Source organism: Undibacterium sp. Ji22W, assembly GCF_049340305.1.
Lineage (GTDB): Bacteria > Pseudomonadota > Gammaproteobacteria > Burkholderiales > Burkholderiaceae_D > Undibacterium.
This window is the reverse complement of sequence record NZ_JBMPOU010000001.1, coordinates 865,074-922,744: the sequence shown is the minus strand read 5'-3', so window position 1 is coordinate 922,744 and position 57,671 is coordinate 865,074. Positions and strand designations below refer to the sequence as shown.

Here is a 57,671-nt window from a genome sequence, read left to right as displayed (position 1 = left end):
TTACGTGGATTGCACTACCAGATTCAACAGGCGCAAGGTAAATTAGTGCGCGTGATTGCAGGCGAAGTGTTCGACGTTGCAGTCGACCTGCGTCGCAGCTCACCGAATTTTGGCAAATGGACATCGGCTGTTTTATCCGCTAGTAATTCACGACAAATGTGGATACCGCCAGGCTTCGCACATGGCTTCATTGTCACCAGCGAATATGCAGAATTTCTCTATAAAACAACCGATTATTGGGCACCTGAACACGAACGCTGTTTGCTATGGAACGATCCTACATTGGCAATCAGCTGGCCGCTGGATGGCGTGCTCCATGGTGCGCCATCGTTGTCCGGCAAAGATCAGCAAGGTAAATTATTCGCCGACGCTGAGGTTTTCGCATGAAAATCTTGTTGACGGGCACCAGCGGTCAACTTGGTCGTAGCTTAGCAAAAGCCTTGCAAGATGTGGGTGAAATCATTACGCCGCAACGTGCTGAATTGGATCTATCAGATATCGCATCCATCGCGCCTTACATTCAACAATGCAAACCGGATTTGATCATCAATCCTGCGGCATACACTGCCGTCGATTTGGCAGAAAAAGAAAGCGAACTCGCCTTTCGCGTCAACGCGGAAGCACCGGCCATTCTCGCTCAGGAAGCAAAAAACCTGGGGATAGGCTTGATCCATTTTTCGACCGACTATGTGTTTGATGGTAGCAAGTCAATTGCCGTTGGTGAGCGCGCATCCTACAGCGAAAGCGATACATGTGCCCCTCTAAATGTCTACGGTGCGAGTAAGCTAGCAGGTGAACAAGCGATTGTGAAGAGCGGATGCGCGCACTTAATTTTTCGCACCAGCTGGGTCTATTCCGATTTTGGTAAAAATTTTCTGTTAACGATTTTGCGTTTAGCGAAGGAAAAAACGGAACTCAATATCGTCAATGATCAATGGGGAACACCAAGCTCTACTTTATTTTTAAGTGAAACCGTCAAACAAGTTATTCTACAATTGAAGAACGACGTGACGCATGCAAAAACACATGCGGAAACCACGGCGGCATGGTGGCAACAACATCAAGGCATTTACCACTTAACTCCAAATGGCTACACCAATTGGTGCGAGTTCAGCCAGCGTATCGTTGCTCACGCAGCGCAATTCGGCTTGTTGAGCTTTCCGCTTCCCAAGATACAAGGCATTCCAAGCTCAGCCTATCCAACTCCTGCGCAACGCCCTAAGAATTCATGTCTCGACAAAAGAAAATTCAGTCAAGAATTTGGCATCCCATTGCCAGACTGGGATCTAGCATTGCAGAGTTGCCTTCAAAGTATGGCGTCAGAAAAATTGCAAAGCACAGCCAACTAATATGTCACTCAAAAAGAACACTATCTGGAATCTGGTTGGTAGCGGCTCTCCTTTATTGGCGGCGGCAGTTTGCATTCCTTACACGCTCAAGCAACTAGGTGCTGAGGGCTTCGGTGTCTTAACTTTGATTTGGGCATTAATCGGTTATTTCAATTTTTTTGATTTTGGCGCTGGCCGAGCACTAACCTATGAAATAAGCCGTTTGCGGACTGCCATGCTCGACGCTCTGCCGGAAGCGCGGCGAAGCGCCATTCATAACATCTTAAAAGCAGGCTTACTACTTACCGCAGTCACCGGTGTATTGGGATTTTTTCTGATTATGGGTTTCGCTTACCCACTCGCACACGACTGGCTAAAAATAACACCAGCGTGGCAGCACGATACAAAAATCGCTTTACAGATAACGGCTTTAGGCGTGATTCCGGCCACACTCACCAGCGGTATGCGCGGTGCACTCGAGGGTTTAGGGCAATTTAAAGAATCCAATATCAATAAGATATTTCTTGGATTTTGCATGTTTATTCTGCCCGCGCTATCCATCATGATGCATGGTTCTAGCTTGTGGAAAATTACGGTTTATCTGGTACTAGCCAGATTGATTACGGTGGCGTATGGATGTTTTCAACTTAAACACTACTTAATCATTCGCCATAAATTAACACCCATCAAACAAGATTTTGGCGGCATCAAGCTACAAATCCGGCAGCTAGTCTCCTATGGTTTTTGGGTCACCATCACCGGCATTGTCAGTCCACTCATGGTGTATGGCGACCGTTTCTTTGTCAGCGCTTTAGTGGGTGCCGACAAGCTATCGGAATATGCAATTCCGCAAGAAGGTTTAATGCGTTTATTGATGATTCCGATTGCGATTTGCGGCGCCTTGATGCCAGTTTTTGCCACCATCGCTTCGCGCACTGACTTACATCAGTCATATGCGACTAATTTGCGCCGCATGGCAAAAATCATGGCGGGTCTATGCTTATTGACCTTGCTCGTGGCCTATCCCGGATTCGCATGGTGGATTTCACCAGAATTTGCACAAAAAGCCTTTCCAATCACTGTGGTATTAGTATTTGGCACCTTCATTAACGGCATCGCTGTAGTACCATATACTCTGTTGCACGCGACAGGAAATACCAAGACGACCGCGCTGTTCCATGTCTTCGAATTATTTTTCTATACGGCCTTGCTAGTAGTGCTGACCAAGCAATTTGGCTTAATTGGCGCTGCCTTTGCCTGGGTCTGCCGCGTTACGGTGGATTGGGTACTTTTACACTTCGCAGCGCAACGGCTATTTAAACAAAATAAGACAACTTCGCAGGATCAAGAATGCCCTCCATCATGATGCAAAGCCAGGCTAAGCAAAAAAATTCAGTGAGATTGCCTGCATGATACATGTCGCGATTATTAGTCATGGTCATGAAGACCTGTTAATTAGCAGTGCGCTAGGTGGTTTGCTGAAGGCACCGGCGGGTCTGACTATCTGGATCAAGGACAATAAACCTGCCGCAAATTTAAAAGCGTATTGTGCGCGACATCAGGTGTTTTATACTGATGCAGATGCAGGTTTAGGCTTTGGTGAAAACAATAATTATCTGTTCGATCTGATACGGCAAAAGTCAAGTTTTCAAACGGATGATATTTTCCTAGTCATGAATCCAGACATTACAGTAGCACCCGAAACTGTTTTTGCACTAACAGAAAAAATGCAGCAGTCTGGCCATGCGCTCGCGACACTCAATTTGTATCGCGATCAGGCGATGACTATGCCGGATAAAAATATCCGCCACTTTCCAGGCATGCTCTCAATCATCAAAATGCCATTGATCAATACCTTTAGCGAAACCTACGATAAAGATCGGATCGCAGTGGCGCTTGAAGACATTCCAGTGGAATGGGCATCTGGTGCATTTTTGGCTTTCACACCGGCTCTGTACGAGGCTTTAGGTGGATTTGATCCCAGCTATTTTATGTACTTTGAAGATGTTGATATCTGCTATCGCGCACGTCGTTTACATCAACAAGCCGTACACTATTACCCGCACTTAAAAGCAATTCATACCGCAGCACATAGGAACCGGAATATTTTTTCGCGGCACGCGCTGTGGTTCTTCCATAGTTTTTCTAAGTTCTTGCTGCGTCGCTATTTGCGTTTGAACGCTGCCTACTCGGCCAAGAGCGCGCAACGCTCACAACCCTAGTTGCCTCAACATGAAAAATAATATTCTCATCACTGGCGCAACAGGCTTTGTCGGATCGCACCTATTACAAATGGCATTGGCGCAAAATCGCGAAGTCATTTGTCCCGTACGTGGAAGCTCAACATCCGATTCACAAACACCCGTTATCGGCACCATCGATCGCAATACAGATTGGCATGTGTATTTGACGAACGTGCATACCGTTATTCATTGTGCCGCGCGAGTACACGTGATGAATGATACCGAGGCAGATCCGTTAGCTGCTTTTCGTGAAGTCAATTTGCATGGAACACTACGCTTAGCAGAACAAGCAGCTGCGGCTGGTGTCGGCCAATTCATTTACCTTAGTTCGGTCAAAGTGAATGGCGAGATGACAGCACTGGGAGAGGCATTCACAGAGAGTGATAAGCCGCAAGCCAGCGACCCTTACGGCATTTCCAAACAAGAAGCAGAAGCGGCATTGCTAGCGCTAGGTCAACGCACCGGCATGGCGATCACGATTATTCGTCCACCTTTAGTGTATGGCAGAGGGGTGGCCGCCAACTTTTTAAGTTTATTAATTTGGGTCAAGAAACAAATTCCCTTACCGTTAGGCAGTATCCACAATCAGCGCAGCTTTGTGTTTGTCAAAAATCTGACAGATTTCATTTTGCATTGTGTGCAAAATCCGCAAGCTTACAATCAGGTCTTTTTGATTTCTGACGGTAAGGATTTATCGACCACGGAACTCTTGCGCGAAGCGGCAAAGGCATTAGAAGTACCTTCACGTTTACTTCCCTTCCCTGCCGGTTTAATTAACTTTTCTGCCACCTTAATTGGCAAAAAAAATATCGCTGATCGCTTATGCCAGTCCTTAAGCATTGATAGCAGTAAAGCGCGCGACCTTATGCAGTGGACTCCGCCGTATTCTGTGCAGCAAGGATTGCGCGAAAGTGCTGCCAGCTTAGTATCAACCAACAACAAATAAAAAGAGAAACCGAGAGTTCGAATTTATGAAACGATTAGCCGATTTAGTCCTCGCATTCATTGCTGCAGTTATTCTGCTATTGCCATTCATCATTGTTTCTCTGATGGTACGACTGACGTCAAAAGGCCCCATCATCTATTGGTCAGATCGCGTCGGTCGTTACAATCAGATTTTTAAAATGCCAAAGTTTCGCTCTATGTTGATTGACACTCCAGCAGTCGCAACGCATTTACTGACAAATCCGGATCAATACTTAACACCCGTCGGTTCTTTTCTACGAAAGTCCAGCCTCGATGAATTACCGCAATTGTGGAGCATTATTAAAGGCGATATGAGCTTCGTAGGTCCACGACCAGCGCTCTACAATCAAGCAGATTTAATTGCCCTCCGTACAGAAAAACAAGTTCATACTATTGTTCCCGGCTTGACAGGTTGGGCGCAGATCAACGGCCGCGATGAATTGCCCATTCCGCAGAAAGTCGAATTAGATGCCTATTACTTGCAGCATCAATCGCTAATATTGGATATTAAAATTTTGTTTCGCACTTTTTTCAAAGTAATTAAGCGTGATGGCGTCACCCATTGATACGCGACAACGGACAAGAAAGAACAGGCAAAAACAACTTGAACCGACCATCCCATCATGATGCATATCTTAATTAATCTTCCACGCATCCATAAGCAAATTATTGCTGGACTGGTCGATGCTATTTTTTTACCGCTGGCATTTATTCTGGCAATTTTAACGCGCTATGAAACGGTCAATCTTGAATTAATCAAACACTACGCATGGCTAATAGCCGCCGTGCCTTTGTTCGCAATTCCTATTTTTATCAAGATAGGCTTGTACCGCGCTGTCATACGCTATATCGATCAAAAGATGGTTAGCGTGGTCGTGATTGGTGTAACGCTATCTGTTTTGGCACTGGCGTTTCTCAGCTTCATGTTGCAGCTAAACGCGATCTCGCGTGCGGTCTTTGTCATTTACTGGTCTGGCGCCATTCTTTATGTGGGTGCTAGTCGATTGGCTGCACGCGCTTACCTCGGTGGGCTAAGGCGCAATCCAAACGCAATCAAAATTGCGATTTATGGTGCTGGCACCGCAGGTATGCAACTCGCCAACGCTTTGCGAGCAGGACATGAACTCGATTGCATTGCTTTCATCGACGACAATCTCGCGATGCACGGCTCCTCAATTGCCGGGATCAAAGTCTACCCAGTTGAGGCGATTCCACAATTGGTCAAAAATTTTGGCATTAATGAAGTCTTGCTCGCCTTGCCCAGCGTTTCAAAGGCTAAACAAAAACAAATTCTCGATCAGCTAGAAATTTACAAAGTCCGTGTCAAAGTCACGCCCTCGATCAAAAGCTTGATTAACGGTGAATTACGCGTGCAAGATATTCGTGATGTCGAGATTGAAGACTTGTTAGGACGCGATCAAGTTGAACCAGACGAAGCTTTATTGGCGACTTGCATCACCAATAAAAACGTTCTGGTCAGTGGCGCGGGCGGTTCAATCGGCTCAGAATTATGTCGTCAGATTTTGCGACAGAAACCCAACAGCCTGATGCTTTTAGAAATGTCGGAATTTTCTCTGTATTCCATAGAACAGGAATTGTCGGCACTGCGCGATCAATTGCAACTGGTCTGCGAGATAAAACCTTTCTTAGGTTCAATACATGACAGCGCCAAGCTCGATAAAATTTTCCGTGGTTTTCAAATTGATACGGTGTATCACGCAGCAGCTTACAAGCATGTGCCGTTGGTCGAACACAATCCTATCGAAGGCATACGCAACAATGTTTTCGGCACTTTTAAATTGGCACAAGCTGCGATCGATGCAGGCGTTAAACAATTCGTTTTGATCTCTACCGATAAAGCAGTGCGTCCTACCAATGTAATGGGAGCAACTAAGCGCTTAGCTGAATTAATCTTGCAGGCAAATGCGCGCCGTCAAAAAAGCACCCGATTTTGCATGGTCCGATTTGGCAATGTGCTAGGCTCCTCAGGGTCGGTCGTCCCTTTATTTCGCAAGCAAATTATGCAAGGTGGACCGATTACTTTAACCCATGCAGACATCACGCGATATTTCATGACCATACCCGAAGCAGCGCAATTGGTTTTGCAGGCCGGAGCGATGGGGCAAGGCGGTGACGTCTTTGTGCTCGATATGGGCGAACCAGTGCGCATCATCGACTTAGCGCGTCGCATGGTCCATTTATGTGGTTTAGAAGTGAAGTCGGCAGACCATCCGGAAGGCACGATAGAAATCCGTGAAGTCGGTTTGCGTCCTGGTGAAAAACTATATGAAGAATTACTGATTGGTGACAACGTAGAACGCACCACACATCCACTGATCATGCGTGCCCAAGAAGCAGAATTAGCTTGGGCAGATTTACAAGCTGCCTTGGAAGAATTAGACCTGGCATGCAGCAATTTCAATTATGAAAAAGTACGCAGCCTGATACAGAAATTGGTGGTTGAATATCAGCCTCAGTGCGGTATTGAAGATTTTATTTGGCAGATAAAGAACAAAACTTAGGCGCAGAGAAAACTAACGCCGTTCTGTTAAGTTCAAAATATCGATGTGTCATCCCTTCTTGGGCAGCGATCCTGTGACGTTCAGCTTTTAGGCCACCGGGTTCGCGCCTACGCGGGAAAAATATCAACTGCCGCAAAGTTTTTTAAGAAAAATTTGTATTTTTTAGATAGAGAACATTATGTCCCTACTTTCCAAAAGTATTTTTAAAGCCTACGACATCCGCGGCATCATTGATAAGACCTTAGACGCGGACGTCGCTTACGCGATCGGTCAAGCCTTTGGTAGCGCCGCATTGGCAAAAGGTGAAAAGACCGTCGTGATAGGTCGCGATGGCCGTTTGTCTGGTCCATCTCTGAGCGCTGCATTAGCCAAGGGCTTACAAGTCACAGGCATCAATGTTATTGATCTGGGTGTGGTCGCTACGCCTATGGTGTATTTCGGCACCAATGTGTTGGGTGCGACATCCGGCATTATGGTCACCGGTAGCCACAATCCACCTGACTACAATGGTTTCAAAATGGTGCTGGCGGGTGAAGCGATTTATGGCGATACGATACTCGCGTTGTACGACAGAATCGTCGCAAAAGACTTCGCGGTTGGCGAAGGTAGTTACAGTACTCACGATATCAAAGCCGCCTATCTCGAGCGCATCGTCAGTGATGTCAAGCTCACGCGCAAAATCAAGATCGCCATTGATTGCGGCAATGGCGTTGCTGGTGCATTCGCTGGAGACTTGTATCGCGCCATGGGTTGCGAAGTGACAGAATTATTTTGCGAAGTCGATGGCAATTTCCCGAATCATCATCCCGATCCAGCACATCCAGAAAATTTGCAAGATCTGATCCGCTGTTTACAAACCACCGATGCGGAAATTGGCTTGGCCTTCGATGGCGATGGTGACCGCTTGGGTGTGGTGACGAAAGACGGGCAAATCATTTATCCCGATCGCCAACTCATGTTATTTGCCGCCGATGTTTTGAACCGCCATCCGGGCGAACAAATTTTATACGACGTGAAATGCACGCGTCATTTATCGAGTTGGATCAAAAATCATGGCGGCGTTCCATTAATGTGGAAAACTGGGCATTCGCTGGTCAAAGCCAAACTCAAAGAAACTGGTTCCCCCTTGGGCGGTGAAATGAGTGGTCATATCTTCTTCAAAGACCGCTGGTATGGTTTTGATGACGGCATGTATGCTGGTGCGCGCTTACTAGAAATTTTGAGCAAAGTTACGGACATGACGGCAACCCTCAATGACTTGCCGCAATCGACCAGCACGCCAGAATTGCAATTGAAATTGAATGAAGGCGAAAACTTTGCCATCATCGCTGAGATGCAAAAGAATGCAAACTTTCCCGGATCAACTGAGATCATCAATATCGATGGCTTACGCGTTGAATATCCTGACGGCTTTGGTTTGGCACGCTCATCGAATACGACGCCAGTCATCGTGATGCGTTTTGAAGCTGAGACACCGGACGCTTTGGTAAGGATTCAGGCGGCGTTGAAAGCGGCAATTTTGGCAGTTAAGCCGGATGCTGTTTTACCCTATTAAATTAAACTGAACATCCCCTCTCCCGTAGGCGGGCGAGGGGTAGGATGAAGGTAATTCAGTAAACCGTAGCGTAGTAATATAAAATAGACTTGCTGAACCGTCCTCATCCCAGCCCAACTCCGACAACTCGCCGCAAGTGGGAGAAGGGAGTAAAACCCAAGTGCGCTACCATAAACTAGTCGTACTTTTTGCAAATCAAATTTACTACTTACCGTGAAAATTTTATTGATCCGCGTTTCTTCTTTAGGCGATGTCCTTCACAACATGCCCATGGTAGATGACATCAAAGCCCACTACCCCAATGCACAAATTGATTGGGTAGTAGAAGAAGCCTACGTGAATCTGGTTAAGCTACAACCCAAGGTCAACAAGGTTATAGCCTATGCGCTGCGACGTTGGCGTAAAAGTTTAGGCAACAAGGAAACACGCGCCGAGTTTAAACATTTCTACCGCACGCTGCGTGAAGAAGCTTACGATTATATTTTTGATACCCAAGGTTTGCTAAAAACCGGCATCATCATGGGTGTGGCACGCACAGCGCCAAATGGCAAAAAAATCGGATTAGCAAATGGTACCGAAGGCTCTGGCTATGAAGGTATCTCAAGAATTTTTCACGACTTGAGTATCCCCGTTGATCGCCGCACGCACGCGGTCTTGCGCGGACGTCTGGTCGCGGCAGCAGCACTCAATTATCAAGTCGATACACCGGCCAGTTTTGGTTTGCAAAAACTCGATTTACAGCCAGAGTGGATGCCCGCCACGCCCTACATCGTGTTCTTTCACGGTACTGCGGGTGAGTCAAAAAAATGGCCGCGCCATAACTGGATAGGTACTGCGCGCGATCTACAAGTAACAGGCTGGCCCATATTGCTTCCATGGGGTACCGCCGCAGAAAAAGCCGAAGCGGAAGCCATGGCTGAGCACATGCCCAACGCTAGCGTCTTGCCTAAGCTCTCGATGCAAGAAGCAACAGTCCTTGCGCAACGCGCTACTCTAGTCATTGGAGTCGATACCGGTTTGGTGCATATTGCGGCGGCTTACGAAACTCCGACCATCGAAATTTACTGTGATTCGCCGCGATGGAAGACGGAAGGAAATTGGTCCGACAAGATTATTAATTTAGGAGATAAGGGCAATCCACCGAGTGTGGCGGAAGTTGAGATCGCGTTTGAGCGTTTGCTCAAAGCCTATTAAGGGTTGAATAAATCGAATTTATTTAATTCGTTTTAGCTGCGGTGACTTTACCTTGCACCTGAGGCTTACTCTCTACCTTGCTACCCGCGTCCAAAATCTGCACAAAAATTTCATCTTTTTTGATCATGCCGAGTTCAAAACGCGCGCGTTCTTCAACGGCAGCAGTCCCGGTTTTCAAATCCTGCACTTCAGAATCGAGTTTGGCATTGCGCGCTTTGAGACCGTCATTATTGACACGCGCTGCAGTGACTTGTTTATCGAGCTCCCAGACGCGCAACCAGCCGCCCTTACCTAACCACAGCGGAAACTGGATCAGGACTAACAGGGTTAATAAGGCGATGGTAATTAGACGCATGCGATCTTAGGTAAAGGTCAAAACAAACGATGTGACTATATTTCATAACGATAAAAAGGGGAAGCTGACTTCCCCTTTTTTACGACATTAATTGACTACTTTAATTGACTTCTCTTGATGCGTTCACTTCAAGTTATAAAACGCATCACGACCTGGGTAACTTGCGATTTCACCCAAATCTTCTTCGATACGCAAGAGTTGGTTGTATTTCGCCATACGATCAGAACGTGACATGGAGCCAGTTTTGATTTGCAATGCGTTCATACCGACAGCGATGTCGGCAATCGTGCTATCTTCTGTTTCGCCAGAGCGATGTGAAATAACCGCTGTGTAGCCAGCGCGCTTTGCCATTTCGATCGCAGCGAACGTTTCGGTCAAAGTACCGATTTGGTTGATCTTAATCAGAATAGAATTGGCGATACCTTTTTGTATGCCTTCTTTCAAAATCTTGGTGTTCGTTACGAACAAGTCATCACCAACGATTTGAATTTTCTTGCCGAGCTTTTCTGTGAGAATTGCCCAACCTTCCCAATCGCCTTCGGCCATGCCGTCTTCGATGGAGATGATAGGATATTTGTCGCACCAAGTTGCCAACAAATTGGTGAAATCGGTAGAGGACAAAGTCAAGCCTTCGCCTTCCAAATGGTATTTGCCATCTTTGTAGAATTCGCTAGCAGCACAATCCAAGCCCAACGCGATCTGTGTGCCAGGTGTGTAGCCAGCAGCTTCGATCGCTTGAATGATCAGTTTGATCGCTTCTTCATGATTTTCTACTGACGGTGCGAAACCACCTTCATCGCCAACCGCGGTTGTCAAACCTTTGTCGTGCAAAATTTTCTTCAAGCTGTGGAACACTTCTGCGCCATAACGAATCGCTTCACGGAACGTTGGTGCGCCAACCGGGATGATCATGAATTCTTGAATATCCAGATTATTGTCTGCGTGGGCACCACCGTTGATGACGTTCATCATCGGCACTGGCAGTTGCATCGCACCGGAACCGCCGAAGTAGCGATACAAAGGCAAACCAGCTTCTTCTGCGGCTGCTTTAGCGACTGCCATCGACACCGCCAACATCGCGTTGGCGCCTAAGCGTGCTTTGTTTTCTGTGCCGTCCAAGTCGATCAGCGTGCGATCTAAGAAAGCTTGTTCATTCGCATCCAAACCCATGATCGCTTCAGCGATTTCTGTGTTGATGTTTTCACAGGCTTTCAAAACGCCCTTGCCCATATAACGGGACTTGTCGCCATCGCGCAATTCGATCGCTTCACGTGAACCTGTCGATGCGCCTGAAGGCACAGCTGCACGGCCCATCACGCCAGATTCCAACAACACATCACATTCCACAGTTGGATTGCCGCGTGAATCAATAATTTCACGACCGATAATATCAACGATAGCACTCATGCAAATTCTCCTAAACAATCAAATAACAAAAATATTGGTTCTAAGTCTGGTGCGAAAATCACAAACTATCGGGTTCGATCTTGTAGAAACCGCGCGCGCAAATCGAGCCTCTCGTTTTGTCTGCACCTGCTTTCTTCTCCAAAACACATTTATGGTTTTGCAGCGATCATCATCTACCCACACTTTGAAACCGATGATAAAAATTTGCCCCGCAAAGTCATTGAGCTCTGCGAGGCATTTAGTATTAATTAAAACTAGATTCTAAAAATCCGTTTTTCTTGACGATGCGATCTAAATCTAACAAGGTCGATAACAATTCTTTCATGCGCCCAAGTGGTACTGCATTTGGACCATCTGACATCGCTTGCGCAGGGTTCGGATGTGTTTCCATGAACAAGCCTGAAATACCCACCGCGACCGCAGCACGCGCCAACACCGGTACAAATTCACGTTGACCACCCGACGACGTGCCTTGGCCACCTGGCAATTGCACGGAATGCGTAGCGTCGAATACAACTGGGCAATTGGTTTCGCGCATGATTGCGAGTGAGCGCATATCGGACACCAGATTGTTATAGCCGAAAGATACACCGCGTTCGCACGCCATGAAATTATCTTCTGGCAGCCCTGCTTCTTTCGCAGCTAAGCGCGCTTTCGCGATGACATTGATCATATCGTGTGGTGCCAAAAACTGACCTTTTTTGATATTCACAGGCTTGCCAGATTGCGCACAAGCTTGGATGAAATCAGTCTGGCGGCACAAGAAAGCAGGTGTTTGCAAAACGTCGACGACCGCTGCGACTGGTTTGATTTCGTCTATCGCATGGATATCGGTCAGGACATGAACGTTTAATTGCTTTTTCACGTCCGCCAAAATTTCCAAGCCTTTTTCCATACCCAAGCCACGGAAAGAAGTGCCGGAAGAACGATTCGCTTTATCAAAAGAAGATTTATAAATGAAAGGGATACCCAATTCAGTCGTAATTTCTTTCAATGCACCCGCAGTATCCATCGCCATCTGATGCGACTCAATCACGCAAGGACCCGCGATCAAAAAGAAAGGCTGATCCAGACCAACGTCAAATCCACATAATTTCATGCTGTTTTCCTTTAAGCTGATATCGCTTGATTACGCTTGTTGAGCCTGCTTGTGTGCAATCGCAGCTTTTGCAAATGCAGTGAACAGCGGATGACCGTCACGTGGTGTCGATTTAAACTCAGGGTGATATTGCACGCCTAAATAGAATGGATGCACACTCTTCGGCAATTCAATAATCTCGCACAGGTCTTCCGTTGGGGTACGCGCTGAAACCACCAAGCCCGCATCTTCAACGCGTTTCAGGTAATGATTATTCGCTTCATAACGATGACGATGACGCTCAGTCACAACATTGCCATAGATATCGGATGCCAGCGTATTCGGCTGAACAGCACAAGTCTGTGCGCCTAAACGCATAGTGCCACCGAGGTCAGAATTTTCATCACGTGTTTCGACTTTACCGTCATGGCTTTGCCACTCATTGATCAAAGCAACCACTGGTTGCTCGGTTTCTAGGTCAAACTCAGTCGAATTTGCCATCGCCAAACCGGCTTTATTACGAGCATATTCGATCAAGGCAACTTGCATACCTAAGCAGATACCGAGGTAAGGAATCTTGTTTTCACGCGCATAACGTGCCGCCAAAATTTTACCTTCTACGCCGCGTTTGCCGAATCCGCCAGGTACCAAGATCGCATCGTATTTTTCCAATGCTTTGGTGCCGTGCGCTTCAATTTCTTCGGAATCGACATACTCAATATTCATCCGACTTTCGGTGTGAATACCTGCATGACGCAAAGCCTCCGTCAAAGATTTGTACGATTCAGTCAGATCAACATACTTACCAACCATACCGATCGTGACTTCTTGTTTTGGATTTTCCAAAGCATAAATAAGCTTATCCCACATGGACAAATCGGCTGGTTTTGGATTCAAACCTAATTTATCGCAGATGATTTTATCCAAGCCCTGATCATGCAACATTTGTGGAATTTTGTAGATAGTATCGGCATCCCATACCGAGATCACCGCTTCTTCAACCACGTTGGAGAACAAGGAAATTTTTGCGCGTTCATCATCTGGAATGCGGCGATCAGCACGGCACAATAAGGCATCTGGGAAGATGCCAATTTCACGCAATTTTTGTACACTGTGCTGGGTTGGTTTGGTTTTCAATTCGCCAGCAGAAGCTAAGAACGGAACCAAAGTCAAATGCACGAAAGCAGCTGCATTGCGGCCTGCACGCAAACTTAACTGGCGCGCAGCTTCGAGGAAAGGCAAGGATTCGATATCACCGACCGTACCACCGATTTCGACCAACGCGACGTCAAAACCAGCCGCGCCACGATGGATGTACTCCTGAATTTCATTAGTGATGTGTGGAATGACTTGGACAGTTTTGCCCAAATATTCACCACGGCGCTCTTTACGAATCACGGATTCATAAATCTGCCCGGTCGTGAAATTATTCACTTTTTTCATCTTAGCGGTGATGAAACGCTCATAATGACCCAAATCCAAATCCGTCTCAGCGCCGTCATCTGTGACGAATACTTCACCGTGTTGGAATGGGCTCATGGTACCCGGATCCACATTAATGTAGGGATCGAGTTTGAGCATGGTAACTTTGAGACCGCGCGATTCAAGGATAGCAGCGAGTGAGGCAGCAGCGATGCCTTTGCCTAGAGAGGAGACGACGCCCCCGGTAACGAATACGAACTTAGTCATTGCAGAAGGTGCCCAACGGCACAAGCGGGAAATTCGAATTATACCTCATGATGCCCTTGGACGCACGCCATGGATAAGATTTTTTGCGCTAGTGGTGAATAGAATTTGATGATAAATTTCATTTATTTGCTTTACTTAAATTGCAATAAAAAACTGAGCAGTTTTACTTTCTACCAAGACTAGTATCAAAAGAAAGATCAAGGATAAGATGAATTACGGTCATGCAAACTCGCATTACACGCATTACACGCATCTGTCGCAGAGACAAGGACAAATCTCGGCAAATCCTTTTGCCGTGCATCCACTGCCTACGTTGAATATCAACGGATATCACTTACGACCAATTCGTGCTGAAGATTTAGTCACTTGGTGCGCCTACCTTACGCGACCTGAAGTGAGTGAGCACTGGAGTTGGCAAGTTCACTCCCCACAAGATTTACAACAGTTTATTCAGGTTCAAGATTGGTCGCAAAACTTGGCACAAATTAAATTTGCCATTGCGGATCACGAAGATCAATTGGTCGGGACGGTAGGGTTTCATACCTACTCCAAACCCAATTTGAGCGCGGAAATCGCCTACGATCTGGCACCAGCTTTTTGGGGGATTGGCATCGCTAGCGACGCGTGCCGTAGTTTGACCAACTGGGCGCATCAAGAAGTGGGCTTGGTGCGTGTACAAGCCTGCGTACTTGACACCAACACACGCTCACTGCAAGTACTACAGCGCTGCCAATTTGAAAGCGAAGGCTTACTCAAAAGTTACAAACAAATCCGTGGGCAGTCGCGTGACTTTTGGATATTAAGCCATATCAAATCAACAAAGCGCTAAATTGAACCGCTTTTGTCCCGGCATGAAATCAACGAGCCAATATAAATTTCGGCAAAATTAAGATGCGAACTTGCCGTTTCACAAATGAATTGATCGGCAGCGAAGGAAGTCAGCAATTAATTTAAACTTTCTTGCATCCGATTCATACTGAGGTTCGTATAAGTATAAGTAGCCCAAATGCAGCACGAAGTGACCCTGAGCACCAAATGACACTGAGCACGCTGTAAACCTGAGCCAGTTTTAAACTTTAAGCATAACTTCCTTCAATAAAGGATATCCCTTGTCAAATGCACACACAACGACTTCGGCCTCTGATCCAGCGTATCTGCATCTATGCTTAGTGGCAGTCGCAAAGCAAGATGCAAGAGCTTTCAGAGATTTATATGAATCTAGCTCCCCCAAGTTATTCAGTTTTATTTTGCGCATACTACAAAATCGCGAGTTAGCCGAAGAAGTCTTACAAGAAAGCTTCGTCAATATCTGGAATAACGCTGCGAATTATCAAAGCAGTTTGGCGTCGCCAATGACGTGGATGACGACCATCGTGCGCAATCGTTCCTTTGATTTATTGCGCAAACTAAATAACGGGCAGCATTTAAACGTCAGCTATGACGCTGACCCATTTGAAAATGAAGTCTGGCAGGCAATGGAAAGTCCCGATGCGACACCCGCACAAGCACTGGAACTCAGCCAAGATGCAGCCTCATTGGCACGCTGCATGACCAAGCTAGAAGGTCTGCACCGGCAAGCGATGAGCCTAGCCTATTTCCACGATTTATCGCATAGCGAGGTGGCGGAACAAATGCAATTGCCGATGGGAACTGTAAAAACTTGGATACGGCGCGGCCTAGAAAAATTGCGCCTTTGTCTTAATACTGGCACCGCGAATGCGGCCAATGTCGGGGCTAAATCATGAATATCCAAAACAACCATCGTTTACAACACAAGCTTGCCGCTGAATACGTACTCGGTACTTTACGTGGTGGAGCAAGACGCCGTTTTCAGACTTGGTTAAATAGCGATCCGCACTTGCAGCAAGTCGTCCGAGAATGGGAGCAACATCTTATGCCTATGATGGAATTTAGCCGTAAACAAGTGCCGCAAGCGCAGGTTTGGCGCAATATCGAACAGAGACTCAAGCTGAGCGCAGCTCGCGGTTCAAACGAATTCTTTAAGTTCCTCGACAGTTTGAATTTTTGGCGTAATTTAAGCTTAATTGCTAGCACCGCTTTGATCTTCGTCGCGATTTTTGTCATGAAACCACAATCACCGATTTTGGCACCGGATTTATATGTTGCTACCCTGTCAGACGATAAGTCGCGGCCAATTGCAGTAATTTCTAGCGACGTACAGCAACATCAGATCATATTGCGTTTTGTCGATCGCCCACAATTAGCAGACGACAAGAGTTTGGAGTTGTGGTCCATCTCAAAAGAAGGAAAGGTTCGCTCCTTGGGCTTAGTCAGTGGCGTTAGTCAGGATAATGTCTTACGCATCACCTTGCCTGCCGATATCACGAGCGAAACACCACAATTGCTGGCGATCAGTCTGGAACCCAAAGGTGGCTCTGGTGATCCTGAAAAACCTAGCGGCCCTATCCTATTTAAAGGAAATTGGTTAAAAACTGCGTAATCCTCCCCAACAAAGCCACCAAAAATCATTGATTTTGGTGGCTTTACTCGCTCACCATCAACGCGGCCAATACATTGACACATCAATCGATCCGCATTTTTGCAGCCTGCACAAAGTTTCATACACAAAAAAATATTTCTGCATTTTTCAAATAATTTTGAATCTGATGTGAATCCGATTGGGTTTTTGCTTCGTATAAGTCAGCAACAGCCAATTCAAATGATCGTAAAGGACTGTAACGACAATGCGTCATTCAAACAATCAGGAGCTACTATGTACCAATTTATTACAGATTACCTCACCAAGCAAAGCACTGGCCGCCTCATTCTGACAGCCAGTCTGGCGCTCAGCACCGCCTCTGCCTCGCATATTGCAAATGCACAAGATTCGCGTATGCCAGACATGGGCAAGTTAACGGCAACTGGCGGCGTCAGTCAGGTCGAAGGTGCCGGCGGCGGTGGGCTCACACCATGGGCATTAATTACCGGCTATGGCACGCGTGATAGTTACGGCGCGAACCTGCATTACACTCAAGCTAACACCCAAGACTATCGTCTGAAAACGTTTGGCGCTGCTGTAGGTATCGCGGATCAAGTTGAGTTTTCGATTGCTCAGCAAGAATTTACCGGCAGCCTAGCACCACTCAACGCACTCAATCTTAAACAAGATATTTTCGGCTTGAAAGTCAAACTCGCGGGTGACGCGGTGTATGACCAAACTGGATGGATGCCACAAATTGCTGCGGGCCTGCAATATAAACGCGATGCCAGCATCGGCGGACTAGGTGCACTCGGCGTGACTAACGTGAAACAACTTGGCGCTAAAGACGATCATGGGATCGACTACTACGTATCTGCCACCAAGATTTATCTAGCACAAAGCTTGTTAGTTAATGGAACTATCCGCATGACCAAGGCAAATCAAATGGGCTTATTGGGTTTTGGTGGTGACAAAAAAGATCAATATCAAGCGCAACTCGAAGGTTCAATCGCCTACTTGATTAATCGCAAACTGGTCATCGGTGCGGAATATCGCATGAAGCCGCGCAATCTGGGTGTCGACAACGAAAAAGATTTTTCCGATGTTTTTGTCGCCTACTTTCCTAGTAAGAATTTCTCCGTCACGGCTGCCTACGTGCAATTAGGTGACATTACCGTCTTTAATCCCACTAAGCAACGCGGCTGGTATTTGTCTATGCAAGCAGGCTTCTAAGCCGCGCAAAGACCAATCCATATCACCATATTTTTTGAAAGTACACAATCATGAAAAACTTCTTTAAAGTACAAACACTTGGTTTCATCGCTGCCGGCTTATTTGCACTGTGCACCAGTATATCCGCCAACGCGCAAGACATGAAAGGCGACGATAGTATTTATCAAGCATTAGGCAAAACTGAAGGCATTAATAAGATCGTTAATGACTTCATTCCGTTAATTCAGGCAGATCCACGTATCAGCAGCTTCTTCACTAAAATCAAAAAAGAAGAATTCGGCGCACTCCTAGTGGCACAATTCTGCGAACTCGCTGGCGGCCCATGTCAGTACAAAGGTAAAGATATGTATGACGCGCATCAGGGTATGCAAATCAGTAATGCTCATTTCAATGCATTAGCAGAAGACTTGCAAATTGCGATGGAAAAAAATGATGTGCCGTCCTCGGTCTCGAATCGCTTGGTAGCAAAGCTAGCGCCAATGCAGCGTCCTATCGTGAGCAAATAAGGTTCAACGCGGACCGTTGAGGCGAATCATGTATTGCCTTTCTGTTTTGATGCCACTACGTAGCAACGCTGCTACGTAGATTGCACTCATCGGCCTATCGTCTTCGTTTCGCCCGATTCAACCATCTCACCAAGGAAGCGGTATGAGCAACAGCCTCGCCCTACATGACGCGCTCAGCAATTTGCGCCCACAATTATTACGATTTACGCGCCAGCGCATCCACGATGAAACAGTCGCGGAAGACGTAGTGCAAGAATCATTGTTAGCAGTGCTGGAAGCGCCGGAGCGCTTTGCAGGAAAATCTTCCTTGTCGACGTATGTAATCGGCATTTTGAAGTTTAAAATTATCGACAATTTTCGTCGCGTCAAACATGCACAGCATTTACATAGCGATACCAGCCTTCATGTTAGTCGCGAAATGGAAATCTCGCCCTCCAGCAACGCTGAGCGTTATGGCATTACTCACAGTAGTTTGTGCGAGGAATTTAATCCACTTTCCGCGCTCGAACAGAAAAGTTTTTTTATGCATCTGGAAATCGCGCTTGAACAATTGCCAGAAAAAAGCGCGCAAGCATTTACTTTGGCTGAATGCTTAGAGATCGATGCAGAGGAAATTTGTACAGAATTGGGCATCAATAAAAATAACTTGATGGTGACAGTGCATCGTGCCCGCCATGCATTGCGTAAAGCGTCTGCGCTACAACATTTTTCACCGGCACCAGCAATTCATTAATTCACCACTGCTGCTAGTGCCTCTTTTAGATTGATCACATCGAATAAATCAACTGCAATTTTGCAAAATTTTGCGCTGCTTTGGCATTGGATAGCTCTTTGATTTCAGTGCCACGACGTAAGACAGAAGCATAAAACCCCCACGCCTCACCCCGATATTGATAACCGAATTCAATTTCGGGCACAACACGCTTAGGGTGCACGGTCAGCACCTGTTCGTTGAAATAACCACCTTGCAAAGTCGCGTTATACACAATCGCTCTCACTTCGGCGCGCACGAATACGAAACTGGCTGATTCATCGCGTACCAAATTTAAACGACCATATCGCCACAGCAGCTCCGCTTTGGCGTCGGTGAAAATATTCCCTGCACGCAGCTTAAAGCGCGAACTAATATCTATCTCAGAATTCATTTGCCAACGAGCAGGTGCGACTTCTACATGAGCGACAACGCCCCACTCTTGCTTAAGTTGCGTGCTCCAAGCTTGCGGTAACGGCTGATTTAAGAGTTGATGTAAATGTGTCTGCGTCCATTCACCTCCAGCGCAAGGCCCTAAGCATCCAATATCAACCCCCAAACGAAAGTCGCTACCATCATTCTGCTGCACTTCACGATAGGCACCAGCGTATAACCAGCCAGCATAGGGATGATCGATTGCATTGAGCTGATACGCCTTAAGCTTAATATCAGACGCGGTGTACAGATCTTGTCCCACATGCCAGCCATAAGTAACCGCGTAATCTCTAGTGCGCAAAGTTTTGTCGACGATTAAATGATTACCGCTAGTGTAAAAACCATCATCTCGTTTGAGCAGTAAGCTATCGTTTTCGACATCCACAGTCAGGTAAGAACGTCCCTGCGTATTCACTCGATCGAACTCAGAGAGCGAAGGAAAGGTCGTCGCGGATGAGGCTGATCTAGTGGATAAGTCTTCTTGTGCCTGCACTTGTAGGCTGGCACAGACAAGAGCCATCGCAGTCGCGCAAATAGGTAATCGCATAGTCAATCCAGAATCAATTCAATTTAAATTAGGTACTATTTTACGCGACTATCGAAGGCAGAAAACTGTCGAGTCAAACTGCCTTATTCAGTAGTTTTTGTATCATGGCATGGCAAGCATGCGCAGTTTTTTCGGGCATTTCCATAGGCAGTAGATGCCCTGCGGGAAGCTGTACAAAATTCTCACCACATAATTTGCGGGTCGCGCCTAAGCCACCTTGTCGGCACTCAATAGACTCGGTGCCGCCGACGAAACCAATTGGCACTTTTAAGCCTTTGCGCGCGATCGTCCCTAAATTCCCTGGCAAGGTCACATAAATTTTACTCTCTACCTCGCGGGTAAATTTCAAGCAGATACCTTCAGGATGCGGCTGCATACCGGCATCGATATAGTCATGCAAGACTTCTGGTGGCCAGATAGCGAATTTTTCTTTTGAAGAAAAATGCGCGAAAGCTTCTTGCGGATCACGCCAGATCATTCTGCGCTTGAGTGAGAATTGTGCTGGTGAATATTTTTCCAGTAAGCCCAATGCGCGAAAAGTTTTCAAAAATCCGGCCCGCCAGCCAGTCACGACCGGTGAGTCTATCATGACGATACAACGCACCAAATCGGGACGTAAACTGGTTGCCATCAAAGACAATATCCCACCTAAAGAATGCCCCAATAAAACGACAGGTTCTTGATACCGCGCTTCTAAAGTGTCGATTAATTCCTGAACCAGATACGGCCAATCGGTTGTCACCGGATAAATTGGATTGTGTCCGTGCATTTCTAAAGCCTGAATCTCGTAGTGCGGCGCGAGTTCTTTAAACATTTGGCGATAGCTTCCCGCGGGGAAACTATTACCGTGGCAAAAATGAACGATGGGTTTAGACATGAAATTCTGAAAAACAGTGAGGTTTAGTCAAACAAAGACTCAATTGCGCAATAGACAGGCAGGCGATACTCAAGATATTCAGACAGAGCGTCTGCACCGGAATGCGCAGAGACCTGTCATGGATACCAATAACGCGCATGATAACCACGATATTCGCTCGCACTGATTGCGCTGCCAAATTGTAATGTGATTGCACCGCTTGTGTCCGTCCTTAGAGGTTTTACTCCAAACTCAATATAGCGCTGCATCACTTCGGCTTTTGGATGGTGATAACGATTCAAATAGCCAACCTGAAACAAGGCTAACTCGGGCTTTACCACCTTTAGAAAAGGCAAAGTTGAGGAGGTTCCACTCCCGTGATGTGGTGCTAATAAGACATTGGCCGCGAGTTTATCCGGAATACTATTCACCAGTTCATCCTCTTGAATCGCCTCAATATCGCCCGCCAATAACAAAGAGTGTGTTTTAGTTGATATTTTTAAAGTGCAACTTAACGCATTGGTCTTCCATTTATCACTGGTGTAAATCACCGGAACCGGATGCAGGATTTCAAACTGCACCCCATCCCATTCCCAGCGCTGACCAGCTTCGCAACGTTGCGATTTTGACGCTGCACTCACGATGGGATGTGTCACCGGCAAGGACGACGACAACTGATCGATTCTCAGGTTTTTCAACAAGCTCAATGCACCACCAGAATGATCGTTGTCGCTATGCGATATCATCATTTGATCGAGGTGCGTAATTCCACGCGCTTGAAAATAGGGCAGCAAAATTCTGGTGCCGCTATTCGCATCCGGTGAAAATCCAGGTCCGGAGTCATACAGCATCCTATGCTCGGCGGTTTCAATCAACACTGCGGCACCTTGTCCTATATCAAATACGGTCACTTGCATCTGATTTTGATCCGGTGCTTGTATCGGCTGAAAAAACAAAGGCAAACAACACCATACACCTAACCAGCGCAAAGGAATACCACGAGGAGCCAACAACATCGCCACACCAACCAGGGCTAAGGCAAACATCCACCAACTTGGCAAAGGTGCCTGCCACACAGCGAGAGAACTATGACTAAGCCATTCCAACAATTGCACCAAATAACTGACACAGGCATGGGCAATCTGCAGACATGGAGTAGCGATTACTGCAGGCAATACACTACCGATGAGCGCCAACGGTGTGACGACAAAACTAATGAGTGGAATGGCAATCGCATTTGCCAACGGACTGATCAAAGAAATCTGTGCGAAAAGTAGTAGCGTCAAGGGCACCAAACCTATCGTTATCGCATATTGAGCCTGCGCCGCTAAGTAGAGCTGCGGGCGAAGACGCTGAAAAATACTTGTCTGGCTATCTTCATCTTGCACCAATACGCCACGTCCCACGCTGACGTATAACAGTACGGCAACTGCCGCAAATGACAACCAAAATCCCGGCCAGAGTACTGCCCACGGATCAATCAACACGACGATTGCCAGCGCAAGACCCAAGACCTGTACGCTATCTGGAGCTCTGTTAGTCCACAGCGCAATTGCCAGCACGATCAACATCCACAATGTCCGTTGCGCCGGTACACCAAAGCCCGCCAGTGCCACGTAAACGACGGCGGCAATCACTCCCGCCAGCACAGCAATCTTTTGCGCAGGAATCAACAAAGGTAATTGCGCGCGAGTGAAAAATGAATGACGCCACAAGAAATGCAACAAGCCGGCAAACAGCCCAGCGATCATCGTGATGTGCAAACCTGAGATCGAAATCAAATGCCCGATTCCAGTGCGATTAAATACCGACCAATCGGCAGGCGCTATATCACGTTGATCGCCAACCACTAAGGCACTCAAGACTCCCGTATAGCGCGCATCAGGTAAAGCTTGAAAGATTCTTTGATGCAGAATATAGCGGGTTCGCTCGATTAGATTATTCATGCTCCACACGAAATCATCGCGTTTCTGATTTGCGCTAGTATCCGACCGTTGCGTACTACGGACGGTGCCGGTTGCACGCAAACCCTGCTCCAACAACCACACCTCGTAATCGAAGCCATAGGGATTTGCATTGCCATGAGGTCGTTTCAAACGCACCTTCAGCTGCCAACGCTGTCCCGGCATTAACACTGGGAGCACACGGATTTTATCGGCGTCTTCATACCACGCTAATGCCAAACGTTGCGGAAATGCATCCGTCACATCATCTGGCAAAAGATATTTTTCGACCTTGAAATTAAACTGCGATCCACGCTCAGATTGTCCTGGTAAGCTATCAATGACGCCGATCACGTCGATATCACGGCCTTCCCATTCGGCTGGTAGTTGATAGCGTAAATGTTGATGCGCGATGACCCCGGCCCAACAAAATCCAAAGCTCGCTGCCAAAATAAAGCGCAGACCTAGGGACCAAATTGCATGGGCATGGCTAAGAAATCGGCTGCGGCGAAAAAATAACAGAGCGCTCACACACAAGAGCACGACAAGACAGATCAGAAAATAATTGAAACTCCACAGTACAGCTTGTTGCTGTAGCAAGGCGATGCCGAGAACTAAACCGAGAATCGCCGTACGCACTAATTTATCTCAAAATGAAGTGTGCACGCATACGCGGCAAGACAGCCAACACGTTTTGACTTGTTTGCTTCGCTGTCTCAAATTGACTCAAGCCACGCAGGCTGGCAAGTTCATGACCGATCTGAACTAATTCCCCTGGCGAATTAATGCCGGGATGACACCAACGCGGCGCAATATCTGGAGCATCAGTTTCAAGCACAATACTCGACAGCGGCAAATCGCTGGCTAAACGCCTTATTTGTAAAGCACGCGTAAATGTCATCGCCCCACCAAATCCCAATTTAAATCCTAAATCAATAAATTGCTGTGCCTGCTGCACACTGCCGTTGAAAGCATGTGCGATTCCGCCTGGAACAACTATTCTGCGCAATTGTTTTAATATTTTATCTTGTGATTTTCGCACATGTAACAATACTGGCAAATCAAAATCGCGTGCGATCTTTAATTGTTCGCTATAAAAATATTCCTGCTTTTCTTTTAATGGTGATTCACACAATGCAGGGACAAAATAATCCAGTCCGATCTCACCCACTGCAACCAAACCCTGACCATGTACAGGATCGACTAATAGACGGGCAATTTCGGCTCGTAAAAAAACCAGATCCTCTTCCTTGGATGTGGCGACATACATGGGATGAATTCCCAGTGCAAAGAAACAGTCGGTTCTTTGTGACGCAAGCTGCGCGACCACCGAGAAATTAGCGCGGTGCACAGCCGGAATCACAATTGCTGACACACCCATGCGCGCAGCTTCTTCCGCCAATGTCAGAGATTGCCCGACAAATTCACTGGCATCGAGGTGACAATGACTATCTATCCACATACTTGATATCTCACGATTCTATCTATAAAAAACGGCAACTGGGAAATCAGCGTCCCCCTAAAGCAAGCGACAATCACATCGCAACTCTAGAGTTTTCAAATTAATTGAATGTAACACGACCATAAAATACGCTGAGGCTTTAATCGCAAGCCTTTCCTCACTTTGCTGCTAGGGTAAGGTGCCCTACCTGACTCTATGATAAGCTTTCTGCGATCACCGTTTGTAAGCAAATCCAAATCCGACTTTAGCATCAAGTCATCACCGATAAAGCAAGCACCATGTCACACAGCCAAATGAAGTCGCATCATGTCATTACCGCCCTGATTGTCATCGTACTGTGGGGCATGAATTTTGTGGTGATAAAAATTGGCTTAAAGGGTATTCCACCACTTTTATTGGCGGCTCTACGGTTTATGTTTGTCGCCTTTCCAGCGATCTTCTTCTTAGCGAGGCCCAAAGTTGAATTGAAATGGCTCATCGCTTATGCCGCGACAATCAGCTTTGGCCAATTCGCTTTTCTGTTCTCAGCCATTGCGGTTGGGATGCCGGCAGGCTTGGCCTCTTTGGTATTGCAAGCACAGGCATTTTTTACGGTTGGTTTATCCGCCCTAGTCTTTGGCGACAAACTAAAAACCAGTAATGTACTCGGGATGTTAATAGCTAGCCTTGGCTTGGTATTGCTCGGTAGTGCTAGCATCAGCGCCAATGCGAGCCAGGTAAGCCTAGCAGGATTTGGATTAACCCTCTGTGCGGCCTTGTCCTGGGCTTGCGGTAATGTCGTCAGTAAGAAAATCGGCTCAGTCGATATGCTCAGCTTGGTTGCTTGGAGTGCTTTACTGCCTATCATTCCCTTTGTCGCTTTGTCGTGCATGCTGGATGGGGCGACTGTCGTCTGGCATAGTCTTACACACATTAGTATGAGCGCGGTACTGGCGATTTTATATTTATCGGGCGCTGCCAGCTTAATCGGTTATACCTTATGGGGAAAACTGCTGGCTGCACTCCCCACCCATGTGGTAGCACCACTCACGTTATTAGTGCCTGTAGTCGGATTATCCTCAGCTTGGCTACTTTTAGATGAATCTTTAAACGCCGTCCAAATTGTCGGCGCGCTGGTCGTGATGTCGGGCTTGATCTTCAATGTCTTCGGCCAACGCTGGATGGACGCGATCCGTCGCAAAATGTCAGTGTAAGGTGTACTACGATGCCAAACACAACGTTAGCACTATTGCTGTTGTTGCCGCTGTCGCTGCCTAGCACAAAAAATGTCCTGATTTGACCGAATCTGGTCATTCCAAAGTCTTTTCACTTTCTGGCAGCATGGTAAGCTTGCGTCTATCCTGACATCGTATAGGGCTCAAGCCACTTATGATTTCCTCAACTCTGAGAGGTATCCATGCTAGAACTACGCCCCAATTGTGAACACTGCGATAAAGACTTAGCGCCCAATGCTGAAGACGCCATGATCTGTTCATTCGAATGTACATTTTGTCTCGATTGCGTCAAGAACGTGCTGCAATCAGTCTGTCCCAATTGCGCAGGAGGTTTCACGCAGCGACCAATTCGACCTGAAAGACATGGAAGAAACGAGAATGACCTAGTTCACTATCCCGCTAGTACAACACGTCACTTTCGACCTGTCGATGTTGCAAAGCATCTAGACCTCCTCGCAATATAAAATTCTGCTGAGGTTTAACGCTTCCAAAAACTTTCAATCCTTCCAGCGCATTACCACTGCAAGAGTTTTCACATGAAAACACAAACCGTCTATTTTTTATTACTGCCAGATACACTACTAATCGATTTGGCTGGCCCGGCAGATGCCTTTTTATTTGCAAATCGTCGGCTAGGAAAAACACATTTTGTATTGCACTACATCAGTCCAACCTCCAGTATTAACAGTTCGATCGGTTTGTCACTCAGCAACTTATCCGCACTGCCGGAGCATATAGAATCCGATGCTTTGGTGATGATCCCTGGCACGCTGTGCGATCAATTTGATGCGGATACACCCTCGACACTTGAGACGATACGATGGCTAAAAGAAACTATTAACAGTCAACGTATCGCCTGTGTTTGTGCCGGTGCGTTGTTAGCCGCACATGCTGGACTCTTAAGAAATAAAAGTGCAACCACACATCATAGCCATTGCCTTGATCTAGCGAAAATTGATTCCAGCATACGCGTTGAAGATAATAGAATTTTCGTGGAAGACGGTCAAATCTTGACCAGCGCCGGTGTAACAGCAGGCATCGATTTAAGCTTGCATTTAATCGCCCAATTATGCTCGCCACAAATCGCCATGGAGGTAGCACGCGCCATGGTGATCTATCTTCGTCGCAGCGGAAATGATGTACAGTTGTCGCCATGGTTGCAACATCGAAACCATTTGCACCCAACCGTACACCGCATTCAAGATCTGATCAGCAAAAATCCTGCGCATCCGTGGAATTTAGAGGAACTGGCGGCGCACGCTTGTACCAGCACCCGTCATCTGACACGTCTGTTTAAGTTGCATACGAATACGTCCATACTCGATTATTTGACGGGCTTGCGCTTGAGTCTGGCCGATCAATTTTTACGCCAAACGAACTGGTCGATAGAGCGTATCGCAGAAGCCGCTGGCTTTGGTTCTAGCCGCCAATTTCGACGCCTCTGGCAAGCCACTTACAACATCTCGCCTTCTCATTATCAAAATTAACTGAAACGCGAGCTGTACTTCCTCCCCACATCAATAAAGTTATCTGCCATGCATACAAAACATACCGCCCTTCTACTAGTCGATGTTCAACAGGCTTTCGATAACCCCTCATGGGGGGCGCGAAATAACCCCGAGGCCGAACGGAACATTGCCAGCCTGCTAGCGCATTGGCGCGCACAGCAAATGCCAATCATACATATACGCCATTTTTCGGTGCATGCTGATTCCACCTTGCATCCAAGTCAGCCAGGAGTTGCCTATAAATCAGAAGCCTCGCCTGCCGCGGGCGAGAAAGAATTAACCAAATCCGTGAACAGCGCGTTTATCGGCACGGGCTTGGAAGGTTATTTACATCAACAGCAAATTGAGTGCTTAGTGATTGTTGGCATCAGCACCGATCACTGCGTTTCAACCACGACCCGCATGGCGGGAAATTTAGGTTTTACGACCTACTTGGTCAGCGACGCCTGCGCCACATTTGATCGGCGACGCGCGGATGGCAAGTTATTTTTAGCAGAAGATATTCATCAAATACATCTCTGCAGCTTGGATGGAGAATTCTGCACCGTGCGTACCACCGCCGAAATTCTCCGCACTGAATTTGCTTAAATTCAAACCTTAGGCGATTGAAGTACGCTCACCTAGTTTTAATCACGCAGCTTTGTGATCTTCCGGCGTAAAACCCCACTGCGGACTCAGGAGCGTTGCCAGTACCGAGACAATGGCAATCGCGATTGAGATCCATAAAGCGATGGTGTTATCATTCAAGCGATGTGGGTAAATTTTTACTACTGCGCCTAAGCCAATCAGATTGCCACCAGCGATCAACACGGCGGTCGCATAATCGTGAAAGCGGCGCGCTTTATTCGCATCTATCGACCATTTTTGATGCGTGTTATAGCTAGGTAAAATATCGTGTGCATTATCGAGCTGCTCTAGCGCCGACAAAAATCGCCGTAGATTAGTAATCGCCCGCTCGGCCTTGTAGTTGAGAAAAACCAGACTCAAAGACGCGACCGGGAAACCCAACATCAGCCACTCGATTGGCGCTTCTGTTTTCCCATCAGCCGACTTCAATGCCACCAAGGCTGCCAATAAACTGACGACCAGACTCACATACAAAGCCAATGCCTGTTGACGCTGACTAATACGAGCGTTGACCTCGTTATAGGCAGCGATAAACCGATAATTCGCATCGACTATCAAGTTCTTTGACATATTTTCTACCTAAAAAAAAGAGCACCAAAATTCTGGTGCTCTTAGTGTACTTTTCTATCGCCTTACTTTGCAACTTGTGATTTGCAGCTAAAGCTATTGGTTGTTACTTTGTCGACATTTCCTTGTCCACATGTCGCAATGGCCTGCTGCGACATAATCGCAATCTGCTTACCGCTTTCCATATTGCTCTCGCTCACGGAAATACATGCACTTAAACTGCATACTGCCAACAAGATAGTCAGCGTGGAAATGATTTTTTTCATGTTAATAATTCCTAAAAGATTAATGAAGTGAATGTTTGCCAAGGTCCAGCATGACCAACATTGTGCTCGCTCTGCATACTATAAGACTGTTGCGGGATCAGCAAGTCCAATTCGAGCCTGACTCAAATCTAATGTAAATTCAGAAGTTCGCATCTTTACCCACAATGTGCACGCCGAGTACTTGGTTGACACTCACCCTTGTTACCATTCTCATTAAATTTACTTAATTCCAACCTTACTACGAATATCTGCTGGAATAGCATCTTTATGTACCATGAAGTAAATCGTCTTCATGCGAATATAGTTCTTACTCATGTGCAGGTGACCACTAAAGGGACCGCTACTCGTGCCGTAACTGTTCTTAGTCAAGAAGAATTGATTACCTTTTTCATCCTTACTCAATCCCACGATATGCATACTGTGATCATCGGTACTACGCCAGTCATCAAAAGCATCTTGTCGATTCGCCTGCGTAATTTCTTTAGCCTCATCATCCAGTACAGCGTAGCCCTCTTTCACGTTAAAGCCTTTTTCGCTGGTGTCGCCACCCCAGGAAATCGTATAGCCCTTGCTCAAGGCATTCGTCATGATTCTTTCCATGTCATCCAAAGGCACGTTCACATAACGGCTATCATGCGACCAGTTGTCGGGGATCTCTAAGCGCATACGTTGATAGAAAGGATGGTGGCTAAAGCTGGTAATTTCTACATAGTCATCCGGATTCAGTTTCAATACCTGATCACGGAAAGTCTGTGGTGTATAAAGCTTACCTTCAAACATAAAGTTAGCTGGTGGCGTGCCAATATAGGCATCTAAAATTCCGTCAAACGCCGGACGCCATGACTTGCTTGGGCGACCAATCTTAATCACTGCATCTAAGAAAGATTTCGTAACGGCGGCCAATTCCGCGTGATCTAAGTTCGTTTCGCCCTCCTTCAGGCCGGTGTAATTAACTTTCGGCACCGCACCATAGCGCCGGAGCATGTCCATGGCATCGTGATTATTACCACCTTCCCAGAAGTTCGCGCGGCCTTGCGCCCGTACATAGGAATCCGCTTTGAGAGGATAGGCATAACGCACACCAAACACTTCTGACAACTCTAACAATTTGCCCCCTTGACGCGCGACTTCACTTTCCATAAAAGAGGCAGTCGCGAAGTTCCAGCACGTATTGGTGTACGCTTGATTCTTGGCAGCGGTGCGCTGTGCTTCATTGGTAATCGTGAAATTTTTTTTCGCTGCCCCCTGAGTATTCGTGGTCGCTTGCTGTGCGTTGCCCACGAGTGGCGTTAATAGGAGTGCGGAGCTTAAGGCGATGGTCGCTAGTGTCATGTCTATCCTTCTTAGTTTGTGCTGTATAAATTCAATGCAAATAGAACGCTAATTCAAATAAAGAAATTAAATAAAAATCGGCATCATAGCTGCTATGAGCCGGTACGGACAGCGGAAGTTCCAGAAAACTGAATTGATAGAAAGCGGACTAATTCGGGACACGCAAAAAAGGCCATGAAAAACTCATGGCCTTTTTTGATTTTTAGCGATAATTTTAGAATCTGAATCACAAGCTCATGTGCAACCAAACCACGTAAGCCCAGACAATCTTTTGGGGTCGACTAACAATTGAATCTTACCCGCCAGATGCTTAGCAACGTCACTGGTATAACGTTGATAATAGTCTTGGTTGTAAGGTCCAACACCGTGCTCGGCACTGAAACTACCTTGATAGCTATACACAACCAGATCATAGATCTGTTCGCGAAGTTGTTGAACGAGTTTGGTATCAAATGTGTTTGCTGCGTCCGCTGGCCACACCAAGTTAAAATGACATCCACCATCAGCCCAATGTCCAAAATCCATACACTTCACCCAGGGATAATTGGCTTGAATGACGGCACACGCTTCCGCTCTAAATTCCACTATTGCTGAGCGTGGCATAGAAATATCAAAGGCGATGATTGTTCCCTCATACCGCAATGCTTCACTAATGGAATGTCGGATACGCCACAAATCTTTACCCCTTCCGATCACGGCATTATGTACTTCGTAATCCAATAGCGGCTCCAACATACGCATCAATAGCGCATCTAAAACAATCCCGGAAGTGTCTTGGCTGGCGCTACTACTTAATTCCAGCAAGATACAATAATCAGGGCAAACTTCTGGTGCAAATGGATTTTGTATATCTGGAATATGGCGCATAACGGCTTGCAGAGCAGCGCCAGATATCCCCTCAAAAGCCGATAAAAATTCACCGCAATCACGCTCAAAGATGCGTAAGATTTCTAATACTGCGGCCTGATCGCGCGGCACGATTAAGGCAGTCGCAGTTTGCCTGGGCAAATGATGTAACTGCAACACCGCACGCGTGATAATGCCGAATGCACCACTACTACCAACAAATAATTGTTTAAGATCGGGTCCCGTATTATTTTTGCGCAGCGCTGTTTGCAAATCGAGTACCGCGCCCGCAGGATCTAGCAATACCGCCCTTAAGCCCAAGAGATTTTGGCGCACGTCGCCATATCTGATCAGTTTAGCGCCACCGGTATTCGTGGCAATCATGCCGCCAATCGAGGGATTGGCGGCCAAGTCGATAGGAAAAAAGAGACCATGGGGCAGCAATGCTTCGTTCAGTTCTTGTAGGCACACCCCAGCATCGACTTCCACCGAACGATTAATCACATCAATCACGAGATGTTGCTTTAATCGTTCAAGACTCACCACGAAAATGCTGGCACTAGCATCTGGCGTACTTGCGGCGACTAATCCGGTATTGGCACCTTGCATCAGCAATGGCTGCTGAAACGTGACGCACAAGCGCACAAGTTCCTCCACCTGCGCATGCGAATTTGGCCGCAACACGGCAACGGCCTTTCCTTCCCCATATCGTGCGCCTTTGCAATACCTTTCACATTCACTAGGATCCAGTAAAACGCCACGTTCACCAAGCAAGACTTGCAATGCCGTTAGCAACTCCGCTTGTGTTTGTGTATCGACAAAGGGAGCGGCTATCATCACCTCGATATCGTTAGAATTAATCTCACGCATTTGCAGTCATCTTAAAGATCGCCTGTGCATTGCTGGTATCAAAACCTAAGTCCAAACGCGGCTTGTTATTTTGTTGGTTGTTTTGGTAGTTTTCGCCATTCATGCCCTCTGCGATCACATCACGGGTAATGAATTCATAAAACGATCCGGGCACTTGTCGCTCGATCAAAAAACCATCGGCATTGATCATCTGACGCGTCACCATATCGGCTTTGAAAGCAGTTTGCTTCACACGTCCAGAAGCTGACACTTCCACTTCTGCTTTGATTGGACGACCTAAGCGCTTTTGCTCCTCGTTGACTGCAAACACATCAACAACGCGATCGGTCGCGTGATTAAATGCATTCCCTTCGGTGGCAATCCACGCCATTTCTGCCGACTCCGCCAGCAATATTTCGTAGTCATTTTCCGAAAAAATACCATGTTGACGCTCAAAACAGTCTCTGAGATTAGCCAACAGAATTTGTGCCTGAACCAAACTCAATCGACCATCACGTTCCAGTTCATGCAACATGCTGAGCGCTGCTGGACTTAAAGGATCTGTTGAATCGGCTAAGACGCGCGTCACCGCATCTTGAAATGCCGGGCTAAATCGTTCTGGATGTAATTCGCTCACGAAGAATTGAGAAATATTCTCGGGATCGTCGACCTGCACATAAGAACGCCCTGTCATTTTCAGGCGATCCAAAGGAAATACGCCATTTAAACGATATCCCAAGGGCTTCAAGATACGGGTGATCGCAGCCTCCCCGGGCGGCAACGCACCTAATCCCAACCAACGCACAGTACGTAATGCACCATGATCTAACATCACTTTCGCACCGCGGCCGACGACCTCTTGCGTATAAGCACGGCCTATTGGGACCCGCTCCAAAATTCCCGCAAATAGCAGCATGTTTAATGCCTGCGCCAATTCAGCGCGAGTAATCACACCCTCTTCCCACATACGAAATTGGGGCGATATATGCATCAAATTCACTAAGTCTTGATACTGCACATCTCCCAATACATGCATCAACAAGGCTTTAATATTGTGATTCATCTTTCAGTTGCCTTCGATAAAATTGATTTGAAGTCGACACGACATTTCACTATCGTAATCAATTTGGCGCAATGGGACAAAGGAGTTAAAATCAAGACTTAGTGAATAAATGGAATACATACCATGCGCCGCAAAGTCCCAAGCCTGAATGCCCTATTGGTATTTGAAGCCGCCGCCCGTTTGCAAAGCTTCACCCAAGCAGCTGACGAATTGGCACTGACACAAAGTGCAGTGTGCAAACAAATCGCCAACTTGGAAGATTGGCTAGGACTTGCCTTGTTTGCGCGCGTCAAAAAACGGGTGCAATTGAGTAGTGCCGGACGCGACTATGCAGAAAAAATCCGCCGCCACTTAGATAGGATAGAGCGCGACACTTTAGAATTAATGGCACACAAAGAAGGTGCAGGCGTGTTGGAATTGGCGGTCATTCCTACTTTTGCCACACATTGGTTGATTCCTCGCCTGGCCGAATTTCAACGCCTGCGACCTGATATCACCGTAAATTTAAGCACCAAGACTAGTGCTTTTTTGTTTCCTGACACTTTATTTCACGCTGCGATTCATTCAGGGACGACTTTATGGCCAGGTACCAGTGGCGACTATCTGATGGCAGAAGATCCCGCGGTTCCGGTCTGCAGTCCGGCTTTATTACAACGTCATATAGGACGCAAAAAGCATGCAGCGATCCAAGATGTCGCGAACATGCCCTTACTGCATCTGAATACACGCCTAGAAGATTGGCGACGTTGGTTTGAATTGCATCAACATAGCAACGATGTAAATGCAGTCAACGGCGCACGCTACGAATTATTTACGATGTTAATAGAAGCTGCAATTGCCGGACTCGGGACCGCGTTGATTCCGCGTTACATGATACAAGCGCAGTTGGATAGTGGAAAACTAGTCGTTCCTTCGAACCTGAGTTTACCTGAGCAAACTGGCTATTATCTGGTTTATCCGGAAGAAAATGCCGCGTTACCAACCTTACAGGCATTTCGAGAATGGCTATTAAGTCAAACCAGTCAAACCAATCCAAACAATGAGACCAAACGGAAACCACCTTAATTTCTCAACTCCACGTAATTACTTGTTAGAATAATCCTGTTTAATTTTTAGATAATCGAATTACCATTTTTAGCGATGACATTGCCATGAAAATAGCCACCAAAAAAGTTCTCGGTTTCTCATTAATGGAGGCCATGGTTGCGGTCGCCATCATCGCCATTCTGGCGGCGATGGCCTTGCCCTCTTATCTCTTCAAAATCATCCGCGAACAAATTGAATCATCGATTCCTATTATCGAAATTGCCAAAACACCGATTGCGATTTCGTGGAAAACCGAACAGACTTTCCCTCTCGATAATAATGCCGCAGGCTTACCTCCAGGAGAGAAAATCGTTGGAAATTTTGTCAAAAGTGTGACGATAGAAAATGGTGCGATCCATTTAAAATTTGGTAACCGCGCAAATAAAGCATTGCAAGACAAAACGCTCACCTTCCGCCCTGCTGTAGTCGAAGATGCGCCAATTGTGCCTGTAACCTGGGTTTGTGCGAACGCAGGTGCCCCGGAAAAAATGGTTTTAAAAGGCGTAGACAGAACAGATGTCGACCCGCAAAATTTACCCTTAATGTGCCGTCCACGCGACAAACCAAAACCATAACTAATTGCTTCATCATAAGCTAAAAGAATAAGGGCGCTGCAACCAAAAAAAGTTGCAGCGCCCTTTCAGTTTTCAATCTTGATCTAGTTCAACCAATCAACAAAATCTGCTTAAAATTTGTGTTCGAAATTGACCCGCAATGCCAAGTGTGTTTGTGAAGTATTCGTACGAACCAAAGATCCTGTGGCATCTGCATAAGTACTGGAGGACACGTTATCCTGATGCAGCGCATTACCCAAAGCCACACGTAAATTTGTTTGGTTAGTAAACTTCCACAGTGCATAGACATCTAACACACGCTTAGGAATACCATAGGTACTTTGATTTACGGAAACGCGCACTGGACCGGCATTTTGAAAACTGAGATTACCACCCAGCGTCAATGGTACATCGTCGAGTTTGTAGTCAACACCAAAATTCGCACTCACTGGGGTCTGTGAATCTAAGCGATTGTTCGGTCCAGGAACTGAATTGACCGAGGAAGAATTAAAAGCCAGATTGGCACGAAAATCCACCGCAGGAGCATCCGCCATCACACTACGTAAAGGTAATTTAGCATCAAACTCCACACCGCGCGTTGTCGCTAAGCCGTCATTCGTCGGCATTGCCACCCAACGGCCATCGTTCACGATTGAAGTGCGTGTAAAATCTTCAATTCTGCGCAAGAAAAAGTTCACGCTCAGAATCCCACCATCGGTCAGATAATGTTCAAAACCAGCATCTAATCCCCACGCCAATTCCGGCTTGAGATTAGGATTACCCATATTGTCAGGGCTAGTCGCACTATTATTCGTCGACAAGAAGCGACGTGGAATCAAGCGGCCAGTATCCGGTGCTTTGTAGGTGCGAGTCAGGCCAACACGTACTTGATCATTTTTGCTGCCAGGAATTTTGTATAGCGTCTGCAAAATCGGACTTAACACACTCGAGCGATTTTTGATTTCAGAATAAGTATTACCCTGACTGCTGGTGTCGATACCTTCCCAACGTACGCCGGCATAAATCGACAAAGCTTTGCTGTAATTCCATTCATCTTGCACAAATAAAGCGAGGCGATTGACATCGGCAGAATAAGCTTCATCGGTATTAAACGGCGTAATTGGACCATTGCCAGCAATCACATCACGGCGCGTATTGCTATCGCTACGTTTGCTAAATCCGCCATCCCACCCAGCGGCTAAAGCGTGATCTTCCACGAATGGTGCAGTGTACTTACCGCCGTAAGTAAAACCATTATCTGTACTATCCGACAGGTAACTCCGTGCTAAAGTTTGCGATACACCCTGCGCATTCGAAATATTTTCGCCGTCGCGTTGATTGTAATTAGCACCAAAACGCACATCGAGTTTAGCGCTGTCTGCCAACTTGTGAACGTAATTCAAATTGGTTCGGATCGATGTACTGTTTGAGGTATTACTAGAATTTTCATTCAAAAACAGAGGTTTTTCACCGATCGATGTCGTTGTAACTTGTTGATTATGGTTGGTAAAACGATTGGCATTCACAAAACTTTGAGAAGTCAACATATCGCCATTTTCGAGCAACCAGTTGATCCGTGGTGAAATGCCAATTGACTCGAACTTACCTTCGCTCTCAGTCGTCGATGCGCGCGACAATGTGACCAGACCTTTGTTATCAGTAAATACTTCTGTACTGGAATCAGGGCGACCAAATTCGCCAGACATCAAATTTCCAGAAACTGAATAAGATAACTTACCAACCTTATCAGACAACTGCAAACTGGCATTCACGCCGTATTTACCATTTTCTTCACTCATGCCCAATTTCAATTCGCGCTGCGCCGTCACAATCGCTTTTTTCAAGACGATATTGATCGCACCCGCAATAGATTGCGTACTCAATTCGGCCGTCGCTGCACGAATTACTTCGATGCGTTCGATATTGTCTGGCGATAAAGAATCAAGTGAGAATCCCGGGGGGCTTGGTTCGCCATTCAACATAATCTGCGTGTAACCAGCACCAAGACCACGCATACGAATCGCGCCGCCACGTCCTTGTACTCCACCGATCGTTACACCAGGCAAACGCTTCAACACATCGCCAATATTAGTGTCACCATAGCGAACGATATCTTCCTGAGTCACCACGATTTTGCTGGCGGTATCTTGACGTCGCTCGTCATAACCTTTGGCACCACTAACTTGTACTTTTTGCACAGCTGGTGCCGGCGTTTGCGCATTTGCGGGGGCTGTTTGTTTTGGTTTCGTTTTATCGGTTTCTTCTTGTGCTTGTTGTGCTGAAGCCGATGTGCTGTATGCCAACAAGACTGACAAAGGAATTAAGGCTAAACGAAATTGCGATGGAACTGAAAACATAGTATGACCAATAGTGATTAAAAGATGTAGCTTCGACTTAGGCTAGTTCAATAAAGTTCAGCAAAATACCCAAAAGGAAACACTTTGATACAAAAGCTGCTGAGAGTGAAACATGGGGAGATCAGAGGAAACTTAGGCGCCGGAACACAGACAAGCGATTGTCCGGCGCGCATTATACCTCGCAATGGAAAATCGCTTGAGGTCATGGAATTGTCAGGGCAAGGCGGCGACAAAAGCCTACCGATGCCTATTGAAATACTACAAATTTTGCAAGGCCTTCAGCAACGGCAAGCAAGCATCGGCTACCCGATTGATGCTCTGTTCACGTAATGCATTCAAATCCACCTTAACATCACTTTGCAAACCAGCCCACCGCAGCAAGGCCTGACAGGCTTCCGGATGATCAAATAAACCATGAAGATAGGTACCCAAAATCTGATCATCAGGTGAACGACTTCCCTCGTCTTCCTTTGCGGCGCCATTGATCAACACAAAGGCGGGCAAAGTGTCATTGCTCGCATAGGTAATTCCCATGTGGATTTCATAGCCTTCGACTTTGGCCGTCTGGTCATCACCAAAAACGCAGGTTCCCTGTACCTGTTGCAGGCGTTTTTCTTGGGTGAGTTCCGTTGTAATGTCTAGTAGACCCAAACCGTCGGAGTCCCCTGCGCGACCTTCTACGCCATGCGGGTCACTCACCACTTGTCCCAACATTTGATAACCACCACAAATGCCGATCACCTTGCCACCGTACCGCAAATGTTTTTCCAAAACTTGCTGCCAGCCACGTTGCTGCAAAAATGCCAAGTCATCGCGGGTATTTTTACTGCCGGGAAGAATAATCAAATCCGCTGCAGGAATCGGATGATCAGGTCCAATGAATTGCAGATCAACATCAGGATGTGCACGTAAAGCGTCGAAATCTGTGTGATTCGCGATACGCGGAATCGCGGGGACGATGATGCGGAACTTACCCGTCGTGTTTTGTTTCACTTGAATCGCATCTTCTGCATCTAACATTAAGCCATGTAAATAAGGGAGAACTGCCAACACTGGTTTGCCGGTCTTTTCTTCCAGCCAATCCAAGCCAGGTTCAAGCAAACTAATATCGCCACGAAAACGATTAATCACGAACCCTAGAATACGTGCACGTTCAGTTTCAGATAAGCATTCCAACGTACCGATGAAATGGGCAAATACACCACCGCGATCAATATCTGCTACTAGAATCACCGGACAATCAACTGCTTCGGCAAAACCCATATTAGCAATATCACGTGCTCGCAAATTAACCTCAGCAGGACTTCCGGCACCTTCCACGATAATTGCATCGTATTGCTGCTGCAGACGTGCATACGACTCGAGTACAGCCGACATAGCAACAGTTTTATATTGATCATAATCACGCGCATCCATGTCAGCTCTGACCTTACCGTGCACAATAATTTGCGCACCGGTATCGGACGATGGTTTGATCAATACGGGATTCATATCGGTATGCGGCACCAAACCTGCTGCTTGCGCTTGCAAGGCTTGCGCTCGACCAATTTCACCACCATCTGAAGTGACTGCGCTATTTAAAGCCATGTTTTGCGGCTTCATCGGTACGACACGCACCGCCTCGCGTTGCAATAGCCGACATAGCGCAGCAACGACTGTCGTTTTACCGGCATCGGAAGTGGTCCCTTGCACCATCAAAGTTTGAATTTTCATAGGCGTATTAGTTCAGTCGTGTGTTGAATTTTGTGTTGCGGTTAAAAACAAATTCGCGCTCGCGACGTAATTCGAAGGAAAGTAGGCATGAAAGTAAGTCGCTTGCAAACTACCCAAACAATAAATCGCTTCGCCTTGATCCTGTGTCTTTTGTCTGCTGGTATGCGCTGCGGGGGTCAGTGGACAAGCAAAAGTGGAATAGTGAAAAGTATGACCGCGCAATTCACCCTCTGACGAGTGCCAGCTTTGCATCCCTAGAGCGGCTAAGCGCTTTTGCAACGTAATCGTACCGCTGAGGATGCCAGCCATTTTCCACGACTCGCCATGTTGATCGATCAGCTCATCGACAAGGCTGATCATACCACCGCACTCTGCATACATCGGTTTCTGCGCGGTCAAGAATGCCTGTAAAGATGCTTGCCAGTTTTTCGCCTCACCCAATTGTTGGGCGTGCAATTCAGGATATCCACCAGGCAGATAAACCGCATCGGCATCGGCTGGAATCGACTGATCAGCGACCGGCGAAAAATAGATAATTCGCGCGCCCATATCTTTTAATGCTTGTATATTTGCGGGGTATAAAAAAGCAAAAGCGGCATCCTTAGCAATCGCGATACATCGCCCTTCTAATAAACGCGGAACAATTGGCATCGTCAGATCTTCATCGGAAAACTCAACCCCGGCGATTGCATTCCAGGCAGGTACATCAATGGTGACGCTCGCGGCTAATTGATTCAAAATTGTATCAAGATCGGCCACTTCATCTGGCAGCACTAAGCCCAAATGTCGTTCCGGCAAAGCCTGTTCTTGCCGCGCCAAACTGCCTAATAGTGGGATGTCGCGCAAGGCGCTCTGTATCATACTCAAATGTCCAGCAGTGGCGACCCGATTGGCGACTACTCCCGCTAATCGCACTGGCCCAAAATCACGCAGTCCAAGCACAATTGCACCCACAGTTTGTGCCATAGATGACGCGTCTATCACAGCCAACACCGGAACCCCAAAGGCATTCGCCAAATCAGCGGAAGATGGCGTGCCATCATATAAGCCCATCACGCCTTCAATCAAAACCACATCACTTTGGAGTGCCGCTTCCGCTAATAAAGCGCGGCACGCGGGCAATCCCAACAACCACAAATCCAGCGATAAGACTGGGCTACCGCAAGCTTGTTGCAGCATCATTGGATCTATGAAATCAGCGCCGGTTTTAAATACACGAACCTTTTTACCTGCTTGGGTAAAGTGACGGGCTAAAGCCGCGGTGACCGTGGTTTTACCCTGCCCTGAAGCAATCGCTGAAATCATCACAATGGGTGCTGAGGTAGGTTGCTTTGACATCTAAACATCTCCTGCGTGCTGACCAAGATTGAGATCAATTAAGCACGCGTACTGATTGACAAAAATGGGGAAACTACCTGAACTTAGGCAAAGGCTACGATAATTATTGCAGAGAGCACGACCGCTGCCGAAGCAACTAAGATGATGCCACCTTCGTACTTGGCAAGAACAGCACCTGCTCGTCATGTACAAAGCGTTCAATGGGATGAGCGAGGCAAAGACTTAGATTATCGACAGTCATCACGTGCTCTTTGTCGCCACATAAATAAGAACCATCAGGCATCATCAATAAAGCGTGACTTGCGATGCCATATGACAAATTTAGATCATGGCTAACCATGATGACCGCTTTTTGTTTTTGGGCGCATTCACCGGCCAGCAATTGCATCACACTCACCTGATGACTAAGGTCGAGTGCATTCGCGGGTTCATCTAATAACAGCAAGCTTGCATCCTGAGCGAGTAAGGCGGCGATCGCCACGCGTTGGCGTTCACCGCCAGAAAGGCTACGCACATCGCGCTGCGCAAATTCTGCGACATCTAACAAACGCAAAGCATCCAAAGCGATTTCGTGATCTTGTTTGGACTCCCAAAAATGGGTGTCATGGTAAGGGTGGCGTGCACTCAGCACCGTTTCTATCACCCGATAGGCAAAGGCGTCTACCCGAGATTGCGATAAATAAGCTCGTTGTCGCGCCAGTTCTTCTAAAGTCCACCCATTCAGATCCCGACCATGCAATTGAATTGTTCCTGCATCAGTCTCACGCAATCGCGCTAAGCTGCGTAGCAGTGTACTTTTGCCAGCACCATTGCGACCAATCACGCACCAGCATTCTCCACTCTGAACTTGCCAATTCAAATCACTGATCAACGTCTTATTGTCGCCTCTTGTGCCGGCACCGGAACCCACACTTAAGCTAACATTCTGGGTTGTCAATATCGCTTTCGTCGTCATCAATTTCTCCGCAATTGGTGTAATTGAATCAGGAAAACAGGAACACCGATCAAAGCAGTAATCACGCCAACCGGCAACTGCTGCGGCGCGACCACGGTGCGCGCAAGGGCATCAGCACAAACTAAGAAACATCCACCAGCTAGGCTAGCAACGGGGATTAATAAACGATGATCAGGCCCTAACGCAAAGCGGCAAGCATGCGGAATAATGAGACCGACAAATCCAATACTACCAGCGGCGCTAACCGCACTTGCGGTCAACAAGGCCGCACTGACAAATAAGAGTTGTCGCAAGCGACCGATATTAATCCCCAAGGTACTGGCATTATCTGCATGCATTGCCGCGACATTGATTGCCCGGGCATTCTTCATCATGAAAACTAAGACGACAATCAAAATGATCCACGATAAATAACGCGGCTGCGTATTTGATAAATCACCGATCATCCAGAACACCATGCCACGCAAACTGGTATCAGGCGCAATCGATAATAATAAGGTGACCACAGCACCACAACCAGCGGCAACGATCACACCCGTCAACAGCAAAAGTGGCGCACTACCTTCTGAGCTGCCAGAGCCACGCAGATCTCGATAGGCCAACAAAAATAATAATGCTGCGACAGAAAGCGCGCCTCCAAATGCGGCGATATCGACCATGACTCCAGCACCAAAAAATAAAATCGTCGCAAGTGCGCCAACCGAAGCACCACCCGACAAACCCAACACATACGGATCGGCTAAAGGGTTGCGCAATAAGGCTTGCATCAATACGCCAGATAAAGCCAGCGTCGCGCCAGTAACAAAACCAGAGATCGCACGAGACAAGCGCAAATCAAGCACACTAGTAGCCAGCGTTGTATTTTGCCCATGCAGCAGTTCAATCAGGGCTTGCTGCAATTCACTCAAAGATAAGGGAACGGAACCGATTAAGCTAGCGAATATCAAACTCAACAAGGCGAGCACACTCATTCCCAGAATCAGGGAAAATGCGCGTTTTTGCGAGTTAATGATCACGATAAAATTCCTTCAAACCACTTCTTGGTTTATAAGAATCGATATTTTTCTCTGAGAATAATATCGATTCCCGCCCTACTGGTTCAAGCCTTCATAAGGCTGCAACTTACTTGTAGCCGTAACTCAATCCAACATAGACATTCGAACCTGGCGTACGATAATTTTTCGCCAATTCATAATCTTTATCGGCAATGTTATTCCAACGAGCCAATAAGGACCAATCTGAAGCAATCTTATACGTAGCCACCAAATTAACAATGCCATAACCAGCTAAGCGATTACGATTCGCTGCGTCATCAAAACGCGCGTCAGATAAAATCGTTTCTATGCCAAAAGTCAAATCATCGATACGATAGTCCACACCAAAACTCGCATGCTGTTTAGCACGACGTGCCAGACGTTTACCAGTGGTGTCGTCTTTAGGATCTTGAATGTCGAGGGTCGCACGTAGGTTCCAGACACCCAAACGCGTTGCTGCACCCATCGTCACACCAGACAAAGTCGCCTTATTTACGTTGTAAGCACAGCCATAGCGGTGTGTTGATAATTCAACCGGACAAGGATTCGTGCTGACCAATAAGTCAGTGATCTTATTTTGATAGTAAACCGCGCTCAACTGCACAAGGCTGTCATCAAAGAACACACCGATTTCTGAGTTCTTTCCTAACTCAGGTTTATTCGATGCGACGCCAAAGCCAGGGTAATACAATTCATTGAAGGTCGGCGCGCGGAAACTAGTGCCATAACTTGCATTGACACGCAAAACATCATTCAATTTATAACCGTAAGCGAGGCTACCAGTGCTATGTTTTCCGTATTGAGAACTATCATCGAGACGGGCACTCACACTCGCCAAATGCGCGTCTTGTTTCATCACATACGCGACTGCATAGGATTGTGTATCACGCTTACCGCCGAGACCTGATGTATTCGTTCGTACGTCTTCTTCGCGATCTTCAACCACAAATTGCAAAACATCTTTTCCAAAACTCACATCGTTCTGCCAAGTCCAGCCACGTTGTGCAGTATCTGCATTTCCCTTGCCATACGACGCGTCGGTAAAAACACGATCGGTATTACGTGAGAACTGCAAACTGGAGTTCCAGTTTGGTGACAACTTCGCTTTCGCAAATGTCGCGACATTATCAAACTTCTGCTGACCACGATCACGGTAAGATGGGCCTGCATCAAAATCCACATCCAGCGTACTTTGTACAAAATTCACACCAACGGTCAATTCTGACATCAGCTTCCAGGACAAATTTCCGTTGAAACTTTTTTGCGTATATCCATCTTTATCGGCATTGTAAGTATAGGGACCTGCGCCTGGCTTGGAAGCGGAAAAGCCATCACTACTCTCTTTGGCGGTATTCAAACTATACTGAAAATCATTCGCAGAAGAGCCGAAAACGCCCGCTTCGAATTTACGCAAATGATTACTGCCCATTCCGAAGTTCAAACTAGTGCGTGATTGCGGACCAGATTTTTTGGTAAATAACTGAATTACGCCACCCATCGCATCCGCACCATACAAGCTAGATAGCGGGCCATACACTATTTCTATGCGTTCAATTTGCGACAAGGGAATGCTGCTCCAAGTTGCACCACCGGTAGTCGAAGAACCGATTCGCACACCATCAACAAACACCACGCTTTGAGCATTCGCCGCGCCACGAATAAATACGGAAGAAACAGAACCAGCACCACCGGTCCGAGAGATTTCAATACCGCGTTGTTGTTGCAGCAGGTCGACGATGCTAGTCGCACCGGACTTCAAAATTTGTTCGGCGGTAATGATGACGTTATCTGCCAACACGTCTTTTGCAAGCTGTGCTTGGCGGGTTGCAGTGATCAGTACTTGTTCTTGAGAATTTGTCGTTTGTGCGGATACTGGTGTAGAAAAACAGGCGGCAATCGCCAAGCCCAAGCTAAAAGGTTTGAAATGTTGAATCATCATAAAATCACGTTGATAGTTATCCGCAGGCCATCATTTCAGATCTGCGGACAGCAAGTCGCAAGTCACCATCATCCCCGTCAGGTGCTTGAATACAAAATATGAGGCGAATAGAAATGCAAAGGCTAGTCAAAAATTTCTGACCCACCATTACTGAAATTACTAATTCACTGAGTTAGTTTTAGAGAAAACCAGCGCAAGAAAAATCATCACAGAACATCCCCGTTCGTAATACTTCACTTATCTTGGCCGGTATCCGGGCTGACAAACATCACCATCACACCTTCCCATGCAGCAAGCACAGTGGTAATGAAGGATGGCTGGCCTAATCATCACTAAAGCAAAATTAGACGTTTGTACACCGTTGCGGGGGCAGCACATTTATGCATTTAGCATCATGTTTCCCGTTTAACCGCCAACATGATTATGTCGGCGAGCACCAAAACGCGAGCATTTTAGCCTTTAACCGCATTCAGGACAAGCTGCGTCTGAGCCGAGGCAAAAATAGACCGGCAATTTCCTGTCCCTCATCAATTCGGTTGAATTACTTGTTTTTAGTTTTCTTTAGGAGGATCGAATTTTTTCGAGAGCGATACCCAGGCATTAATTAAGTCACGATGTAAGTCCGCGATCTCCAGTATGCGCACCCCAACTCGGAAAAAGTTTCCGCTCAAGATCGCGTGAGAAACCACCACCTTGCAAGGAACTTTGTAAGGAATCATTGATTCTTGATCGATATGAGGAATTTCCAACATCAATTGATATTCTTTATCAATAGTCAAAACCTGCTCACTCATGATAAGTATGCCTGTTTCCGAGATATTAAAGACGCGGATAGGAAAAACCTTGCCCTCACCCAGTTTGATGAGCCCGCGCCATGTGACATTGATTCTAGGACTTCTACGTAGTTCGATCATGAAGGCTCTACAAGTGGCGAATGGCAATTGCAGCGAATATTCGCAAGAATGGCCAAACTCAAGAAAAGTATCGAGAGAATATTGATATTAGACAATATATTACGATACTTTACGCCAATTGTTGCTATTAAAATGTCACAGTCAATTAGGAATTTTTCCAACGCGTGTAGAGAAAGCCTATAAAAATGGCCGCAACTGCAATTTCTAATTGCATGATTACTTGAACACCAGTCGCCACAGCATTGAAGCCAAAAATATCCAACATAGGCGCTTTACTAGCTTGGGTAGCGACATATAAAGTGAACAGGTATAAGGACATAAACGTTTTTGACGTTCTGGATGTTTTTCCCAAGCAGGTGGCTAAAGCACTCATACTAAAAATGCCAATCGCCAAAACTAGAGCCATGAATGGGTTCGCGAAGCTCAAGCGAAACAAAATAACGCCGACAAAGAGAAATCCCAAAACCATAGTCGCGCTCAAGTGTCTAAAATAACGGCGTTGCGCACCACCATTCACCGCCGCAGTCATGCCCTCGATCGCGGCCTGAAAATCACGTGTACTCACGTCACTCGCTAAGATACCCCAGAATGCCACCGCAAATACTGTCAATCCGGGCAATGAGTGAAGTGACACCAATGCGCCCAACCCAGTCACGACAACCAGCACCAAAATCGCAAATGGTGCATTCACAAAAGTGAGAGCCACATCTGCTAACACTTGTCCGAAAAAATTCGCAAATCGCGCCGACCAGACAAACAAGACTTGCGCCTGCTTTGCGAATGGTCGTGACCAACCATTGAGAATTTCCAACGGTGAACGACGCTTGCGTGCGTGTGCTTGTTTGACTTTATCTGGTGAAAATCGATGAAATAATGGAATTGCTGGAAGCAACAAACATAGTGCCAAAGCGGCTGAACCGATACGCATCAGCGCCATCTGCAGTGACCACATCACCACTGGCAACGTAATTGGCGTCACTTGTGGATCAAATGTGCTGGCCCCCAAAGAAAAGTGATTTGTCATCAAATGGGTCTTCAGCGTGAAAATAGTCGTCACCAGACCGCTAAAATCTAAAAATAGCCAAGGGGATATCGCCCCCGCGCTCAATTGCTCAATTTTGGAAATAATCGATATTTGCATGACCCATGCAATAAAATACAAGAAGTCACCTGCTTTTCCCATTAGAACAGGCACACTATCAAATAAGATCGCAGCACCGACCGCAAACACAATCATTGGCCCTAGCACCAATAAATAGGTTTGCAAATAAACCCATAACTGTATCGGACCATCACCACGGATCGCATGCAAGACGATGATCGAACTCATTGCCACCAGGACCAAAGCAAGCATATAGACAGTCCCACCTAACCAGCGGCTAAACAGAAATAAACTATTACTGACAGAAGTGGATGCGATCACACTTCCTATGCCACTGCGCAAGTCCTCCACAATCCGGCCGCGCACGAGATAAAAACCTATCAAAGCCAATAAGAAGCTCAATAAACTAGCGCTTCCCATAGCCAGTGCGGAGCTTGTGTACAGCACCCGCGCATTGTTAATCGCCATCATGCTAGATCCCGTTTGGGGATCAACTATCATTGCCCAACTAATCGCAATCATCGCCATCACGGCAAATAAGGTACTGAGCCTGCGCATACGCAATCTAACTTCATTCAAACATAGCACACGAATTAAATGCCACGTGTGGCGCCATCCCAAATTCGCAGAAACGGGCACATGAATCCTCGCAGATTTGGCCTGTGCGGAATCTGCCTGCAAACCTGAACTCAAGGAAGAATTCGTAGAAAAAGGGGTACCAGACATCATGCCACCTCTTGCAAGGAGTAACGCTGCGCCATCAAAGCATCTTCCAAACTAGGGATAACCAACTGTGCGTCAGGATGTGGTTTATTGAGGTGGGCAATTCGCAGCGACATGTATTCCCCCTGTCGCTGTGCTTGCAAGACTTGGAACTTCTGACGCATGATTTCGGCTTCGGCATTCGCTACCTGGACCGTCCAGATTTGCCCATGTGCTTTAGCAATCATCGCCTCCGGCGTTTCAAACCCAATCAACTTTCCGGCGCGCATAATTGCTAACTCGCTGGCGACACTTTCAACATCAGAGACAATATGGGTCGACATAATCACCAATTTCTCAGTCCCTAAATCTGACAGCAAATTTCGAAAACGTAAGCGCTCTTCCGGGTCTAAGCCAGCCGTTGGCTCATCCACTACCAAGATATCCGGATCATTGAGTAAGGCTTGCGCAATCCCTAAACGGCGGCGCATACCACCCGAAAATGAGGCAGCAGAACGATGCGCATGTTCTGTCAAGTTAACTAGCTCGAGCAGATAACGTATGCGTTCTGGATCGCGTACTCCTTTCAGTGCGGCAAAATATTGCATAAATTCGAGCGCACTCAAATTAGGGTACACGCCAAAATCTTGCGGCAAAAATCCCAGTCGCGTACGAATCGCGTCTGGCGCGTTAACGATATTCACGCCTTGAAAAATAATTTCTCCACTGGTCGGTTTGGTAAGGGTTGCGATCATTTGCATTAGCGTGGTTTTCCCTGCGCCATTGTGTCCAATTAAACCCAAAACACCACGCTGCAAGCTCAAGCTAACATCATCCACAGCAGTCACAGTTTTACCGAATTTTTTACTGACATTGCGTATCTCTAACATCATGCATCTCCTCTTTCTTGTAGGATTCAATGGCGAATTAGCATCGCATCTGAATGTAATTTGAAGCGAGTTCAGAAGAAATAAATCGCGGGGGATAAATCCAATTCGAACCTGATGAACGCAGAGTAATTGAGGTCGGAGAAGCTGACCCATGGTTTGAGACAAACAGCACAAAAACTGGCATAGCCTGTCAAAATTCATACATTAATTCTACGAAACAATTTTGTTTATCTAAATTCTCTCGGCTTGAATTTCAAGTTATGCGTCATCCCAAGAGGATGTATGGCCGCCAATCTGAATGGGGAAGCAGACATGTGAGACGTGCGACAAGAATGACCGATTCTTCAATCACAAAAATTTTACAAAACAGTAATCAAAAAAACACCTACGGATAGACTTTGCAAAAGAATGTTATCGAGTGTTATCTCGCCGCAACAATTGACGAGAGAAGTAGTGCAAAATCGAGACTATCCCTAACGAATATGTTTGAATCTAAGAAACTTCTCTATTTACTTCCAATGAAGACACCCTCGCTCCGGTTTTTTGAACACGAATCACGTGGACGTCGCTGGCTCGGGCGAATATTGCCAATAGTTGTCTTTGTCGGCACGGGTTGCGCGACCGAACTGATCTTATTCGAAGAAGATCGACGTCAAGAAAGCATTGCACGTGAGAACATGATGAGCAATGCGGGTGAGTTACGCGCGATTATAGAATCCGAATTGAACGCGACTATCCACTTGGCCTCTGGCTTAGTTTCTTTCATCAAGTCGAAGAACGGAGAATATAAAATAAATGAAATCGAACCTTGGTTACTCGACCTACAAGCATCCGAGCCTAGTATACGCAATATTACTTTAGCACCGGGGAATCGCATTCAAACCGTCGTACCGCGGCAAGGTAACGAATCAGCACTCGGACTTTACTATCCAGATAATCCACAACAATGGCCGGCGATTAGGAAAATCATTCAAAGTGAGCATCCGGCGTTGGCAGGACCTTTCGAATTAAGACAAGGCGGATTAGGTTTAGCCTATCGCGTCCCTGTTTTTCTTGCGGATGAGAGTTATTGGGGAATGATCAGTACCGTATTAAATGCAAAACAAGTATTTGCGCTGGCGGAGCAAAGAGCGCAGCAACTAAAAATTGATTTCGCAATTATCGACCTTGAGAGTCTGAGCAAATCGCAAGCAATTTATGGCAAAGAAGATCTTCTAGTAAACTCGACAAAGCAGATCACTTCGAAGTTAAAGCTAAATATTTCTGGACGCAACATAGAACTTCTTGCGTCAACTAGTCACTTGAGTTCAGATTTCATTTACACCCAGTCGCAACGTCTTGCAGGTTGGTTGATTGCCTTATTATTGGGCTTTCTCATCGCGAAAACTTTGCAATCCTATCGTAGACAGACGCGCGCCTATTTTGCCCTCAATGAAAGTCAACAGCGCTTCTTACGCGCCTTCAATACTGCGCCGCAGGGAATGGCACTGGTCGATGTTGATGGAAATTGGATTAGCGTAAATCCTATGTTGTGCAATATTCTGGGCTACGAAGAATACGAACTATTACAAAAGCCAATTACCGACCTATCTTCTCAATTGGCAGCGCCTAAGCTCCATCAACAATGGATAGCACAAGGAAAGAATAGCTTACAATTTGAACTAAGTTTACGTCATCGCGATGGCAGAGCAGTAAGTTGCTTGCTCAGTCTGGCTCTCATTGAATACGAAAAATTAGAGAAGACTTATTGGATCTTTCAAGTCATCGACATCAGCCGCAGGGTCACAGCAGAAAGCCAATTGCTGGCGAGCGCAGAATATACCCAGACGATCTTGAATAAAGTTGCGGAAGGGATCGTCAGCACTAGTTTAAATGGCGCTATTCGATCGATTAATCCCGCGGCAATGGCGCTATGGAAATTACCAGAAGCGGCGTATCTACAAACTAATTTTTTTAACTTACTTTGCGGTGAAAACAATCCCGTACTGCTGGCGGATATCGAGCACTTCATTCAGTCGCCTCAAATAATGGATGCCGTCCAAGAAATCGAACGCAATTCTTTCTATACCAGGGAAAGCACTATCACGGACTTCCACGGCAACCAGTTACACCTAGAATTTAGTATCTCATCGACCCAGCAAAAAGAAGGCCCCGAGCTAATCATCGTGCTCCGTGATATTACCGAACGAAAACACTTAGAAATCATGCAGAGTGAATTCGTTTCCATCGTGAGCCATGAACTCAGGACACCCTTAACATCTATTATTGGCTCGCTAAAGCTCATCGAAGGCGGTATTTTTGGAAACTTGCCAGAATCACTCGCCCGTATGATTCATATAGCATTGCAAAACGGACAGCAATTGGCGCTGATTATCAATGACATTTTAGATATGGATAAATTGGTTGGCGGCAAAATGGAATTTAACACACAAAATTTCGCTATCAATCAACTTATTGCAGAAAGCATCGACAACAATCAAAGTTTTGCACATGAATACCAGGTGCAATTCAAGTTCATGCCTTTGACGCAGGACAGCATGGTCAATGCCGACCCTTTGCGGGTAGGACAAATAATGTCCAATCTTTTATCCAACGCCGCAAAATTTTCCCATCCAAATAGCAAAGTCGAAATCAATATTTTAAAAGAGCTTAGGCATGTCAAAGTCTTGGTAAAAGATGTCGGGGAAGGCATCCCCGAACAATATCAAGATCGCCTATTCAAAAAATTTTCGCAGGTCGATGGTAGCAGTACTCGCAAAAAAGGCGGCACGGGTTTGGGCCTTTCAATTTGCAGACAAATGGTCGAACGTATGCAGGGAGAAATTGGCTTTGAGTCGACCGAAGGAGTAGGATCGACGTTTTACTTCACCTTACCGATTGCGGGCACAACGACAGATCTGGTTGAAAATAGCAGCATGTCTGATAACAAATCTGATAACAAATAACGAGATGATTGGTGTCACAAGCATATAAAAAAGGCGGCCACAAAAACTGTGCCGCCTTACGTATTCACCAACGAGTAAGCGAGTTCGTCAACAAACCAATTATTCGCCGATCACAAGCCAGTATGTTGCGCGATATATGCTTTCATCTTGATCACATCTATACTCATCACTTCAAAGCGCTGTGACAAACTTTCAATGTTTTCAAATCCCGCTGGCCGCTCGGCATCGCGACCTAAAGCTTCTTGTATAGTCTCATTAAATTTCGCTGGCAATGCGGTTTCTAACACGATCATCGTGACATTTGCTTGCAAGTGTTCTCGTGCTACCTTGATGCCATCTGCGGTATGCGTATCGACTGTAATACCGTATTCTTGCTCGACCTGACGTATCGTCTGCAATCGATCTGCATGCACCGATTTCCCTGAAACAAATCCAAATTGTGCTACCTTTTTAAATTCATCGCCATCACTGCCTGGCTTGCCTGATAAATCAAAGCCGCCTTCGGTTTCAACCTTTTTGAACAACGCGGCAACCCGAGCAGTGTCGCCGTCGAGTAAGTCATACACAAAACGCTCGAAGTTGGACGCTTTAGAAATATCCATAGAAGGACTAGTCGTATGATACGTCTCAGCCGACTTACGCACGCGATAAACACCGGTTCGGAAAAACTCATCAAGCACATCATTTTCATTGGTCGCCACGACCAATTGCGCGATAGGCAGTCCCATCATGCGGGCAATATGGCCTGCGCAGATATTGCCAAAGTTACCCGATGGTACCGTGAAAGACACTTGTTGCTCATTGCTGGTAGTCGCGGCCAAATATCCACGGAAATAATAGACAACCTGTGCCACTACTCGCGCCCAGTTAATCGAATTAACGGTACCAATCTTTTGGCGGCTCTTAAATTCCAAATCATTGGAGACCGCTTTCACCATATCCTGGCAATCATCAAACACACCATCGACGGCGATATTAAAAATATTGGCATCTTGCAAGCTAAACATTTGCGCGGTTTGAAATGCACTCATTTTTTTATGTGGCGACAGCATAAAGACGCGGATACCTTGTTTCCCACGCATCGCGTATTCAGCCGCACTGCCGGTGTCTCCAGAAGTCGCGCCAAAAATATTCAATTCCGCCTTATTTTTTGCCAAAGCATATTCGAATAAATTGCCGAGCAATTGCATCGCCATATCTTTAAATGCCAAAGTCGGGCCATTAGACAATGCCTGCAACACTAACTTGGTGCCATCCTTTTCTTGCAAAGTTCGCAGTGGCGTAATCGCCTGAGCAGATTCATCGCTACGCACATTTTTGTACACTTCTGCTGTGTATGTTTTGGAGGTGATCGCTTTTAAGTCTGCTTCTGGAATATCCGTTGCAAATTTTCGTAAAACTTCAAACGCCAATTCAGCGTAACTCAAGGAGCGCCATGCATTGAGCTCATCAGCTGTTACTTGCGGATTAGATTTCGGCAGATATAAGCCCCCATCAGGTGCCAAACCGCCTAGTAAAATTTCAGAAAATGAAACAGAGGAATCAGAAGATGCTGCGTAACCGCGGGTGGACAGGTATTGCATGATTGAGAATAAGGATAAAAGTAAGCAAAGAAGAGGTTCGGCTTAATTATATCTTGCATTGCAGCAGGAAATTCGGAAGGAAGCGATTTTCCATAAAAGAATTGGCAAATTTTCCATGGAGAGCGATTGAGTGTGTGCAAAGTCTTAATGAAGTGACATATAAAACGAAAACTTTCATCAACTCCGAGGCAAATTACGCAAAAAATCTTACAAAATCGCATACTGTAGCAAATGCAACGTGAAAGCTAATTGACCAATAAGTGATCCACATAAACGCAACAAGCAAGTGCAAGTCTAACGGTGAGTGACAACCATCAGCGCCTTTGCTTCCGTTTTGCCAACATTGCGTATCGCATGAATACGATCAGCATCGTAACGGGCGGTGCCGCCTACTTTCAGCTTCTTCTTCAGCCCATCTACTTCCACTTCGACATTACCGGCGATCAGTGTCAGATGTTCGGAAGTGCCAGGATCATGGGGATTAGAAATCAATGCGCCACCGGGTGCTAGGATCAACTCATACCACTCAAAGCGCCCTGCCAACTCCATAGGGCCGAGTATCTTCAAGACATATCCAGAATGTTCGCCCGGCAAAGTCGGTGTCTCATGAGGTTCTAACATACGGATCAAATCCACCTTAGGAACCTCCGCTGTGAGCAATTCTGCCATGCCTATTCCAAGCGCATTCGCCAAACGCCATGCTACTGCAATGGTGGGATTGGCCTTTTCTCTTTCAATTTGCGACAGCATCGACTTCGATACTCCCGCAGTGCGGGATAAGTCTTCCAAAGTTAAACCTCTATCTAGCCGTAAACGCTGTAAGGTAGCCCCTACTTCAGGCGGCGTTGCGGGGGTTATCACGGGGGCAATCACTTTTTTCATAGTTTCGCTTGCAAAATTAAATGAGCATAGATAATATTCGCTATATTGAATTTTAGTTCGATATATCGAATATTTCACAAAATTAAGAATTTTCAAGAAATTTGATATATCTATACAGAGAATCAAATTTCAGCTTTTTTCCATCATACCAGAAGCCACTTTCCTGCCAGGAGATAAATATGAGCAATACCATGAGTACTAAGAAGAATTCTTTTTTTACTGGTTTAGCCAGCAATCTGGACAGTCTGCGCGAACAAGGTCTGTATAAACCGGAACGAGTAATTTCATCTCGTCAGGGCTCATTAGTGCAATGCGATGATGGTCGTCAGTTAATCAACCTGTGCGCAAATAACTATCTAGGCTTATCGGGTGACGAAGCAACAGTACAAGCGTCGATCAAGGCAACTGAGCAATATGGTTATGGCTTATCGTCAGTCCGTTTCATCTGCGGTACACAAACTGTACACAAACAATTAGAACGCGCAATCGCTGACTTTCTCGGGATGGAAGATACGATTCTGTATGCGGCAGCTTTCGATGCAAATGGTGGCGTTTTCGAACCATTGTTTGATGAAAACGATGCGATAATTTCTGATGCCCTAAACCACGCGTCTATCATTGACGGCATTCGCTTATGCAAAGCCGCACGTTTCCGTTACGCCCACAACGACATGGCCGATCTGGAAAAACAATTGCAAGCCGCCGCAGACAAACGCCATCGCGTGATCGTCACGGACGGCGCGTTCTCTATGGATGGCACGATTGCCCAACTCGACAAGATTTGCGATCTCGCAGATAAGTATGATGCTTTAGTGATGATCGATGAATGCCACGCATCTGGCTTCCTCGGAAAAACTGGCCGTGGGACACATGAACACCATAATGTGATGGGGCGAATCGACATCATTACGGGCACTTTAGGGAAGGCTTTGGGCGGCGCAATGGGTGGCTTTACAGCAGCGCGAAAAGAAGTGATCGATACCTTGCGTCAAAAATCACGTCCGTATTTGTTTTCGAATACATTGGCACCTTCGATTGCTGGCGCGTCTTTAGCTGTGCTGGAACGTCTATCGAAATCCACAGAATTGCGTGATCGTTTGCACGAGAACACGGTTTTCTTCCGTAAAGAAATTGAAACGCTTGGTTTTACCATCAAACCTGGCACACACCCTGTCGTTCCCGTGATGCTATTTGATGCGCCAGTAGCGCAAAAATTTGCGGCGCGCATGTATGAACTGGGTGTTTTGGTGACAGGCTTCTTCTATCCAGTCGTGCCTATGGGTCAAGCGCGTGTGCGAGTGCAGTTATCTGCTGCACATACTAAAGAACAATTAGAAACAGCTCTCGCCGCCTTTGCGCAGGCTGGTCGCGAATTAGGTTTAATCAAGTAAAGAATAAAAGTTTTTGCCGCAGAGGCCCCGAGTGCGCAGAGAAAGTTTTGATTTATGCCTCTGTGAACTCTACGCCTCCCCGGCAAAAAAATGTCATCCAATGGAAAAGTAAGGAATACAAATGGAACGTATTTTAGTCATCGGTGCTAACGGTCAAATTGGTAGTGAATTGGTCGATGCTTTGGCAGCGCAACATGGTGCAGATAATGTGATCGCCGCTGATATAAGCCCTAGCAGTTTATATGGCGCGAAAATCTACGAAGTCGTGGATGTATTAAATACTGAACGTCTGGCGCAGATTCACGATCAATATAAAATTACGCAGGTATATCAACTCGCGGCACTACTCTCCGCGACTGGTGAAAAAGCGCCATTGAAAGCCTGGACATTGAACATGGACGGCTTGCTGAACATATTGGAATTGGCACGTATCCGTGGTGAAGCGGGTCACCCCTTAAAAGTTTTCTGGCCATCGTCGATCGCTGCATTTGGTCCGAATACCGAAGCTGTGAACACACCGCAATATGCCGTGATGGATCCAAACACGATTTACGGCATCAGCAAGCTGGCTGGCGAACGTTTGTGCGAATACTACTTCCAGAAATACAATGTTGATGTCCGTAGCATCCGCTATCCTGGCATCATCAGCTACAAGTCTCCGCCAGGTGGCGGCACGACCGATTATGCGATCGCGATTTTCCATTCAGCGTTGAAAGGTGAAGCATATTCTTGTTTCCTCGAAGCGCAACAATCTTTGCCAATGATCTATATGCCTGACGCTATTCGTGCGACGATTAGTTTGATGGATGCCCCTGTAGAAAATATCAAAATTCGCTCTTCGTATAACGTTAGTGGTATGAGCTTTAACCCACAAGAACTCACAAGTGAAATCACTAAAAACCTACCAAACTTTCAGGTACACTACGCGCCGGATAGCCGCCAGGCAATCGCTGCAAGTTGGCCGCAAAGTTTGAATGATGAAGCCGCTTACAAAGATTGGGGTTGGAAGGCAGAAATTGATCTCCCGGCACTGGTGACTGACATGCTTAAAAACGTGAAAGTCGCCAATTGATCAGAATGAAAATATTCTAAAGCGGAGATCAATTTCTTAGCAAAAAATTTTCTATAGTGGTCTCGGATTAAGGAATATTGGCATGGATATGCGTGTGTTTGATTTATTTAAAATTGGTGTAGGTCCGTCCAGCTCCCATACAGTTGGACCGATGATTGCAGCTCGTCGTTTTTTGCTGGAATGTCCGAATTTAGAACAGGCGCACAAAGTGCAAGTGGCCTTATATGGCTCACTTGCACTTACTGGTCTCGGTCACGCCACCGACAAAGCCGTATTGCTAGGTTTAATGGGCGAGACACCACAAGATGTTGTGCCTGACACTGTGGATGACAAGTTGGCTGAACTGGCACGATCAGGGGTCATGCACTTGCTAGGCAAAGTCAACCTTGATTTCGATATTTTGGATGATGTGCTCTGGCACAAAAAGGAAGTATTGCCTGGTCATCCTAACGGCCTACGATTTACTTTGACGCGCAAGGATGGCAGCGAATATAGTCAAACCTTCTATTCGACAGGTGGTGGCTTTATCTACACCGAAGAAGAATTGAATGCCAATGCAAGTACCATTGCGGCACCTGCGATCAACGTCCCCTACCCTTTCGGCACCATGGCAGAGCTATTAGACCATGGCAAAAGCACTGGACTCTCGCTAGCTGCGCTCTTGCGTGCAAATGAACTCAGTCACTGCAGTGAGGCAGAACTCGACGCCGGCCTCGACAAAATTTGGGGAGTGATGAATTCATGCATAGAACGTGGCTTGAAAATCACCGGTGAATTGCCAGGTGGTTTACACGTACAACGTCGTGCCGCAAAACTCTGGCTGACCGCAAATGAAACGCATAATAGTTTGCCGCATGATGGCATGCACAAAGTAAGTTTGTATGCGATGGCTGTCAATGAAGAAAATGCAGCGGGCGGTCGTGTCGTTACGGCACCAACCAATGGCGCGGCAGGCATTATTCCCGCTATCATTAAATACTATTCACAAGACTGTCACCCTAGCGACCCTGTCAAAGGCATACGTGAATTTATGTTGGTGGCTGCTGCAATCGGTATGCTGTGCAAGAAAAATGCTTCAATTTCGGGTGCAGAGATCGGCTGCCAAGGGGAAGTTGGCGTCGCTTGTGCAATGGCTGCGGCCGGTTTAACCGCAGCATTAGGTGGGACGAATGAGCAAATCGAATCGGCTGCTGAAATCGGGATCGAACACCACCTTGGCATGACTTGCGATCCTATCGGTGGCTTGGTACAAATTCCTTGTATCGAGCGCAATGGTATGGGCGCAGTAAAAGCAATTACCGCCGCATCCTTAGCCTTAAAAAGCGACGGCACCCATCATGTCAGTCTGGATCAGGTGATTGAAACCATGCGCGTGACAGGCTTCGATATGCAGGCAAAATATAAAGAAACCTCCTTGGGTGGTCTAGCAATACATGTCGTGACGGTCAATCACGCGGCCTGCTAATTTGATCTCGGATGGACTGCCAGTTTTTCACTGGCAGTCATGAATTTAACATCCGATACTCAATCCCAATAACGCCATGTATCCCAAGCAAAATCCAAACGTGAAGCGTGCCAAAAGCGCAAAAAGCTGATATTTCAACGCACCAAACTCTTAATCACAGGCCACTGGCGGCGCGAAATTGGTAAGCGCTCGGCGACATCACGGATGATCACTTGCCATGCGTCCACAGTTTTATCACCGTCTGTCTTGTCCATTTCCAGCGCCGATTCTATAGCGAGGCTTGATCGTTCAACTCCCACAATCGCATCACGTGCAACCAAAGCATTTCTGTGCGCACGCACAAAAATTTCACCCAGTTCGGATTCTATCGACACTAATGATTCTTCGGTCAAATAGGAACGTGTACGTGTTTGTATCGTGACATATTTTTGCTCGGCCTTCAAAAACAAAACATCGCGCACCGGAATTAACAACACGCGATTCTTTTCTAGTACAGAAAAATTTTGTCTGACTTTAGGGATCGTCTTCAACGAATCGCGTAATTTTTCCTGCTGAGCTTGTACACTTTGCTGTTGGCGCAATGACTGCACGCGCTGCAGTGCATCTTGCAAGCGAGCAGCACGCACTGGCTTTAATAGATAATCCAACGCATGCACTTCAAAAGCTTGCAATGCATACTCATCATAAGCTGTCACAAAGATGATAGCTGGCTGGGATGGCAATCCTGCATCGGCAATATGCTGAGCCAGCTCTATCCCTGTCATACCGGGCATTTGCACATCAAGTAATAAGATATCGACTGACTGCGCAACGAGCACATCCAAAGCCGCCTGACCATCGGCGACTGCACCGATCAATTCGCAAGGACAACTATCCTGTATATCTTCGATCAAGGTCTTCATCCGCGTTCTGGCGGGCGCTTCATCATCGACAATCAAAATACGCAGATTCGTCATAGGTCTCAAGT

General features: G+C 46.6%; 51 protein-coding genes and 1 riboswitch (2 of these 52 cut by a window edge). Of the genes, 25 read left to right on the top strand and 26 right to left on the bottom strand.

Going from position 1 to position 57,671, the window contains the following annotated elements; all coding sequences use genetic code 11:
• The 9 genes from rfbC to waaC all read left to right on the top strand — a co-directional run.
• Positions 1 to 387 carry the 3' portion of a dTDP-4-dehydrorhamnose 3,5-epimerase gene (gene rfbC / locus ACO0KW_RS03780; RefSeq protein ID WP_423050789.1) on the top strand. 171 nt of this gene lie to the left of the window's left edge, so 387 of the gene's 558 nt are visible here — the last part of the coding sequence; its start codon lies off the left edge, out of view; it ends in the stop codon at positions 385 to 387.
• Positions 384 to 1,349: a dTDP-4-dehydrorhamnose reductase gene (rfbD, locus tag ACO0KW_RS03775; RefSeq protein WP_423050787.1), complete on the top strand. Its 966-nt coding sequence runs from the start codon at positions 384 to 386 to the stop codon at positions 1,347 to 1,349. The genes rfbC and rfbD overlap by 4 nt, the downstream gene beginning before the upstream one ends.
• 1 nt (position 1,350) lies before the next feature.
• Positions 1,351 to 2,694 carry a flippase gene (locus ACO0KW_RS03770; protein WP_423050785.1) on the top strand — a complete coding sequence of 448 codons (1,344 nt, stop codon included), beginning with the start codon at positions 1,351 to 1,353 and terminating at the stop codon, positions 2,692 to 2,694.
• Positions 2,695 to 2,737: 43 nt separating this feature from the next.
• Entirely contained in the window at positions 2,738 to 3,550 is an 813-nt protein-coding gene (locus ACO0KW_RS03765; RefSeq protein WP_423050783.1) for a glycosyltransferase, read from the top strand.
• A 10-nt stretch (positions 3,551 to 3,560) separates the two neighbouring features.
• Entirely contained in the window at positions 3,561 to 4,517 is a 957-nt protein-coding gene (locus ACO0KW_RS03760; RefSeq protein ID WP_423050781.1) for a UDP-glucose 4-epimerase family protein, read from the top strand.
• Between the two features lie 25 nt (positions 4,518 to 4,542).
• Positions 4,543 to 5,103, top strand: coding sequence for a sugar transferase (locus tag ACO0KW_RS03755; protein ID WP_423050779.1), 561 nt, complete (start codon positions 4,543 to 4,545; stop codon positions 5,101 to 5,103).
• A 57-nt stretch (positions 5,104 to 5,160) separates the two neighbouring features.
• Positions 5,161 to 7,059: a polysaccharide biosynthesis protein gene (locus ACO0KW_RS03750; protein ID WP_423050777.1), complete on the top strand. Its 1,899-nt coding sequence runs from the start codon at positions 5,161 to 5,163 to the stop codon at positions 7,057 to 7,059.
• 178 nt (positions 7,060 to 7,237) lie between these two features.
• Positions 7,238 to 8,614 (top strand): phosphomannomutase/phosphoglucomutase, encoded by a 1,377-nt coding sequence (locus ACO0KW_RS03745; protein WP_423050775.1) that lies wholly within the window; start codon positions 7,238 to 7,240, stop codon positions 8,612 to 8,614.
• A 213-nt stretch (positions 8,615 to 8,827) separates the two neighbouring features.
• Entirely contained in the window at positions 8,828 to 9,808 is a 981-nt protein-coding gene (waaC, locus tag ACO0KW_RS03740; RefSeq protein WP_423050773.1) for a lipopolysaccharide heptosyltransferase I, read from the top strand.
• A 22-nt stretch (positions 9,809 to 9,830) separates the two neighbouring features.
• Here waaC and ftsB read toward each other — a convergent pair whose 3' ends face one another.
• The 4 genes from ftsB to ACO0KW_RS03720 all read right to left on the bottom strand — a co-directional run bounded on the left by ftsB (position 9,831) and on the right by ACO0KW_RS03720 (position 14,337).
• Positions 9,831 to 10,163 carry a cell division protein FtsB gene (gene ftsB / locus ACO0KW_RS03735; RefSeq protein WP_423050771.1) on the bottom strand — a complete coding sequence of 111 codons (333 nt, stop codon included), beginning with the start codon at positions 10,161 to 10,163 and terminating at the stop codon, positions 9,831 to 9,833.
• 123 nt (positions 10,164 to 10,286) lie between these two features.
• Positions 10,287 to 11,570, bottom strand: a complete 1,284-nt coding sequence (gene eno / locus ACO0KW_RS03730) for a phosphopyruvate hydratase (RefSeq protein WP_423050769.1) — start codon at positions 11,568 to 11,570, stop codon at positions 10,287 to 10,289.
• A gap of 244 nt (positions 11,571 to 11,814) precedes the next feature.
• Positions 11,815 to 12,669, bottom strand: a complete 855-nt coding sequence (gene kdsA, locus ACO0KW_RS03725) for a 3-deoxy-8-phosphooctulonate synthase (RefSeq protein WP_423050767.1) — start codon at positions 12,667 to 12,669, stop codon at positions 11,815 to 11,817.
• 30 nt (positions 12,670 to 12,699) lie between these two features.
• Positions 12,700 to 14,337 (bottom strand): CTP synthase, encoded by a 1,638-nt coding sequence (locus ACO0KW_RS03720; protein WP_423050765.1) that lies wholly within the window; start codon positions 14,335 to 14,337, stop codon positions 12,700 to 12,702.
• A gap of 208 nt (positions 14,338 to 14,545) precedes the next feature.
• On the opposite strand from ACO0KW_RS03720, the gene ACO0KW_RS03715 reads away from it, so the two are divergent.
• The 6 genes from ACO0KW_RS03715 to ACO0KW_RS03690 all read left to right on the top strand — a co-directional run bounded on the left by ACO0KW_RS03715 (position 14,546) and on the right by ACO0KW_RS03690 (position 19,249).
• Positions 14,546 to 15,166: a GNAT family N-acetyltransferase gene (locus ACO0KW_RS03715; protein ID WP_423050763.1), complete on the top strand. Its 621-nt coding sequence runs from the start codon at positions 14,546 to 14,548 to the stop codon at positions 15,164 to 15,166.
• Between the two features lie 280 nt (positions 15,167 to 15,446).
• Positions 15,447 to 16,082 (top strand): RNA polymerase sigma factor, encoded by a 636-nt coding sequence (locus ACO0KW_RS03710; protein ID WP_423050761.1) that lies wholly within the window; start codon positions 15,447 to 15,449, stop codon positions 16,080 to 16,082.
• A complete protein-coding gene (locus ACO0KW_RS03705) occupies positions 16,079 to 16,798 on the top strand; it encodes an anti-sigma factor (protein ID WP_423050759.1) in 720 nt (239 codons plus the stop codon). The genes ACO0KW_RS03710 and ACO0KW_RS03705 overlap by 4 nt, the downstream gene beginning before the upstream one ends.
• A 273-nt stretch (positions 16,799 to 17,071) precedes the next feature.
• Positions 17,072 to 18,010, top strand: a complete 939-nt coding sequence (locus tag ACO0KW_RS03700; RefSeq protein ID WP_423050757.1) for a DUF3034 family protein — start codon at positions 17,072 to 17,074, stop codon at positions 18,008 to 18,010.
• 50 nt (positions 18,011 to 18,060) lie between these two features.
• Positions 18,061 to 18,516, top strand: coding sequence for a group I truncated hemoglobin (locus ACO0KW_RS03695; protein WP_423050755.1), 456 nt, complete (start codon positions 18,061 to 18,063; stop codon positions 18,514 to 18,516).
• A gap of 142 nt (positions 18,517 to 18,658) precedes the next feature.
• A complete protein-coding gene (locus ACO0KW_RS03690) occupies positions 18,659 to 19,249 on the top strand; it encodes a sigma-70 family RNA polymerase sigma factor (RefSeq protein ID WP_423050753.1) in 591 nt (196 codons plus the stop codon).
• 34 nt (positions 19,250 to 19,283) lie between these two features.
• On the opposite strand, the gene ACO0KW_RS03685 is transcribed toward ACO0KW_RS03690, so the two are convergent.
• From ACO0KW_RS03685 to ACO0KW_RS03670, 4 genes are all read right to left on the bottom strand, one after another.
• The gene (locus ACO0KW_RS03685; protein WP_423050751.1) at positions 19,284 to 20,249 is read right to left on the bottom strand and encodes a lipid A-modifier LpxR family protein; all 966 of its coding nucleotides are present in this window, start codon (positions 20,247 to 20,249) and stop codon (positions 19,284 to 19,286) included.
• 73 nt (positions 20,250 to 20,322) lie between these two features.
• Positions 20,323 to 21,126 carry an alpha/beta hydrolase gene (locus tag ACO0KW_RS03680; protein ID WP_423050749.1) on the bottom strand — a complete coding sequence of 268 codons (804 nt, stop codon included), beginning with the start codon at positions 21,124 to 21,126 and terminating at the stop codon, positions 20,323 to 20,325.
• 116 nt (positions 21,127 to 21,242) lie between these two features.
• On the bottom strand, positions 21,243 to 23,687 hold the full coding sequence (locus tag ACO0KW_RS03675; RefSeq protein ID WP_423050747.1) for a DNA internalization-related competence protein ComEC/Rec2: 2,445 nt from the start codon (positions 23,685 to 23,687) through the stop codon (positions 21,243 to 21,245).
• 4 nt (positions 23,688 to 23,691) lie between these two features.
• The gene (locus ACO0KW_RS03670; protein ID WP_423050745.1) at positions 23,692 to 24,510 is read right to left on the bottom strand and encodes a TatD family hydrolase; all 819 of its coding nucleotides are present in this window, start codon (positions 24,508 to 24,510) and stop codon (positions 23,692 to 23,694) included.
• A 293-nt stretch (positions 24,511 to 24,803) separates the two neighbouring features.
• Here ACO0KW_RS03670 and ACO0KW_RS03665 point away from each other — a divergent pair, with 293 nt between their 5' ends.
• From ACO0KW_RS03665 to ACO0KW_RS03650, 4 genes are all read left to right on the top strand, one after another.
• A complete protein-coding gene (locus ACO0KW_RS03665; RefSeq protein WP_423051955.1) occupies positions 24,804 to 25,703 on the top strand; it encodes an EamA family transporter in 900 nt (299 codons plus the stop codon).
• A gap of 203 nt (positions 25,704 to 25,906) precedes the next feature.
• Positions 25,907 to 26,188 (top strand): DUF1272 domain-containing protein, encoded by a 282-nt coding sequence (locus ACO0KW_RS03660; RefSeq protein ID WP_423050743.1) that lies wholly within the window; start codon positions 25,907 to 25,909, stop codon positions 26,186 to 26,188.
• A 72-nt stretch (positions 26,189 to 26,260) separates the two neighbouring features.
• On the top strand, positions 26,261 to 27,211 hold the full coding sequence (locus ACO0KW_RS03655; RefSeq protein ID WP_423050741.1) for a GlxA family transcriptional regulator: 951 nt from the start codon (positions 26,261 to 26,263) through the stop codon (positions 27,209 to 27,211).
• Between the two features lie 48 nt (positions 27,212 to 27,259).
• Entirely contained in the window at positions 27,260 to 27,820 is a 561-nt protein-coding gene (locus ACO0KW_RS03650) for a cysteine hydrolase family protein (protein WP_423050739.1), read from the top strand.
• Between the two features lie 42 nt (positions 27,821 to 27,862).
• Here the strand turns inward: ACO0KW_RS03650 and ACO0KW_RS03645 are convergent, their stop codons facing one another.
• The 5 genes from ACO0KW_RS03645 to ACO0KW_RS03625 form a co-directional block, all read right to left on the bottom strand.
• A complete protein-coding gene (locus ACO0KW_RS03645) occupies positions 27,863 to 28,429 on the bottom strand; it encodes a hypothetical protein (RefSeq protein ID WP_423050737.1) in 567 nt (188 codons plus the stop codon).
• Positions 28,430 to 28,491: 62 nt separating this feature from the next.
• Positions 28,492 to 28,692, bottom strand: coding sequence for a hypothetical protein (locus ACO0KW_RS03640; RefSeq protein ID WP_423050735.1), 201 nt, complete (start codon positions 28,690 to 28,692; stop codon positions 28,492 to 28,494).
• A 219-nt stretch (positions 28,693 to 28,911) separates the two neighbouring features.
• Positions 28,912 to 30,024 carry a C1 family peptidase gene (locus ACO0KW_RS03635; protein ID WP_423050733.1) on the bottom strand — a complete coding sequence of 371 codons (1,113 nt, stop codon included), beginning with the start codon at positions 30,022 to 30,024 and terminating at the stop codon, positions 28,912 to 28,914.
• A gap of 234 nt (positions 30,025 to 30,258) precedes the next feature.
• Positions 30,259 to 31,740, bottom strand: coding sequence for an FAD-binding oxidoreductase (locus ACO0KW_RS03630; protein ID WP_423050731.1), 1,482 nt, complete (start codon positions 31,738 to 31,740; stop codon positions 30,259 to 30,261).
• Complete coding sequence (locus ACO0KW_RS03625) at positions 31,733 to 32,782, bottom strand: DUF1338 domain-containing protein (protein WP_423050729.1); 1,050 nt, start codon at positions 32,780 to 32,782, stop codon at positions 31,733 to 31,735. Before ACO0KW_RS03625 ends, ACO0KW_RS03630 begins: the two co-directional genes overlap by 8 nt.
• A gap of 123 nt (positions 32,783 to 32,905) precedes the next feature.
• Here ACO0KW_RS03625 and ACO0KW_RS03620 point away from each other — a divergent pair, with 123 nt between their 5' ends.
• Positions 32,906 to 33,847: a LysR substrate-binding domain-containing protein gene (locus ACO0KW_RS03620; RefSeq protein WP_423050727.1), complete on the top strand. Its 942-nt coding sequence runs from the start codon at positions 32,906 to 32,908 to the stop codon at positions 33,845 to 33,847.
• Positions 33,848 to 33,933: 86 nt separating this feature from the next.
• Complete coding sequence (locus ACO0KW_RS03615; protein WP_423050725.1) at positions 33,934 to 34,443, top strand: pilin; 510 nt, start codon at positions 33,934 to 33,936, stop codon at positions 34,441 to 34,443.
• 110 nt (positions 34,444 to 34,553) lie between these two features.
• Here the strand turns inward: ACO0KW_RS03615 and ACO0KW_RS03610 are convergent, their stop codons facing one another.
• From ACO0KW_RS03610 to ACO0KW_RS03570, 9 genes are all read right to left on the bottom strand, one after another.
• Entirely contained in the window at positions 34,554 to 36,779 is a 2,226-nt protein-coding gene (locus ACO0KW_RS03610) for a TonB-dependent receptor plug domain-containing protein (RefSeq protein WP_423050723.1), read from the bottom strand.
• 258 nt (positions 36,780 to 37,037) lie between these two features.
• Positions 37,038 to 38,492 carry a cobyric acid synthase gene (locus ACO0KW_RS03605; RefSeq protein ID WP_423050721.1) on the bottom strand — a complete coding sequence of 485 codons (1,455 nt, stop codon included), beginning with the start codon at positions 38,490 to 38,492 and terminating at the stop codon, positions 37,038 to 37,040.
• Positions 38,493 to 38,504: 12 nt separating this feature from the next.
• A complete protein-coding gene (locus tag ACO0KW_RS03600) occupies positions 38,505 to 39,830 on the bottom strand; it encodes a cobyrinate a,c-diamide synthase (protein ID WP_423050719.1) in 1,326 nt (441 codons plus the stop codon).
• 136 nt (positions 39,831 to 39,966) lie between these two features.
• Positions 39,967 to 40,785 (bottom strand): ABC transporter ATP-binding protein, encoded by an 819-nt coding sequence (locus tag ACO0KW_RS03595; protein WP_423050717.1) that lies wholly within the window; start codon positions 40,783 to 40,785, stop codon positions 39,967 to 39,969.
• Entirely contained in the window at positions 40,785 to 41,756 is a 972-nt protein-coding gene (locus tag ACO0KW_RS03590; RefSeq protein ID WP_423051953.1) for a FecCD family ABC transporter permease, read from the bottom strand. Before ACO0KW_RS03590 ends, ACO0KW_RS03595 begins: the two co-directional genes overlap by 1 nt.
• Positions 41,757 to 41,907: 151 nt before the next feature.
• Positions 41,908 to 43,758 carry a TonB-dependent receptor domain-containing protein gene (locus tag ACO0KW_RS03585; protein WP_423050715.1) on the bottom strand — a complete coding sequence of 617 codons (1,851 nt, stop codon included), beginning with the start codon at positions 43,756 to 43,758 and terminating at the stop codon, positions 41,908 to 41,910.
• A 227-nt stretch (positions 43,759 to 43,985) separates the two neighbouring features.
• A riboswitch (cobalamin riboswitch) is annotated at positions 43,986 to 44,214 on the bottom strand.
• 95 nt (positions 44,215 to 44,309) lie between these two features.
• A complete protein-coding gene (locus tag ACO0KW_RS03580) occupies positions 44,310 to 44,672 on the bottom strand; it encodes a PilZ domain-containing protein (RefSeq protein WP_423050713.1) in 363 nt (120 codons plus the stop codon).
• A 145-nt stretch (positions 44,673 to 44,817) separates the two neighbouring features.
• Positions 44,818 to 46,503, bottom strand: coding sequence for a hypothetical protein (locus ACO0KW_RS03575; RefSeq protein ID WP_423050711.1), 1,686 nt, complete (start codon positions 46,501 to 46,503; stop codon positions 44,818 to 44,820).
• Complete coding sequence (locus ACO0KW_RS03570; RefSeq protein ID WP_423050709.1) at positions 46,500 to 47,369, bottom strand: ABC transporter ATP-binding protein; 870 nt, start codon at positions 47,367 to 47,369, stop codon at positions 46,500 to 46,502. The genes ACO0KW_RS03575 and ACO0KW_RS03570 overlap by 4 nt, the downstream gene beginning before the upstream one ends.
• Positions 47,370 to 47,950: 581 nt before the next feature.
• Here ACO0KW_RS03570 and ACO0KW_RS03565 point away from each other — a divergent pair.
• Positions 47,951 to 50,311 carry an ATP-binding protein gene (locus tag ACO0KW_RS03565; protein ID WP_423050707.1) on the top strand — a complete coding sequence of 787 codons (2,361 nt, stop codon included), beginning with the start codon at positions 47,951 to 47,953 and terminating at the stop codon, positions 50,309 to 50,311.
• A gap of 110 nt (positions 50,312 to 50,421) precedes the next feature.
• Here ACO0KW_RS03565 and thrC read toward each other — a convergent pair whose 3' ends face one another.
• Together thrC and ACO0KW_RS03555 are read right to left on the bottom strand one after the other, a co-directional pair.
• Positions 50,422 to 51,894, bottom strand: coding sequence for a threonine synthase (gene thrC / locus ACO0KW_RS03560; protein WP_423050705.1), 1,473 nt, complete (start codon positions 51,892 to 51,894; stop codon positions 50,422 to 50,424).
• Between the two features lie 294 nt (positions 51,895 to 52,188).
• Positions 52,189 to 52,776: a helix-turn-helix domain-containing protein gene (locus ACO0KW_RS03555; protein WP_423050703.1), complete on the bottom strand. Its 588-nt coding sequence runs from the start codon at positions 52,774 to 52,776 to the stop codon at positions 52,189 to 52,191.
• Between the two features lie 191 nt (positions 52,777 to 52,967).
• Between ACO0KW_RS03555 and kbl the strand changes: the two genes are divergently transcribed.
• From kbl to ACO0KW_RS03540, 3 genes are all read left to right on the top strand, one after another.
• The gene (gene kbl, locus ACO0KW_RS03550) at positions 52,968 to 54,167 is read left to right on the top strand and encodes a glycine C-acetyltransferase (protein WP_423051951.1); all 1,200 of its coding nucleotides are present in this window, start codon (positions 52,968 to 52,970) and stop codon (positions 54,165 to 54,167) included.
• A gap of 121 nt (positions 54,168 to 54,288) precedes the next feature.
• Positions 54,289 to 55,239, top strand: coding sequence for an NAD-dependent epimerase/dehydratase family protein (locus tag ACO0KW_RS03545; protein WP_423050701.1), 951 nt, complete (start codon positions 54,289 to 54,291; stop codon positions 55,237 to 55,239).
• Between the two features lie 82 nt (positions 55,240 to 55,321).
• The gene (locus ACO0KW_RS03540) at positions 55,322 to 56,704 is read left to right on the top strand and encodes an L-serine ammonia-lyase (RefSeq protein WP_423050699.1); all 1,383 of its coding nucleotides are present in this window, start codon (positions 55,322 to 55,324) and stop codon (positions 56,702 to 56,704) included.
• Between the two features lie 134 nt (positions 56,705 to 56,838).
• On the opposite strand, the gene ACO0KW_RS03535 is transcribed toward ACO0KW_RS03540, so the two are convergent.
• Together ACO0KW_RS03535 and ACO0KW_RS03530 are read right to left on the bottom strand one after the other, a co-directional pair.
• On the bottom strand, positions 56,839 to 57,660 hold the full coding sequence (locus ACO0KW_RS03535; RefSeq protein ID WP_423050697.1) for a LytR/AlgR family response regulator transcription factor: 822 nt from the start codon (positions 57,658 to 57,660) through the stop codon (positions 56,839 to 56,841).
• Positions 57,661 to 57,665: 5 nt separating this feature from the next.
• On the bottom strand, positions 57,666 to 57,671 hold the final stretch of the coding sequence (locus ACO0KW_RS03530) for a histidine kinase (protein ID WP_423050695.1). 1,032 nt of this gene lie beyond the right edge of the window; 6 of the gene's 1,038 nt are visible here — the last part of the coding sequence; its start codon lies beyond the right edge, outside the window — the gene reads right to left on this strand; it ends in the stop codon at positions 57,666 to 57,668.

Excerpts from the sequence above, each read along its gene's own strand:
- ACO0KW_RS03630 (WP_423050731.1), bottom strand. The coding sequence starts at position 31,740 with ATGCGTGAGATTAATTCTAACGATATCGAGGTGATGATAGCCGCTCCC.
- ACO0KW_RS03720 (WP_423050765.1), bottom strand. The coding sequence starts at position 14,337 with ATGACTAAGTTCGTATTCGTTACCGGGGGCGTCGTCTCCTCTCTAGGC.
- ACO0KW_RS03760 (WP_423050781.1), top strand. The coding sequence starts at position 3,561 with ATGAAAAATAATATTCTCATCACTGGCGCAACAGGCTTTGTCGGATCG.
- ACO0KW_RS03600 (WP_423050719.1), bottom strand. The coding sequence starts at position 39,830 with ATGTCAAAGCAACCTACCTCAGCACCCATTGTGATGATTTCAGCGATT.
- ACO0KW_RS03690 (WP_423050753.1), top strand. The coding sequence starts at position 18,659 with ATGAGCAACAGCCTCGCCCTACATGACGCGCTCAGCAATTTGCGCCCA.
- ACO0KW_RS03555 (WP_423050703.1), bottom strand. The coding sequence starts at position 52,776 with ATGAAAAAAGTGATTGCCCCCGTGATAACCCCCGCAACGCCGCCTGAA.
- ACO0KW_RS03585 (WP_423050715.1), bottom strand. The coding sequence starts at position 43,758 with ATGATGATTCAACATTTCAAACCTTTTAGCTTGGGCTTGGCGATTGCC.
- ACO0KW_RS03750 (WP_423050777.1), top strand. The coding sequence starts at position 5,161 with ATGATGCATATCTTAATTAATCTTCCACGCATCCATAAGCAAATTATT.
- ACO0KW_RS03610 (WP_423050723.1), bottom strand. The coding sequence starts at position 36,779 with ATGTTTTCAGTTCCATCGCAATTTCGTTTAGCCTTAATTCCTTTGTCA.
- kbl (WP_423051951.1), top strand. The coding sequence starts at position 52,968 with ATGAGTACTAAGAAGAATTCTTTTTTTACTGGTTTAGCCAGCAATCTG.
- ACO0KW_RS03580 (WP_423050713.1), bottom strand. The coding sequence starts at position 44,672 with ATGATCGAACTACGTAGAAGTCCTAGAATCAATGTCACATGGCGCGGG.
- ACO0KW_RS03680 (WP_423050749.1), bottom strand. The coding sequence starts at position 21,126 with ATGTCTAAACCCATCGTTCATTTTTGCCACGGTAATAGTTTCCCCGCG.
- rfbD (WP_423050787.1), top strand. The coding sequence starts at position 384 with ATGAAAATCTTGTTGACGGGCACCAGCGGTCAACTTGGTCGTAGCTTA.
- ACO0KW_RS03595 (WP_423050717.1), bottom strand. The coding sequence starts at position 40,785 with ATGACGACGAAAGCGATATTGACAACCCAGAATGTTAGCTTAAGTGTG.
- ACO0KW_RS03765 (WP_423050783.1), top strand. The coding sequence starts at position 2,738 with ATGATACATGTCGCGATTATTAGTCATGGTCATGAAGACCTGTTAATT.
- ACO0KW_RS03615 (WP_423050725.1), top strand. The coding sequence starts at position 33,934 with ATGAAAATAGCCACCAAAAAAGTTCTCGGTTTCTCATTAATGGAGGCC.
- ACO0KW_RS03650 (WP_423050739.1), top strand. The coding sequence starts at position 27,260 with ATGCATACAAAACATACCGCCCTTCTACTAGTCGATGTTCAACAGGCT.
- ACO0KW_RS03590 (WP_423051953.1), bottom strand. The coding sequence starts at position 41,756 with ATGAGTGTGCTCGCCTTGTTGAGTTTGATATTCGCTAGCTTAATCGGT.
- kdsA (WP_423050767.1), bottom strand. The coding sequence starts at position 12,669 with ATGAAATTATGTGGATTTGACGTTGGTCTGGATCAGCCTTTCTTTTTG.
- eno (WP_423050769.1), bottom strand. The coding sequence starts at position 11,570 with ATGAGTGCTATCGTTGATATTATCGGTCGTGAAATTATTGATTCACGC.
- ACO0KW_RS03605 (WP_423050721.1), bottom strand. The coding sequence starts at position 38,492 with ATGAAAATTCAAACTTTGATGGTGCAAGGGACCACTTCCGATGCCGGT.
- ACO0KW_RS03695 (WP_423050755.1), top strand. The coding sequence starts at position 18,061 with ATGAAAAACTTCTTTAAAGTACAAACACTTGGTTTCATCGCTGCCGGC.
- ACO0KW_RS03620 (WP_423050727.1), top strand. The coding sequence starts at position 32,906 with ATGCGCCGCAAAGTCCCAAGCCTGAATGCCCTATTGGTATTTGAAGCC.
- ACO0KW_RS03640 (WP_423050735.1), bottom strand. The coding sequence starts at position 28,692 with ATGAAAAAAATCATTTCCACGCTGACTATCTTGTTGGCAGTATGCAGT.
- thrC (WP_423050705.1), bottom strand. The coding sequence starts at position 51,894 with ATGCAATACCTGTCCACCCGCGGTTACGCAGCATCTTCTGATTCCTCT.
- ACO0KW_RS03660 (WP_423050743.1), top strand. The coding sequence starts at position 25,907 with ATGCTAGAACTACGCCCCAATTGTGAACACTGCGATAAAGACTTAGCG.
- ACO0KW_RS03635 (WP_423050733.1), bottom strand. The coding sequence starts at position 30,024 with ATGACACTAGCGACCATCGCCTTAAGCTCCGCACTCCTATTAACGCCA.
- ACO0KW_RS03705 (WP_423050759.1), top strand. The coding sequence starts at position 16,079 with ATGAATATCCAAAACAACCATCGTTTACAACACAAGCTTGCCGCTGAA.
- ACO0KW_RS03715 (WP_423050763.1), top strand. The coding sequence starts at position 14,546 with ATGAATTACGGTCATGCAAACTCGCATTACACGCATTACACGCATCTG.
- ACO0KW_RS03755 (WP_423050779.1), top strand. The coding sequence starts at position 4,543 with ATGAAACGATTAGCCGATTTAGTCCTCGCATTCATTGCTGCAGTTATT.
- ACO0KW_RS03575 (WP_423050711.1), bottom strand. The coding sequence starts at position 46,503 with ATGATGTCTGGTACCCCTTTTTCTACGAATTCTTCCTTGAGTTCAGGT.
- ACO0KW_RS03655 (WP_423050741.1), top strand. The coding sequence starts at position 26,261 with ATGAAAACACAAACCGTCTATTTTTTATTACTGCCAGATACACTACTA.
- ACO0KW_RS03745 (WP_423050775.1), top strand. The coding sequence starts at position 7,238 with ATGTCCCTACTTTCCAAAAGTATTTTTAAAGCCTACGACATCCGCGGC.
- ACO0KW_RS03645 (WP_423050737.1), bottom strand. The coding sequence starts at position 28,429 with ATGTCAAAGAACTTGATAGTCGATGCGAATTATCGGTTTATCGCTGCC.
- ACO0KW_RS03535 (WP_423050697.1), bottom strand. The coding sequence starts at position 57,660 with ATGACGAATCTGCGTATTTTGATTGTCGATGATGAAGCGCCCGCCAGA.
- ACO0KW_RS03700 (WP_423050757.1), top strand. The coding sequence starts at position 17,072 with ATGTACCAATTTATTACAGATTACCTCACCAAGCAAAGCACTGGCCGC.
- ACO0KW_RS03545 (WP_423050701.1), top strand. The coding sequence starts at position 54,289 with ATGGAACGTATTTTAGTCATCGGTGCTAACGGTCAAATTGGTAGTGAA.
- ACO0KW_RS03670 (WP_423050745.1), bottom strand. The coding sequence starts at position 24,510 with ATGTGGATAGATAGTCATTGTCACCTCGATGCCAGTGAATTTGTCGGG.
- ACO0KW_RS03540 (WP_423050699.1), top strand. The coding sequence starts at position 55,322 with ATGGATATGCGTGTGTTTGATTTATTTAAAATTGGTGTAGGTCCGTCC.
- ACO0KW_RS03685 (WP_423050751.1), bottom strand. The coding sequence starts at position 20,249 with ATGCGATTACCTATTTGCGCGACTGCGATGGCTCTTGTCTGTGCCAGC.
- ACO0KW_RS03770 (WP_423050785.1), top strand. The coding sequence starts at position 1,351 with ATGTCACTCAAAAAGAACACTATCTGGAATCTGGTTGGTAGCGGCTCT.
- ACO0KW_RS03665 (WP_423051955.1), top strand. The coding sequence starts at position 24,804 with ATGAAGTCGCATCATGTCATTACCGCCCTGATTGTCATCGTACTGTGG.
- ACO0KW_RS03570 (WP_423050709.1), bottom strand. The coding sequence starts at position 47,369 with ATGATGTTAGAGATACGCAATGTCAGTAAAAAATTCGGTAAAACTGTG.
- ftsB (WP_423050771.1), bottom strand. The coding sequence starts at position 10,163 with ATGCGTCTAATTACCATCGCCTTATTAACCCTGTTAGTCCTGATCCAG.
- ACO0KW_RS03625 (WP_423050729.1), bottom strand. The coding sequence starts at position 32,782 with ATGAATCACAATATTAAAGCCTTGTTGATGCATGTATTGGGAGATGTG.